Origin of the sequence: Aliiglaciecola sp. 2_MG-2023, from assembly GCF_030548145.1 — a bacterium.
In the GTDB taxonomy this organism is placed as follows: domain Bacteria; phylum Pseudomonadota; class Gammaproteobacteria; order Enterobacterales; family Alteromonadaceae; genus Aliiglaciecola; species Aliiglaciecola lipolytica_A.
The window spans coordinates 57,672-115,342 of record NZ_JAUORY010000013.1 but is presented as its reverse complement, the minus strand read 5'-3'; the positions used below and the strand labels follow the sequence as shown (position 1 = coordinate 115,342).

Below are 57,671 nucleotides of genomic sequence, written 5' to 3'. Positions count from 1 at the left end.
GTGGTTAGACGAATGGCAAACCGGAGATGAATATGGGGTATCTGTAGAGCAGAGGTTAGCGTCAAGATTAAATATTAAGTTAGATGACAAACTAACATTTAATATTGGTAGTGAAGTGATTAGCGTGAAAGTAACCAGTCTTCGCAGTGTCAATTGGCAGACCATGCAACCCAATTTCTTTTTTGTATTGCAGCCTGAAGCCATGCAGGCATTTCTACCCACTTACATCACTAGCTTTCATGTTCCAACAGAGCAAAAATCGAAAATAGCGCAGCTAATGCAGCCATTTTCCAGTGTCACCTTATTTGATGTAGACGCAAGAATTAATCAATTAAGAGCCATTGTTGATCAAGTCTCTGTGGCGGTTGAGTTTATTCTAGTGTTAGTGTTGATTGCCGGTTCTTTGGTATTAATTGCGCAAGTTCAGGCGAGCATGGATGAGCGCCAGCAAGAGTTGGCCATTTTACGTACGCTAGGGGCCAAAGGCAGCTTGATCCGTGCCAGTGTTATTTATGAGTTTTTAATTATTGGTGCAGTGGCGGGGTTGATGGCAGCCTTTGCCAATGAACTCACCTTATATTTATTGCAGTCACAAATTTTTGAAATGCAGGGAAAACTACATTTCGAATATTGGATTATTGCTCCAGTTGTTGGTGCGGCCACTGTAGGCTTGTTAGGTGCTGCAGGATGCTGGAGGTTATTAACCTTAAATACCAGTCAGTTATTGCGGAAAATGGTTTAAGCAATTAAAGCTATTCAAAATAATCATTAAAAAGGGCGATTCGCCCTTTTTCTGATTTTATTTGCTTCAATCTGGAGTGAACAGAATTACCCTTTAGTACATGATAGGCACAGTGATACTGAGTCTGAGAAACGTAGTGCATGGGGCTTATCTACTTCGGCTTCAGCATAAATTACCCAAGGATGTTCTGCGGCAATTTCCAATACGTCTGATGTTAGCTTTTCCAGCAGTGAAAAACGGTTGTCTTCTACCAGTTTGATAATTCGTTTGGTAATGATTTTATAATTTAATGCATCTTCCATATCATCTGAGTCTGTTGCTTGCTCGGCGTTGTAATGAATTTTCACATTAACGATAACGTCTTGTTTGTTCACTATTTCATCTTCATTAATACCAATGTAAGTGCGTAACCTGAGGTTTTTAATTCTGATAGTGGCTGGATTCAGCTTCATTTATTGTCACTTCCTTAAAATTCGCGAAATGTTGTTTAATCGTTGTGTTTTCAATAGGTCTATTATCTGCTAGTTTGTGGACCAACATCAAATAATCCAATGTGAATTTATATGGAAACTAAGTCGCCCACTGCGATTAAAGCAATATTAGTGTTAGCCTGTATTGTTATTATATTAGCTGGTATTAAAGCAGCCAGTACAATCGTAGTTCCTTTTCTTTTATCTATTTTTATAGCGATGGCGTGTCATCCAATTATCCATTGGGCTTCTAAATACAAGGTTCCTCGTTGGTTATCAGTGATACTAGTTATACTGTTAATTGTGATATTTGGATTTATGTTAGCAGGTTTAGTGGGTAACTCCATGGCCGAATTTCGTGAAAATATTCCCCAATACAAACAACAATTAAGTGATGAGCTAGTATGGATAACCAGCAAGCTTGAAACTCTGTTTAATATTGAAGTAAACAGTGATTTGCTCGTGTCTTATTTAGATCCCGGCATCGCCATGAGTATGGCCACTAATATACTCACCAGTTTTGGCAGTGTACTGACTAACTTTTTATTAATTATTTTAACTGTCGTGTTTATGCTTTTTGAAGCTGATTCGGTGCCTAAGAAAGTGCATATTGCGCTGGATGATCCATCCATGAAGATTCAGCAAATAGATAAGTTTTTAGTGTCGGTTAAAAATTATTTAGTAATAAAAACCATCGTCAGCATAGGCACTGGCGTGGTGATTGGCCTTTGGTTATATTTCTTAGGCCTAGATCACTTTATGTTATGGGCGGTGTTAGCGTTTCTATTGAATTACATTCCAAACATTGGGTCGATTATTGCGGCTGTCCCAGCGGTATTGCTGGCATTTGTACAATTGGGCCCTGGTGTGGCTGGACTCACCGCCATTGGATATGTGGTCACCAACACTGTTATGGGTAATGTAGTTGAACCGAAATTTTTAGGCAGAGGCTTAGGCTTATCCACTTTAGTAGTGTTTTTATCGTTAATTTTCTGGGGATGGTTATTAGGCACTGTGGGCATGCTGTTATCGGTGCCTTTGACTATGATCGTAAAAATAGCATTAGAGTCCAATCAAGATAGTCAGTGGATAGCGGTCTTGCTCGATAGTGAAGATATTCCAGATGAAAAAGAAGATGAAGCTGAGCTCAATCAGGCATCCGAGTAAAGGTCATTTCAATTTTGGCTCCACCTAGTGTGGAGTCAGTAATTTCCATTTTACCGTGGTAAGCAGAGATTAAATCGGTTACCACCGCCATACCAATACCTTGACCTTCTTGATAACTGTCTAAGCGTTTTCCTCGGTGCAATAATTCTTGGCGATGTTGCGGCTCAATGCCGTTGCCGTCATCTTCCACGGTAATGCGCAACAATTTATTGGTTTGTTGTGCAGACACTTTGACTTTAGACTTTGCCGCTTTACAGGCGTTATCCATTAAATTTCCGAGTAATTCCATTAAATCAGTTTGGTCACCTTTGAACTGGCAATTCTCTGCTATTTGTAAGCTAATCGATAAATCTTTATCAGCATGCACTTTAGCCATTGCTGATTGTAGTTTTTGAACAATCGGCAATACCGAAACTGCCTGATCCCAGCCACTGCCAGCACCGGCAACGGCACGTTTTAATTGGCGTTGAATAATATTATTTATTTGTGATAAAGGTTCATTGGCTGAGCTGGGCAGATTCGGGTTACCGGCAAGCACAGCTAAAGGGGTTTTTAAGCTATGGGCTAGATCGCTAAGACTATTTTTATAGCGACTACGTTGCTGCTGTTCGGTATCGAGCAGGTGATTGATACTGCGTTTTAGTTTTTCCAATTCAGGCGGGTAGGTTTGTTGTAAGCGTTCTATATCACCTTCCTCGGTCTTTTTGATTTGACCAATCAATGTGTTTATTGGGCTCAAGGCCATATTTAAACTGGCTATTAATACGATCAAAAGTAACAAGGCTAAAAAGCCCAGCCAATACCAAAGGGTATTGGAAAAGGCATCCCGCTCTTTTTCAAAGGTGAGTTTATCTTGCACAATAAAAAAGCTGACAGGCTCAAAATCTACATTACCTTCAAACTCAGCGGTATAGGAATACAGGAAATAATCAGCGTCCAAACTAAATTCAGCTAAAAATATTTCTTTACCAATAATTGGAGCGTCTAACTGAGGTTGCTCTGACCAGTTTAAAGTGGATAAAGACTGCCACACAACATCATCGTTTATTTTAATAAATGCATACAATCCAGAGCCAGGAATGTTGAGCTTGTCATTAAACAGTTGTTCAGGCATTTCAGGCTCACCGTCTACCATTTCAAATTCAGAAATAAGGGTGAGACTTTGCACCCGCAATTGTTCGAGCATAGATTGACTGAGACTATCCGTATAGGCTTGTTCTAAGGTCATTGCACCTAAAGGAATGAAAAGTAGCAGTGCCAGCAAGGCGGCCGCAAAACTTCTGAGGCGCAACGATAACCTGATCATAATTCTCGATTGATTCGGTAGCCGCGTCCGCGCAGGGTTTCAATTGGTTTATAATTATTTTCTGGATCTAGTTTCTTACGTAAACGCCCGACAAACACTTCTATCACGTTACTGTCTAAATCAAAATCTTGATCATATATGTGTTCAGTCAATTCCGTTTTAGAAACTATTTTTTGTGGATTGAGCAAAAGGTACTCCAACACTTTGTATTCATAAGCCGTGAGCTCTAAGGATTGCCCGTTTACAGCGACTTCTTCGGCTGTGGTGTCGAGTGTTATAGGACCTTTTTCAATAAGCGGATTGGCTTGTCCTGAGGATCTACGAATCAGCGCTTTTGCTCGGGCGAGTAGTTCTTCATTGTGAAAAGGTTTAGTAAGATAATCATCTGCTCCAGCATCTAAACCTTCTACTTTTTCCTGCCAACGATCCCGCGCTGTCAAAATGAGTATAGGGCAGGTGACATCGTTTTTACGCGCATTTTTTATAACATCAAATCCGTCAATTACAGGTAGACCTATATCGACTATGGCCAAATCGTATGGGTGTTCAGCTAACAAATAGCTGGCTTTGGCACCATCATCGGCTAAATCGACACTATAACCATGTTGTTGTAATAACTGATCTAATTGGGTTAACAGTCTACTGTCATCTTCCACCACAAGAATACGCATTATTTATCTCTACTACGTTGTTTGGTTATCTTACCTGAACGTTTATCGACATCTACAGTGACCACACGCCCATTTTTCTGTAAAACTTTGACCTTATAGGTATTTTTACTTTGGTTAACACGCAATACTCGACCGTTAACCTTTTGCAGCACTCTATTTGCAGCTTGGGCTTTATCAATGTTGTCTTTTGATGTTTCTTGGGCTGACACTTGCCCGCCGAAGCAAAGAGCAAGGGTCATTAACAAGAAAATCAATTTACCTCTGATGTGCACAATCAAAATGGGTTCCTGATTTGTTGGCGTTTTTATGATTACAAATAGTTTAATGTCTTACTGGTGATACCTTCACTTTTACTTTCACTGTATTACCTGGGCGCGAATGCATAAAGGTTTCATAGGCTGCACCTTGATAACGATATTTTACGTTATAACCTTTGATTTTTCTTACTTTTTTTGCAGGCTCATATACGGTCTCACAATGTTGGGTCACTCGAGTGCTGTATTGCAGCCCTTGCACGCTATTACCAATTGCGCCGCCGATAATGGCGCCTGTTACTGTGCTCCTGCGGTTGTCGCCAATCACATTTCCAATCACACCACCAATTACTGCGCCGGCAATTGTTGAGTTTGTGCGCTGACGATGATCGTTGCTGTAGCGAACTGTTCGTTCAACAGGGTAACACTGCTGTATGGGTTGTTTTACCGTCGAGTATTGATATACCGGATCGACCCGAACTACTTTTGCATAATCATAACGGGTATCGGCTAACGCTTGACCAGCAGAAAAACCGAAAAGTAATGTGGCAATTGAGATGTTTTTTAGATTTAACATTTTGTCTCTCCTTTGAAATCTTAGGTTCATAATAGGAGAGACTAACTGAACTATAACTGAACTAAACCTTATCGGTTAGTTAAGCATTGGGGTTTAAACGGATTGTAGGTTTCTGTTGTGCAATGGATTAACGCAGGTAGCTGAAATCGTACTGTTTCTATTGTTAGTGTAGATGTGTATTTCCAAATCTATGTTTTTCAATTTGTACCAAAGGTCTAAGTTATCAGCGCTAGGGCAAATAATTCGTTGTATATACTGTTCTTGAACGCCTTTGGCTAAATCTAGTTTTTGGGGAATTTTGATGAACGCTCTGACTTCTCCAAAAGACGCATTCGAACCTTGATAGTCCCAGTCTCCTAAATGCAAAGCGGTGTAAAACGTTCTATCCACACTTTCCAACGTTTTTGGGTCAGCTTGATAGCTGTCTTTATCGGCAAATCGAACAATTTTCATTGAGAAGAGTTGATTACAAGCAGAAATACTCAACATGATCACAGCCAGCAAAAAAGCTCTTTTGATCAATTTAATCGTAAACTTATGTGTGTTTTTCATTCACCACCCCTTCGTTACTCAGGGTATCGGCTAGTAATTCATAAGCTTGAGTGCTGCGATGTAGCCAAGTGTCTAATCCTTTTTCACATAACAGCTTTCATAATGGCCGCAGTTAAGTAGATAAGAAAGAGGTTGGCTAAGAATTGGAACGCAGGCTTTTATCGTTAATCGAAGTCGACTTTTTTTCGCAGAGATTTGGTTTTTCCAGCTTTTTTCTTACTTTCTACTCGGCGAACTTGGGATGACTTTGTGGGTTTAGTCGCCCGTCTAGGTTTGGGTTTTTCGCCGGCTTTTTTAATAATTTCGATTAAACGAGTAACGGCATCTTCGCGGTTTTGTTCCTGCGTGCGGTAGTTTTGAGCTTTTATCACCAGAATGCCGTCATTGGTTATCCGGCTGTCGTTACTATTGAGCAAACTTGTTTTGTAAAACTCAGGCAAAGTAGAGGCGTTAACATCAAAACGAAGGTGGATTGCGCTGGAGACTTTATTCACATTTTGTCCGCCAGCGCCTTGGGCACGAATAGCATTCATTTCAAACTGATCGTCAGATATGCTGAGGTGTTCGGTTATGCTTATTAGTGCCATGATTATCTGCCTAAGGTAAGGTTTGTGAAAATGGTTTCACGACTACACTTTTGAAAACTCCGGCTCCAATGTACGGATCGCTATCTGCCCATTGTTGAGCATCAGACAAACTATCAAATTCAGCAATGATCACCGAACCGGTAAATCCTGCTTCACCAGGAGTTGGGCTATCAATTGCCGGACAAGGACCGGCAATGACCAAACGTCCTTGTTGTTTAAGTGACTCCAATCTTTCTAGGTGAGCAGGGCGCACACTCAGTCTTAAAGGTAGACTATTGGCTACGTCCTCTGCGTAAATGACATACAACATTGAATTATCCTTCTTATCAAATTAGTTATTTATGGGTAGCCGCTTTCATCTCACAGACAAAGCTTGCAAGTTGTTCTAGCATTTTACTCGGATTATCGAGGTTTTGTTCGATAATGTTCACCGTAGCTGAACCGGAAATGGCGCCTGCTGCGCCTGCCGTTATCGCTTCAGTTACTTGTGCTGGTTTTGATATTCCAAAACCTAACAAGGGAGGAGCGACTTGGTATTGAGTTAGTTTAGCAATTAATTCGTCGGCGGGAATAGTCGCGGCTGTCTCTGCACCCGTTACACCAGCTCTACCAAGTAAATAAGTATAGCCAGACGACTTACGACCAATTTCGGCTAAGGTTTCGTCACTCGCATTTGGCGGCGCGATGAGAATTTGATTGATATTATTGCTTTCCGCTACGTCTATAAATCGCTGTGCTTCGCGCAGGGGAACATCGGCAATTAGAATCGAATCTACTCCCGCAGTGTTAGCCGCCTGATAAAATTCAGTTAAGCCTTTTTTAATGACAAGGTTGCTATACAGCAGCAGTCCAATTGGCACCTCTGGAAAAATATCGCGAATTTGTTTAATCACATCAAAACAATCTGATGGCGTTATTTTATTCTCCAAGGCGCGAATACTGGCTTTTTGAATCGTAGGGCCATCTGCGATGGGATCTGAATAGGGAATACCTAATTCCAACGCATCGGCACCGCTTTCTACTAATGTTTTAATGATATTAAATGAGGTTTGTTTATCTGGATCCCCAAGCATTACGAAGGGGACAAATGCGCCTTGGTTAGCTTTATTCAGGCGTTCAAACATGTTGTCGTAACGGCTCATTTTTGTTCTCCCAAAATATTGTAAACGTGGGCTAAGTCTTTATCACCTCGACCAGATAGATTCACCACTATGATAGTTTCCTCTTCTGCTTCATCTGCCATATTGAGGGCATGGGCAAGGGCGTGTGAAGACTCAAGCGCCGGAATAATCCCTTCTTTGCGAGCAAGTAATTGGAACGCGTTTAATGCTTCGTCATCGGTAACTGCCGCATACTGTGCTCGACCTATGTCGTGTAAATAAGCATGCTGAGGACCCACTGCAGGGTAATCTAAACCAGCAGAAACTGAATAGGATTCTTCAATCTGGCCGTCGTTATCTTGCATAATGTAACTGTATGCACCATGTAACACACCTTTACTACCTGTGCAGATAGCGGCACCGTGATCCGGTGTGTGAATGCCTTTGCCCGCAGGCTCTACACCAATTAAACTCACACTAGGTTCATCAATGAAATCAGCAAACATACCTATGGCATTTGAACCACCACCTACGCAAGCCACAACGGCATCGGGTAAGCGTCCTTCTTTTTCCATGATCTGCGCACGGGTTTCTTCACCAATCATTCGATGAAATTCACGTACGATAGTCGGGAAAGGATGAGGTCCGGCAGCCGTACCAAGTAGATAGTGGGCCTTGTCATAGGTGGCTGACCAATCACGCATCGCTTCATTTACCGCATCTTTAAGAGTACCTGAACCGGCATTGACGGGGATGACTTCGGCACCCATTAGGCGCATACGAAACACATTTGGTGCTTGACGCTCTACGTCTTTGGCACCCATATAAATACGTGCTTTTAAGCCCATAAGCGCGCAGGCTAAAGCTGTTGCCACACCGTGTTGGCCAGCACCCGTCTCAGCGATTACTTCGGTTTTGCCCATACGTTTGGTTAATATTGCCTGTCCCAAAACTTGATTGGTTTTATGGGCTCCACCGTGTAATAAGTCTTCGCGTTTTAAATACAGTTTTACTTTCGGGTTACTCACTAGATTTTTAGTAAGAGTCATCGCTGTTGGGCGGCCCGCGTAGTCTTTTAACAAGCCGTTAAATTCTTCCACAAAGCTGGGATCATTTTGCGCATCTATAAAGGCTTGTTCAAGTTGATCTAAAGCGGGAATAAGTAACTCTGGTACATACATACCACCGTATTCGCCAAATTTACTGTCTAAGTGATTCATGTTGCTCTCTTATGTCTATATTTGTTTTAACGTTATTATTTGTCTGTAAGCTATTAGCAATCGTTGCATGATTAAACTTCAGTAGCGTCGTAACAGATCAAATAATTGTGCAATTTTTTGTTGATCTTTAATGCCTGGGGCGGATTCCACCCCCGAATTTGCATCTAGCCCTAGTACGTTAGTTGCTCTGGCATCTTGAATGTTTAGAGGAGTCAGCCCGCCAGCTAATATGACATTATTGTTATCTGGCAATTGGGATAACAACTGCCAATCAAATTGTTGTCCTGTGCCGCCGGATTGCTCGCCGACTTTGCAATCTAACAAAATCCTATCGACGTTCTCTAAATCCATAAACGGTAGGCTATTTGTGACCCCAAATGCTTTCCAAATTTCACAATTGGGCTGTAATTGAGTACGCAATGCATCAATAAAAGTTTGATCTTCTTGTCCGTGCAATTGTACCGCAGTTAAATTTAATTGATTGGCATATTCGACAATGGTGTCGATAGTGTTGTTAACAAAAACGCCCACATAATGAAATGGTACCGAATCGACAATTTGTTTTGCGCTTTGCAGAGTAATTGCGCGCGGCGACTTTTCAGCGAAAATTAAGCCGCCATAGATTGCGCCACAGCTGGCAATAACTTGGGCATCTTCGACTCTAGTGATGCCGCAAATTTTAACCTCACCGAAAAGTAGTTTTTTAACTGCACTGATAACGTCGAGTTCTTGCATCACTGAACTGCCGACCAAAAATCCGTCTACTAATGGGGCCAGTCGGCGCACATCTTTATTGGTATAAATACCGGATTCAGATATCACTACACATTCGTGCTTACTTTGTTTTATTAGAGGAACTAGTTTTTCGGTAGTGGCTAAGTCAGTACTTAAATCACGTAAATTACGGTTATTGATACCAATAATTTTAGCCCCCAAAGCCAAGGCTCTATGAGCCTCTTCTTCGTTACTGACTTCCGTCAATACATCAAGTTGATATTGCTCAGCTAGCTCAGCAAGTTGAGCATATTCTTCATCGTTGAGTACCGACAGCATAAGCAGTACAGCATCGGCATTGTGATGACGGGCCAAATATATTTGATAAGGGTCTACAAAAAAATCTTTATTTAAAACCGGTTGGCTAACGCGTTGGCGCACATATTCTAGGTATTCAAATTTACCTTGAAAGTACTTTTCATCGGTTAATACTGAAATGCACGCAGCATATGGACCATAGGCTGCAATAATCTCATCGAGATTAAAATCATCGCGAATCAAACCTTTCGATGGTGAAGCCTTTTTACATTCGAGCACATAGCCTGCATTTGGTTTAGATAACGCTTGATAAAAACTGCGATCTGAAGGAGTCAAATTATCTTTAAATGATGAAAGCGGCAGATCTAATTTACGTTGCACCAATTCTTCACGTTTATTGGCGACTATTTTTTCTAATACATTTGCCACTTATTGTGCTCCTTGTTGACTAGTGTTGGCGGCAGATAAAATGGTGTCTAATGCTTGTTTGGATTGCATGGCCTCAACCGCTATTTGCGCACCTTGTTCATACGTGGATGCGATACCTGTCAACTTCAACAAAGCGCCGGCGTTCATCGCGACCGCGGATTGGTGGGCAAGCTGTCCTTTACCGGTTAATACCGCCTCTATTAGTGCTTTATTCTCTTCAGGCTCTCCACCTTTTATACTTTCAAGTGAGTGCTCTTGTAGACCAAAATCAGCAGGCGTTAATGTGTATTCGTTAATCTCGCCATTTTTTAATTCAGCCACTTGAGATGGACCGTGCAAGGCTAATTCATCTAAGCCACTACCATGCACTACCAGCGCATGCTCATAGCCCAACAATTTTAGGGTTTTGGCAAATGGCATGACCCATTCAGGAGCGTATACCCCGATCATCATATGTGTCGGCTTGCCTGGGTTGGCCAACGGGCCGAGTAAGTTAAACAGGGTGCGGGTTTTTAAGGTGGTTCTGACAGGCATCGCAAACTTAATTCCTGCATGATAATTTGGTGCAAACAAGAAACATAAATTTGCATCATCTAAGCAGTTTCTCGCAGTCTGCGCACTCATACTAAGATCCATGCCGAATTCTCGAAATAGATCCGCGGAACCGGATTTACTGGAAACACTGCGATTGCCATGTTTTGCCACTTTTACACCACAGCTAGCGGCCACAATTGCGGCGGCTGAGGAAATGTTGATGGTGTTGTGACCATCGCCTCCGGTTCCTACAATATCTGCAAAGGGATAATCGGGACGAGGGAAGGGCGCTGCATTATTGATTAACGCTGCCGCTGCACCAGCAATTTCTGCTGGCTTTTCACCCTTTATTTTAAGGGCGGTTAACATCGATGAAATCACGATGTCATTTAACTCGCCTTTCACTACCATTGAAAATAAGGCTTCGCAATCTTGCTGTGATAAATCCTGACCTAGGTATAACGATTCCAAATGGGAAAGAGTATTGATAGTCATATTTATGCCTTTTGCGTTAAATAACGAATACTTTGTTCAAGTAGTTGACTTCCATGAGAGGTCAAAATCGACTCAGGATGAAATTGGAAGCCCAACATTCTGTCGGCAGGATGATACACACACATGGGAATACCTTCAAAGTTAGCTATTACATTTAGTTCTTTTGGAATATCACTGACTACCAATGAATGATATCGCGCCACGGGCAGTGGATTTGCTAGGCCACAGAAGAGTGCGCTGTTGTCATGCTGGATGTATGACGCTTTGCCGTGCATAACTTGTTCAGCTCTAATCACTTTTCCACCGTATGATTTAACAATCGCTTGATGGCCTAAACAAATTCCTAGTACTGGAAATTGACCTTTAACAAGCTCGATGAGTTCGAGTAAACAACCGGCTTGTGATGGCTCTCCTGGTCCGGGTGATAACAATAATAATACTTCTGAATTTTCTGCTTTTTGTTGCATTTGAGAATAGATCATTTGAGCAGAAACTGAATTTCGATAAATAATCAGCTCCATTCCCATACCACGTAACTCATCTACTAGGTTGTAGGTAAAAGAATCATAATTATCCAGCAGAAACACACTAATTGGACGGCTCATAAATTATTCTCCTTTGCATGGGCACTGACAATCGCGGTGATAACCGCTTGTGCTTTGCCTCTGGTTTCGTCTGCTTCAGATTGTGGATCTGAGTCGTACACCACGCCTGCGCCAGCCTGGATATAAGCAATATTGTGTTTGACAAATGCGGAGCGAATTACGATACAAGTATCCATGTCGCCATTGCCATTGATATAACCCACTGCACCGCCATAACTTCCTCTGCGTTTTTTCTCTACTTCACGGATAAGCGATGCTGCACTGACTTTAGGGGCACCTACTAGCGTCCCCATATTCATGCAGGCGGCGTAAGCATGCAGTGCATCTAAGTCATCTCGTAATTGACCGACTACACGACTGACTAAATGCATTACATGGGAATATCTATCTACTTTTAAAAGATCTTTTACGAAGCGGGTACCGGGTTGGGAAACTTTTGCTACGTCATTTCGGGCTAAATCAACAAGCATTAGGTGTTCGGCTTTTTCTTTTTGGTCTTCACGTAGATTAAGCTCAATTCGACTATCCAAATCTACATTGATACTGCCATCAGCATGTTTTCCTCTGGGGCGAGTACCTGCAATCGGATATATCTCAATTTGATTACTCTGTTTATCGTATTTGAGTGCCGACTCGGGGGAAGCGCCAAACATACAAAAATCGTCATCTTGTAGAAAGAACATGTATGGACTTGGGTTTTGTTTCTTTAGATTGGCATAAGCTGCATAGGGAGAAGGACAAGGTAATTTAAACGTGCGCGAAGGAACAACTTGGAAAATATCGCCAGCCAAAATATGTTCTTTAAGATTTAACACATCCTGTTTGTATTCGTCATCTGACTTATCCACCTCTAACTTCATCTCAATACCGACAGGCGTTGATTGCATGGGTTGTTGTTTGAGTTGTTTTAATTGGCTGATGATTTCTTCTAGTTGTTGACTGACTGAAAAGTAACTACTGCTTACATTTTTGCCACTAAATACTGTGCTAATGACTTCAGTGGTTTGTAATTGATGGTCTATCACGAGCAATGATTGGGCTAGGTAAAAAACAAAATCAGGGCAGGTGTTTTCGCTGTCGGGCACCTCGGGTAGGGATTCAAAACTGGCTAAAAGGTCGTAAGCGAATGCGCCGCCTAAAAATAAGTTTTGAGGATGTTCACGCAAGCAATGAATATTTTTGACAATTAATCGCAATGCATCAAATACGGCCGGTGCTTTTAATCGAGTGTCTTCGTCAAGATTCGAATCGGGTATCGAAAACGTTAATTTCAGGGCGGCGTTATTCGAGTCTACTTCAACTTCAACGCCTGCAGGTATGTGCTGTTCAAATAACGGTAACACAGAGGCACCATTTTCATTTAACCCTTGAATGAGCACGGTGTGACCATGGCAAGTTAATTTTAATGCGGCATCCAACAAGATTAAACTCTTTAAGTTATCCTTACTGTCAATCTCCGCCGACTCAAGCAATAACGTATTGGTTTTACTTTTGCACAACTGTTGATAGGCGCTGAGAGGGTCAGCAACATAGGGACCATGTTTAACAATGGTTTCGGCTATTCCGGGTTTTTCACTTAATTGAGTTAAACTCATGTTTTACTTCTCAAGTTTGATTTTAATTTTAGCGCGTTGCGGGCAGATACGAAAAAGGCCCGATAAACGGGCCTCTTAATAATTATTTGCTACACACACAAACACTCACAGCCCGCTAGTTAGGGATGTGCCACCACCAGATTTTGCTATTTGTGGAATGAATTGTATTTGTCATGTGTTTAAATTCACTTTGTAAACTGTAATTAAACCTTAAAATAAGGCTGTCTATTGACTTTTTTTGAGAATTTATCCAACTCCCAAGGCATTTAACCTGAATATTTTGTGGCGTTTAACATATAATAACGCTATCACCCTTATAGAAGAAAACAATTCGCTCGTTGTGTCAATACATTGGACGATAAAAAGTTTAAAATTGCCTAATTAAAGCGTTATATGATAGAAGCCATGAAAATAGATTTGCATTGCCATAGTAGTTATTCAGACGGTCGATTGACTCCCCAGGAGCTGTTAGATCGTGCTCACAATATGCAAGTAGATGTACTGGCATTAACTGATCATGACACTGTTGATGGGGTTCAAGAACTTAAAGATCATCAACAACAGTGTAAACGTAAATTAGCCGTGATTGCTGGTGTTGAATTGTCAACAAGCTGGCATGGATTTGATATTCATATTGTTGGTCTTAACGTGGATCACAACGACCCAGTATTTTTATCTCGACTTGCACAGCAGAGTCAAAGTAGACAAGAACGGGCGCTAAAAATAGCCAATAAATTAGAAAAAGCGGGTGTACCTGATGTGTATGAAACCGCAAAAAGCTTTGCTGGCGTTGGACAAATAACCCGTGCTCATTTTGCTAGAGCATTGGTAAAACTTAATGCTGTCAGCAGCCTAGAAAATGCTTTTAAAAAGTATTTAGGGAAAGGTAAAAAGGCCCACGTAAAACCTGAGTGGATAAGCATCGAAGAAGCGGTGACTTGGATTCAGGATGCCGGCGGACAAGCAGTTTTAGCCCACCCAGGACATTACGACATGACCGCAAAGTGGTTGCGTCGATTGGTGGCTGAGTTTGCCCTATCAGGCGGCGATGGGATCGAGGCTAATCACATGCATTTAGCTGCAAGCAAAAGGGAATTGCTGGTGGAATTAGCCATCGAACATCAGCTGCTGGCCTCTACAGGGTCGGATTTTCATTATCCGAGTCGCTGGACGGAGCTAGGGAAAAGTTTAGCCATATCAGAGCGTTTAACGCCTGTGTGGCATGATTGGAAAAACCTCTCAGAACTAAACAATAGAATAGGAAATTAGCGAAAACTTATGAGTCAGTATTTTTATGTTCATCCTGATAATCCTCAGCAACGGTTATTGCGCCAAGCCTGTGAAATTATTCGAGCTGGTGGCGTGATTGTTTATCCCACAGATTCTGGCTACGCAATTGGGTGCCAAATGGAAGACAAGTCTGCCCTTGAACAAATTTGCAGGATACGACAGATTGGCAAAGATCATAACTTTACTTTGATGTGCCGTGATATGTCTGAATTGTCGAACTACGCTAGGGTTGATAATACCGCCTTTCGTTTGATAAAGAATAATACGCCAGGGCCATATACTTTTATTCTAAAAGCCACTAAAGAGGTACCAAAGCGGTTGCAGAACCCAAAACGTAAAACAATAGGTATTCGAGTGCCCGATAACATCATAGCGCTGCAATTGTTAGAAGAATTAAACGAACCCTTAATGTCCACGACCTTGATTTTACCCGGTGAAACTCAGGCCGAATTTGATCCTGAAGATATTAGAGACAAATTAGAACGTCAGGTCGATTTGATTATTAATGGTGGGTACTTAGGTGAGCAACCCACCAGTGTGATCGACATGTCTGAGGGGGGGATTGATATCATCCGCGAAGGCAGTGGCGACACTAGCGTATTTGGTTGAGGCGAATTAGCCAATGACCCAAGAGTCAGCGCCGAATAAAGCACCTATTCAACAGCCATTGCCCCTTGCATTCGTCAATGGCGAGGCAATGATTGATAAACCGGAAGATTTATATATTCCGCCGGATGCTTTAGAAGTTATTTTAGAAGCGTTTGAAGGACCATTGGATTTACTTTTATATCTAATTCGCAAACAAAAATTCGATATAGTGAATTTGCCAGTGCTACAAATTACCCAACAATACATGGAATATGTTGAGGTAATGAAAGAAATAAAGTTGGAGTTAGCCGCTGAATATTTGCTGATGGCAGCGATTTTAGCCGAAGTCAAATCGCGACTCTTATTGCCTAAACGACCAGACGCCGAAGAAGATGAAGATGATCCTCGCGCTGAATTGATTCGTCGTTTGCAAGAATATGAAGCGATAAAGTTAGCAGCCCAAGAAATTGATGGGCTACCTCGAATGGAAAGAGATCTGTTCAGCGCCAGTGCTACACCGAACGAGCATGTCGCACCAATAAAAATACAACCTGAAGTGAACTTACAAGAACTCGTATTAGCGTTTCAATCGGTGATGAAAAAAGCCAAAGCCTTTGAGCATCATCAAATTGAAAGGGAAGTCTTGTCGACTCGAGAACGAATGAGCAAGATTTTAGAATTATTAGATGAAAAAGACTATCTTGGTTTTGAGACCTTATTTTTTGTATCGGAAGGAAAAGCTGGGGTAGTAGTGACTTTCTTAGCAATATTGGAGTTGGTAAAAGAGAGTTTGGTAGAATTGGTACAAGCTCAACCTTTCAGTCAAATACATCTGAAACTGCGTAATCGAGAAGAGGGTGTATGGCAAGATTAACCGATGAACAGTTAAAACAACTTGTTGAAGCGGCAATTTTTGTTGCCGATGAGCCATTGAGCAAAGATAAATTACAGACCACAGTGTTAGAAGGCCTCAGGGTGTCGAATAAAAAGCTTGATGCCGCGTTAGCTGAGCTGAAATTAGACTATGCCCCGCGAGGGATTCAACTGATTGAGGTCTCATCTGGCTTTCGGTTTCAATCGGTGGATAGCTTGAGCCCTTGGTTAAGCAAATTGTGGCAAGAACAAGCGCCGCGCTATTCTCGGGCGCTATTAGAGACTTTATCTTTGATAGCTTATCGTCAACCGATAACCCGAGGAGAGATAGAAGACGTGCGAGGGGTTTCAGTCAGTAGTCACATTATGAAAACCCTAACGGAAAGAGAATGGGTGAAAGTGGTTGGTCACAAAGAAGTGCCAGGGCGACCTTCGTTATATGCAACAACTAAAGGGTTTTTGGATTACTTTGGGATTAAAAGTTTAGCTGATCTACCGCCCATGCAAACAATTGAAGTGCTTCCTGAGTTGGAGCAAAAAGAACAAGACGAACAGCGACTAAAAACAGTGGCTGAACACATGACATCAGACACAGTGTCCCAAGAAACAGCGATAAATTTGGCTGAACTAGGACCAAATAAAGAGCAAATACATTAATGAGTGAAAAACTGCAAAAAGTACTGGCAAACGCTGGTCAAGGATCCCGTCGTGAGATGGAAAAGTGGATAGAGCAGGGACGTATATCGGTAAACGGTAATGTCGCTACTTTGGGAGACCGAGTAGAAAATACCGATCAAATACGAGTGGATGGTCAGTTGTTAGCCTTAGCCCAAGAAAAGCCGGTGTGCCGCGTGCTGATGTACAACAAACCCGAGGGAGAATTGTGTAGTCGCAAAGATCCTGAAGGTCGCCCCACAGTGTTTGACCGCTTACCTAAAATTCAGAATGGTCGCTGGATTGCGGTAGGTCGCTTGGATATTAACACCAGCGGACTACTATTATTTACTAACGATGGTGAACTGGCTAATCGATTAATGCATCCTAAGCATGAAATCCAAAGAGAGTACGCCGTTCGCGTGTTTGGTGAAGTTGATAGTAAGATGATAGCGCTATTGAAAAAAGGGGTGGAGTTGGATGATGGTATGGCTAAATTTACTACCATATCTCGTCGTCCTGGGGATGATGAAAGCCTAAACTCTTGGTTCAATGTTACCTTATCTGAAGGACGTAATAGAGAAGTTCGTCGTCTATGGGAGTCGCAAGGCGTGCAGGTCAGTCGCCTGATTCGGGTTAACTACGGTGGTTTAGAGTTGCAAAAGCGCTTACCTCAAGGTGGCTGGATAGAATTAACCTTAGATGAGCTTAATCCGTTGCGTAAATCTGTACAATTACCCAATGAAACTGAAAGTTTGATCAATGAAAAGCGTAACAAGCTTGATCACGTTAGGATTAGTCGCATGCGACGTTCAGTCAAAAAGCATAAATTGAATAAGAATTTAAAAAGAAGAAAATAACAATTTAAAAAATGCGAAAAAAGCACCTTTTGATTAAATTCGAAGGTGCTTTTTTTATGCTCTTAAGTGAGTTACAAGGAAATAATGAGTAAACCAATTGAACAGGCCAAGCCTACTGACCACACCAAACTTCTCAGTACGTGGATATCTAACCAATAACAAATAGCATAAATTAAACGTGAGATAACAAATCCAATCGCTAGGTATTGAGCGATATCACCCACGTTTTGCGTAATTAGCGCCGTTAATGCACCGGGTATAAACATGATTAGTGCTTCAAAACTATTTTCGTGAACGGCTTTGGCTCGCGCACCAAAACCGGTGAGTTTACTCTGTTGCGCACGAGGGTTTCGATTGTCATAACCTCCCTGCTTATTCTGCGCAATGGCTAAAGGTGCTTTGAATACAATTGGCATAATAGTGGCAATGATTAAACAGATGATAATAGTCGTCATGAGATACTCACAATGTGAACCTGATTGTCTAAGTATAACGTTAACATCTAAATATTTGTTTAAACAAATACCTTTTTAATTATCACCGATTTATGTGTGCTGGGAAATGTAAAAAATGGCCGTCTACATAAGAGTTATGAAAGACGGCCGAATAGTCGGGAATGACATTTGGTACCGTTAAATAAAGGTATTTACATATTGCTGTCGAATTGAAATTCAACTTTATTCAGTAATTGCGCATCATCAATGTTTAGCTCGACTTCACGATAAAGAATGATTTGACCTGCAACAGTTGCCCCTTGTTTTATACTCAAAGTAGGCACTGAATGATCGTTATTGTTACGATTATTTTTGTGGAAAATGATATCGCCCAGCACTTGCGTGTTGTTGGTTAGCAAAATATCTCCGTTGTGAGTGTGCACAGAACCTTCGACTACAACACCATTTAACTTAATCTCACCATTGATGGTTTCGACCTCTTGAGCAACTTTCGAAGAATGCTGCAAACTGATATCACCGTTGACGGTTTTGACAAAACCTGCACTGCTAAAATGGTGACCCGCTTCAATGTCACCATTTACGGTTGACGCATTTTCGACTGTGACATAATCACCCATTTCGATACTGCCATTGACCGTATCGACAGTTCGAGCAGTCACATCATCGTGTAACTCAATGCTGCCATTTACTGAGCTGACGTTAGAGACGTGTTTACCTTGAGATACTTCTAATCCACCAAAAACACTACTCACGCTATTACCGTCCGATGTGTCGTTACTACCGCCTCCAACATGGATGATGCAACCAGATAAAACGAGCATAGTAGAGGTGGCGATGATTGCTCGTGAAATAGTTTTTAGTGAGTTAGCGCTTAACATAAAATTCCTAAGTATGTGTGATAATTGTAATTTGAGTTGTATTTTTATAAGAAGTTGCAGAACTCAGGCCATATTTTTAACTGTATGATTTTAATGTATTTTTTATTTTATGAGAATGAAATAATTAATTTTTTTAGGCAGAATAACAAAATATTAGTCAATTATGCTGAGTGTTTAGCGATTTTCACAGCGCCTTGTTTAGAGAGTAAATGAAGTCGGGTAGGTCACTCAAATAACGGGATTTAAGCTATTTGGTATTCCCACAAGCGCCGCCTTTCAACGACGCTTTTGAGGGGTAAATTGGGTTTACTTATTTACTTTTTTTCTAAAAGGGTGATTAAACTGGACGTGTCGAATCTACCCCCTCCATTGGCCTGAACTTGGCTATAAAATTGATCTACTAGAGCCGTTAACGGTAAATGTGCCTTCGATACTCTCGCTTGGTCCAATACTATACCGAGATCTTTGCGCATCCAATCGACGGCAAACCCAAAGTTAAACTCATTATCTAACATAGTGCTGGCACGATTATCCATCTGCCAAGATTGTGCAGCGCCTTTAGAAATAACCTCAACAACTGCCTCAGCATCTAAGCCATTTTGTTTGGCAAAGTGTAATGCTTCAGATAAACCTTGTACTACACCGGCAATGCAGATTTGATTCACCATTTTGGCCATTTGACCACTACCAACCGGACCTAACAGCTTTTGCATTTTGGCGTAACAGCGAATTAGCGATTCTATTTTTTGATAGTCCCTTGGCTCAGCTCCAACCATCACGGTAAGGGCACCGCTTTGTGCTCCCGCTTGGCCGCCAGAAACGGGGGCATCTGCATAGCCGATATTTTTGGATTGAGCTATTTGCGCTAGTTCTTGTGCCACTAAAGCCGATGTCGTTGTATGATCAACAAAAATACTGCCTTCTTTCATTGTATTAAATGCGCCTTTATCACCTACTGTTACTTCACGTAGGTCATCGTCGTTACCTACGCAGGCAAAGACAACATCTTTACCTTTTGCTGCTTCAGCGGGGGTTGCAGCTTTTGCACCCTTATACTCCTTTAACCAAAGCTCAGCTTTGCTATCAGTGCGATTATAAACGGTCACTTTATGGCCTGCATTGGCTAAATAGCCCGCCATAGGAAAACCCATGACCCCTAGGCCAATAAACGCGATATTCAGAGAATGATTTTGATTCGACATAGGAATTCCTTTTAAAATTATGCGCGTTGAGCGCTAGTCTGCTGTTCGTCAGTGGTTTTGGTTTTTAAGCCACTACTGGATTCTAAAACATAGTTTTTTGGCATAAAGCAATCTACCGAAGACTCCTGCATTTCTTTGTTAAACTGTTCAGGATAATCATCTGTCAGTAAACAGCCAGCTTCAAGGCTAGGGTATATTTCATCATAACGCTTTATTTCTGTTTGGCTTATGCGCCGATAAATATGCCCTCTGTTGATTGAGCTATGGTCAGTCAGGCCTGCTGAAGAGACTATATCTAAAGTGGCATGTACTGTTTCTTGGTGATACCTGGCCACTCGTTGGGCTTTGTCTTCGACCACGATGCCTTTGGCTAAATTCTTATCTTGTGTGGCAATCCCGGTGGGGCATTGGTTAGTATTGCACACTAAAGACTGCACGCATCCCAGTGCCATCATCATACCGCGAGCGCTATTACAAATGTCTGCACCTACCGCAATATTTCGCACTACGTGAAAGCCGGTAAACGTTTTGCCACTTGCAATGACTTTGATGTCTTTTTTAAGATCGAAACCTTGTAAAATATCGCAAACATACACAAGTGCTTCTCGAAGAGGCATGCCCACTGAGTTAGAGTATTCTAATGGCGCTGCACCTGTGCCACCTTCACCACCGTCTACAGTGATGAAATCAGGTTTTATGCCGGTTTGAATCATGGCTTTACACATCGCCACAAATTCACTTTTTTGACCTATACAAAGTTTGAAACCAATGGGTTTTCCGGCTGATAAATCCCGCAATTGTTGAATAAAATCCATCATTTCAAGAGGCGTTGAGAATGCACTGTGTCCGGGAGGTGAGTCGACGCGGGTACCTGGTTCGACTAATCTTATTCGTGCTATTTCAGCGGTATTTTTATCCGCAGGAAGAATACCACCATGACCTGGTTTAGCGCCTTGTGATAATTTTATTTCAATCATCTTTATCGATTCTTTTTGGGCCACTTGCTTAAACGCTTCAGGATCAAAATTTCCCTGATTATCACGGCAACCAAAGTACCCCGTACCGACTTGCCATACGATATCGCCGCCATTCTCGAGGTGATAAGGGCTAACGCTGCCTTCTCCAGTATTGTGATAAAAGTTACCTAGCTTTGCGCCTTTGTTTAAGGCGCGAATGGCGTTTGCACTTAACGACCCGAAACTCATAGCTGATATATTAAATACACTGGCTTCGTATGGTTGTTTGCAATCTGGACCACCAACCTTAACTCTTGGTTCAGGCTGCTTTTCGTCGTAATGTATCGCGCCTACTGAATGGCTTATCCATTCATAGCCAACATTTTGTGTTTGTAGTTTTGTTCCATAGGGCAGGGAGTCTAATTGACCCTTTGCGCGTTGGTATATAACCGAACGAAACATACGATTAACAGGCACTCCATCAGTTTCTGATTCAAAAAGATACTGGCGCAGAAAGGGTCTTATATCTTCCATTAACCATCGCCCGTGACCGACTATGGGGAAATTTCGTAACAGTGCATGTTTGGTTTGAAATATATCGTAAAAACCAACAACGGTTAGGGGGATAAGAATAATGAGTCCCCATGTAGACGCTGACCATAAAACGCTGGCAAGGATTAACAGCCCCCAACTTAAAAAACAAAATACATAAAATGCTAAACGCATGATTTTCCCCATTCAACACTAAACCACTATTTTGATTAGGATAATGTTCAGTGAACTAGTTTATAACGTCAACCTGAGATTAGATTGAACTTCTTCGATAAGTGTCTTGGGAACATGGTGTTCTTTGGCTAACTTTTGCCATTGTGACACCTGTTCTACGACCTCATCTATGATGCGATCAATTTTTCGTTTATTAAAAATTGGACTTAACTGAGCGAAGGAATATAAATCCTTTCTATCAAAGTTATCACGCTTGCCATTTATAGACATCCAATGACTGTTGACCCATCTACTGCCTGGTTTGTAACTGTACGCTAAGTCATAGGCAGGGGCTAACGTCCATTGTTGCTGTTGATCAAACATAAACGAAATATTTTTTGCATGATCATCGTGATTTTTGGCCACCACATTGAATACCATTCTTCTGAATATTTGTTCGGCTTCTTTAGCAGATAACTTTAAGCTTCGGGCAACGTCAAATAACTCTGCATAAGAATAGATTCCCACTTGCTTAAAACTAACGTGAGCAAGTCCATTTAATGTTTGGACGTGGACTTTGTCATTGCCGATACGATCAAATCTTTGGGTGATAAAGTGTCGTCGTTTACCTTCGTTGAGCAAATAACAGGGCATCATATCTATTTGACTGGCCGTGGCCATTAAATAGTAAACGTATTCCATTGCCCCATAACCGGTGGGATCACCAAATGTTTCCTGGTTCTTATTGTGTTCACTTACCCCATCAAATTTCATTAAATAATGGCTGAACCCGTCTGGCGCATTAGTTTGTCCAGAACGCACTTGGGTAAAATCTGAATTAAATGCTAAAACCGCTTTCGGCCTTGCGCCACCAGCACTCATACCAACCGACATTAGCGCCATCATCGCTTCTTTGTCCTCATAACCTTGTTGATTCAAAGATACATTAAATTTGGACCTTTGATTGACAATGTCTTGGGCAACTTCCACGAGGTTTTCAACCTCAAGTTGCTGTGATGAGTTAAGATTTTTATGCCGGGTCGCTGGGGCAAAAGTTAGTGCGCCCATGCCGCGAGTACCTGTGTATTTTAAGCGTTGAAGAGGGGATATATCCTTTGCTGATTTCCCCTGCGAAGCAACCCATGCATTGATGACGGCATTACCAAAATCATCGGGTAGGGAGTCAGCAACCAATCCGGGGAGGCCTTTAAATGCGGCAAAGTCGGTTTCAGGGAAAGTATAAATCTGTTTTGATAAAGGCATTTTTAACGGTGACAATTGAATACCGGTTTTGATGAATGCCGGAGTGTACTCGAACGCGCCCAACTGTTTATCAGGATCATAGCTAACCGCACCAACTTGGTGATCCTGGTAATTCACTATGACTACCTCTTTTACCATGCCGGATCACCTTTTTTACTTGCTGGATTATTACCTGATGCTCGTTGTCTTTGTTGGCCTTGCCGTTTGGCTAACTGAATGGGGGACTCGGTTGGAATAGGAATAAACAGATCCAATTGTTTGCTCAATCCCAAGGCGACTAAAATAGCTACCACTGTTTCTAATTGAGCATGACCTTTTTCCGCGCGCATAACCACCTTTCTGGAAAGGCCTGTTTTATCTGCGATGTCTTGTTGCGTTAAATCAGCATTCAGGCGGGCTTGTTTCAAACGTTCACCTAAATCGGCTACAATCTCTTTTGTTTGCATAACTACCTAAAGTGATAAAAAGGACACATTAATAAACAATATACCAATAATGTCCCAATTTAATGACTTTATCAACATCTATCTTAGTATGCTTATTTTGGGACTTAACATGAATTATGTTTGTTAAAGTCCTATTTTTGGGACTTTATTCTTGGCTGGTTATAATCGGTTTTGATTAAAGAATTGGGTAATTGCGTTAGCATCTATATCAACACCATGATTTTCAAGCCAATGGATCGCATCTACCAGTGAAGAGAAAAACTGATAATTAACCTCGGCAGCTTGATAACCAGTAGATAATTGTTGCTTGATTGTATTACTGATATCAGAATCTAGAATCACTACTGCCACCGCTGTAATCCCCAGCTGCTTGCGTAAAAAGGTCTGCTTTTTAAACAAGTTATAAGTTGAAGGTGGAAATAAACTTTCTCCATATAAACAACTTAATTGCGCCCATGGACGGTTTTTATCAACCGTGTGGAAATTGTCAATCGTTTGCTGCAGTGAACCCTCTAATGCTTCATCATTCCATGGGCCTCGCCCACTAAAAAGTAACACTTGGCCACATTTTCCTATGACATGCTCACCATGTTCTTGCAAAATAACTGTACCTTTAAATGCTTGTCTGACTAAGTTAAAACTATAGACCGGAAAAAGTAAAATTGTTATAAAAAATAACGCGAAATGTCACGAATAAATCTAATTATTGTTTTAAATATCAGTGGCTATTGCAATCTATCAAAAAGATAAACAAAAAATCTTGTTATCGTTTAAAAAAATAAAATGCAGGGATTGCAGTAACCCCTTTTTCTAAAATATCGTTACCATCCGCTATATGGATTTTAGGAGTTGGAGCGAAAACATCTCCATAGGAAGCACCAGTAACAACGACTTTTTCAGATAGCGATTTCTGTAACTCAATTGGTAATCTGCCGGTAAAAACAATTGCTTCTGGATCAAGTAGACTTTGGATGGCTTTGAGTGGGAACTTCATAGTTTCAACACATGCTGTTACCCAAGATTTGATGTTAGTGTCTTGATTGGCAATCGCTGCCTGAATTTTCTCAGGAGTGGCCTCTTCCCCCCAAACAGCACTCAAATGTTTGTAAAGTGATCCCAAGTTGGGCCTTAGTTGCGATTTATCGCTACTAAATAAGGTAGAAATTTCGCCAGCATTTCCAAAAGCACCATCGACAACCTCACCTTCAAAAACAAAACCACCACCTATATCTAGAGTAAACAGCATGAGATAGAAACTTTGCAGCGTAGCTCCTTTTTTAGTTAACGAAAAACCAATAGAGGCAGCGTTTCCGTCATTTTCTACAAAACAGTGTTGTTTGTATCGTTTTGCAAAGGTTTCTTGAAAATTAACAACAGACCAACCTTGCGGATCTTGTTGGGAACAAATACGGCCTTCTTCGTTAGTAAAAAATCCAGAAATAGATATACCTATCCCTAAAATATTAATTGAGGGATCTAACTCTGAAAATAATTGGTCGAGCATAGATAAGGCTGCTTTAATTGCTAGTTCTGCCGATAAGAATGTCCCATCTTTACAAAATCTAACGATGTTTGTGCGGTCGAGATCATCTAATAGAACTACCACTCTATCGTGTTCGAAAACCACCCCAACACTAGCAAAAACTCCGGGGATTAACGTCAAGTAAGTAGCTGGTTGTCCTCGCTGCCCAGCGATTTTTGAGTGCTCTTCAACTATGCCAAGGGATATTAAGTGCTTAGTCAGTCTCGTTAAAGTTTGATTAGATAATCCCGTTGCCTTGGCTATTTCCGCACGAGTTGCTTTGCGGTTTCTACGAATATTTTCAATTACTTTTTTATGGCTACTATTTAGCTGTTTTTCGATGTGCGAAATGGATGTTATTTGCTGTAGCGTTTGCAATGTAAACCCCTTGAAGGAAGTAAATGACGAAAACCAAGAACAATTAGAAATCTAGCCCACTGTATAGAATAACAATTAGGTAACTTAATTACCACCTTGATAATTAAGTTAATTGGCAGGTAAATAATACAAAACTCCAAATTAGTTATAACCTTTTGAATATTATTATTATTTTTGTAAATCCAAAATTATTTTTGAAATATTAAGTATTGACGTGGTAATTAATGGTTGACAATTTATTCTTGCGTGGCTAGTTTAAATACCAGAGTGGTAATTAATAATAAAAACACACTGTCAACATCGAGGAAAATTAATGAGCAGAACAAATGTTACTCCCAGAGCAAGTAAATTCAGCAAGGTCTCGACTGCGGTAATCTTAGGATTGTTAAGTAGCGCGTCTGCTAACCTTTATGCCCAAGAGTCAAGTGAAGGTGACGTTGAAGCCATTACGATTAAAGGTGTAAGAGGTAGCCTTTTAAAATCTCTTAATCAAAAACGATTTGCAAATAAAGTGGTCGATGTCATTACCGCCGAAGATATAGGTAAGTTTCCAGAAGCTAACCTGTCTGAAGCGATTCAACGTGTACCGGGTGTCACCTTAAATCGAAACCCTACAGGTGAGGGGACTGCAATTAACTTACGTGGTCTTGGTCCTGAATTCACCTCTACTGAAGTTAATGGAATGTTAGCGGGGGGTAGTGATGGTACTCGTGGCTTCTCATTCGAAATTTTTCCAGCTGAATTATTTAACAGTGTAGAAATATCCAAGTCAGTGACTGCAGATCAAGTGGAAGGCGGCATTGCTGGAAGCGTTTCTCTGTATACGCCAGATCCGCTAGCAACCAAAGATCAAGTGCTCAATGTTTCTGTTTACAATAACTACAGTGATAATACTGGCACAAACAGCCCAAAAGCGTCAGTAGTATTTAATCAAAACTGGGATGACACTTTTGGTATCAATGCCGCATTGGTGTATTCAGATACAGATATGCAGAATAATGAAGTACGTGGCAGTAGCCATAGTCCTTTATCAGCCGTTTGGACTGGACCTGACGTGGGCGAAGAAGGTGGTCCTACCCAAGAGCAACTTGATGCATTATATCCTCGTATTGAGAGTTTTGGTTATACTTCAGAGGAACGTGAAACCCTCGGCGCTGTATTAGGTCTGCAGTGGCGCCCTAATGATGATCTTGATATTAAAGCACGGGCACTTGTTGGTAAGATTGATGGTGATCGTGTAGAAACAATTTTAGATGCACCCTCAGAGAGTAATATTACCGCTGTTAGTAACACTGTGATTGAAAACGGTATAGCAACTCAAGCCACATTAACTGGTGTGCAACAACGTGTTGGTGCAAGACAAGAAGCGATTGATGAAGAGGTAAACCAGTTCACTTTAAGTGCAGATTGGCACATCTCTGATAGCTTGAAATTTTCACCCTATATTGGCCACTTTAGTCGCGAAAAGACCAACAGTAATGACTTGTTTTCATTTCGCAGAATGGAAGAAGACGGCAATTTCTATCCAGCTGATGTAAGTTACATTATGCGCGACAACTACTTAGAGTGGTCTACCCCTGATACTGATTTTGCAAGCAACCCTGAAGAATTTGTTGTTAACGTGTTCATTCGTCGTCCTCTTGAAACCAAGGACTCAAACAATACCTTGAAGTTGGATTTTGAATACGATAACGGCGACTTGATGAAAGTTGACTTTGGTTTGCGATTTACCGACAGAGAATTGGAACAACATCAAACCAGATCTGATATCAGGGCAGAAAGCTTCTTAGCTGATGGGGTAACCCCACTAAATCGTCGCACTGATTTACCTACTTTAGCGGATGTATATACTCCACTAGACCGTTTTAATGTAGATGGTGCAGGCTTTGCGCCATCGACGTTAATTGGTGGTGATCCTGCGCAAATTCTATCAACTTTCTTTAATGCAGATGGTTCGCCCATCGATGGTTTATACGAAGATGTAAACGAACCTTTTGAACTAATCAACAGCTTTGAATTGCAAGAACAAACCATTGCAGCCTATGCTCAAGCAAATATTGAAGTAAGTGAAAGTGTTACCTTAAGTACTGGCTTACGTTTTGTTCGAACCATTCAAACCATTGATTCGCAAGTGACTACGGATTCGTCTGATGTAAATGCGTTCAGCCCAGTTACCTTGAAAAGCGATTATCAAGAGATTTTACCGAACATGAACGTACGTTATGCTCTTAATGACGATATGGTGGTACGTGCGGCTTACTTTAAGAGTTTAACACGACCTGCGCTAGGTGAATTAGCTGCGTTTGAAAGCTTTAACGGCATCGATGAAGGCGGCGGTCTTGGTTCACGTGGTAACCCTGATCTGCAACCGTTTACAGCAGATAACTATGACATAGGTTTTGAGTGGTACTTTACTAGTGAAGCTGTAGCTGCGATCAATATTTTCTATAAAGATTTAGATGGTTTCATTGATACCTCATCTACGACTGAAATTAGAGAGTTTCCTAGACAAAGTGATGGTGTAATTGTAAGTGGACCTATTATCTTTACCCAACCTGCAAATGGCGTTGGTGCAACCATTACCGGTATTGAGTTAGCTTATCAATCTAGACTCGGATTCATCAGCGAATCCTTAGACGATTTTGGTCTGTTGGCAAACTACACAATGATTGATAGTGCCGCGCAATATTCAGACGAAGGTGACGTGCGTAATTCTGGTTTACCTGGATTGTCAGAAAGTAGTTACAACTTGGCCTTGTACTATGATGTCCCTAGCTTTAATGCGAGATTGTCTTATACATGGCGAGATGAATATTTGGTGGAATTTGCTTCAACCGCGGGTATTCCACAATGGCAAGAAGAGTATGGACAGCTTGACTTTTCCGCCAGTTACAATGTGACTGATGCACTGCAAATACAAGTGCAAGGGTTAAATCTGTTAACTGAGCAAGAAGTGAATCGTTCGGTTCAAAATACCCCGTACGATCTTGCACAAATCGATAGAAGATTTGTTATTGGTGCCAGATACTCGTTTTAATAACGAAAATTAGGTTAAGGAGCATCATAAGATGCTCCTTATTTAAGCCTACCAATCTAAACTATCAACTCTAAGCCAATATTTCTTACCGAGTGAATTATCATGCCAGTGTTCGGTTTTTCAATAAGATGCTTTGTCATTGTCTGCGCATTATTGGTAAATGCGTGTTCCACTCCAGTGCAGACTAAAACTGGCTTGCCAGTAGCATTTACTGATGCAACTCAAACAGTCATTTCGCCTGGACTAAGCTACTTTAAGGTGGATAGAGGTGAGCTATCTGGATATTTTGAATTGACCAGTTCAGTGATGTCTGTAACCGACGCTAACGCCTTAGTAGATGCATTGAACAAACATGTATCGAGACTAACGATAAATTCAAGAAGTCACAGTTTAAAACCTAAAATGATTGATCTGGTTGAACAGGCACCTGATGGCAGTGATTTAGGAAAGTTAGTTACAATTGGTCAGTTTAATACCTTAGCTGATGCACAAATTATGCAACAACAACTTGCGGCAATTGGTTTACAAATGCGTCCTTCACACAGTACCCAACGAAGTGGCGGTATGGGTAAACAAGAAATCAGTATTCTTAAATTAGTGCCTTCTCAATACACCGGCACTCTAACGTCGTCTTTAGCTAAGCAACAAATAACAGGTGTTGAAAAAGTATCGGAAATAGCTAAAAAAAATCTAGCGGTAGCTGCCGTCAATGGTGGTTTTTTTGCATTTAATTCAAGCCAAGGGATCATTGGCGATGTGGCAGGCTTAGCAGTAATTGACGGCATATTAGTTAGTGAAGCTGTGGCCGGCAGACCTGCTTTATTAATCAACAATCAACCCTCATTATCGGTTGAAATTTTAAATAATGTGCAATCTCAAATTAGTTTAACTGTTGAGGATAAAAACTTTTATGTAGATGGCATTAATCGTCTATCGGGTAAAATATTTAACTGTGGTTTCGGTCATCCTAAAGTTGTGGCAATACACGATTTTGTTTGTCACAAATCTAATGAAATCATTGTTTACAATCATTATTTTGGCAATCTTCATGCGGTGTTAAGCAACCGCGAGTTTCACTTTTTCGTGGATCAAAACAATTCTGTTTATTTTAATCGTCCGGATATGTCAACTTCTTTACCTGTTGGCCACCGTCTTGTTGTTGCTTCTGGTGATTCAGTCTCACAACTCGAAAAGTTTGTATCAACAAAAACAAAGGTAGTTATTAATCAGCAGGTAACTAGTGACTCAGGTGAACTGACTTTGCGCAAAGGTATGTATGTGATTAATGGTGGACCAACACTATTAGTTGATGGCAAGCAACCTATTTCTCAACGACGTTCGCAAGGGTGGGGAGTGACCCCTGTTAAAGGTGGTACCGCTGCTATTGATCATCGAGACGATATTTCTGAAGCGTTGCCAGAGAACAATCGAATCAACTTTTACCAAAATTGGGTTTTAAAGCGCCATCCTCGTACAGCGGTGGGCGTTACTAATACAGGCGATGTATATGTAGTAGTGGTTTATGGAAGAGATCCGTTTAAAAGCATAGGGGCATCTATTACTGAAATGTCAGAGCTTATGTTGGAGTTAGGTGTTCAAAAGGCGATCAATCTAGATGGTGGCGGTTCTAGTGTAATGGTTGTTAATGGCCAGATAACAGGAAAGCCATCGGATAGTAATGGGGAAAGGGCAGTCGCTGAAGCGTTGCTATTTACGGCGAAATAAAAGGTTTAGAAGTGGTAACGGGAATAACAAATACATTGAAAAAGAACTCAACACCAGGTGAATCCCTCATTTTAGGAATTGATGGTGGTGGTACTAAATGCAAAGCCGTTTTGATGTCACCAGATAATGTGGTTTTAGGTGAAGGTACTGCAGGGCCTGGAAACCCTGTTTATGGTATCGAGCAGGCTAAAGACTCTATTAAAAACAGTGCGCTCATGGCATTAAAACAAGCGGGTATCAGTCCAAGTGAATTGACTAAAATTCCGGTAGGGTTAGGTCTTGCAGGCGTAAACCTACCTAAGCATTACGACACCATTATGAAATGGCAGCATCCGTTCAGACAAATATTTTTAGCCACGGATTTATTGATTGCCAGTTTAGGTGCTCATAACGGGGGGGATGGCGCTGTCATAGTGACAGGCACGGGATCGTGTGGGTTTTCCTATGTGAATCAAAAGTCAACGATATTAGGCGGGCATGGATTTCCCCAAGGAGACAAAGGCAGTGGGGCTTGGTTTGGTTTAAGGGCGGCAGAACAGGTTTTACTGTCACTTGATGGATTAGGCCATCCAACCAAACTCGTTAACGTTATGCTGGAACAACTTAATGTGAAAAACAGCGAAGAGCTGACAGAAAAAGTTGCAGGTAAACCAGCATCATTTTTTGCTCAATTGGCTAATTGCGTTTTTATTGCGGCAAGTTCAAAAGATGAAATAGCAATTTCTATTGTTCAAGAGGGAGCAGGTTACATTAACGGCATGGCTGAAAAGTTAATGAATACCCATCCTCCCAGAATATCCCTTATTGGTGGTTTAGGAACCTCATTGTTCCCATGGCTAAACAAAGCAATCCAAAATGCACTATCTGCTCCCTTGTCGCCACCGGAAGTAGGGGCTGTCTATTTTGCTAGACAAAATATGAATGGCTTCCCATCAGATAAATCAATTTCAATAGCTACATAAATAAGAGTTTTACATGACACAAACAATAATGGAAAAAGAAGCGCGACAAACCCCTAAAGTTATTCGCGAACAAATTCAGAAAAATCAAAAAACAGTCACAAACATTGCCAATAAGTTGCACCAATTCAAACCTAAAATGGTGATGATTATTGGTCGAGGGTCGTCAGATCATGCTGGTGTGTTTGCTAAATATTTAATTGAAATTGAAGCTCAAATTCCGACCTTTGCTGCTGCACCTTCAGTTTCAAGTGTGTACAACAAACAACTGGTCTTGGATAATGCTTTAGTGATTGTTATTTCGCAGTCTGGACGCAGTCCCGATATATTAGCTCAGGCAAAGATGGCTAAAAAAGGCGGAGCATATTGCATTGCTTTGGTGAATGATGAAAGCTCGCCATTGAAAGATATTGTAGATGATGTTTTGCCTTTAAACGCGGGCAAAGAAGAGTCTGTTGCGGCAACTAAGAGCTACCTCTCAACTCTTTCCGCTCTTCTGCATTTAGTCGCAACGTGGACAAACAATCAAGGTTTACTCGATTCCCTGAATCAATTGCCTAGTTTACTTGAAGCAATCATTGATTCACCTTCACAATTAGCGCCCACAGATGTTGATAACGTCAATAACCTAGTTGTATTGGGACGGGGATTGGGTTTTGCGGTTTCTAAAGAAATAGCGTTAAAACTAAAAGAAGTCTGCAGTATTCATGCTGAGGCTTTCAGTAGCGCTGAATTTTTGCATGGCCCCATTACTTTGATAGAGCAAGGCCTAGCAATATTAGACTGTCTGGTTCTGGACGAAAGTGAAGCTTCTCATATTGAACAAATAAACGAAGTTAAACGACGAGGGGCCCAGGTTCTGCATTTACACCAGAGTAAACTAGCTGCGCATCCGCGAATAGCTCCTCTGTTAGTCTTACAACGTTTCTATATTGATGTTGCTAAGCTTTCAACCCATCGCGGCTTAAACCCTGACGTGCCTTTGGGCTTGAATAAAGTAACCAAAACATTATGACGCAACAAATGAGATTACATGCCCAAAGATTATTTGATGGACAGGCATATCATACTGATCAAGTGCTTGTGATTGAAGGCGAAGAAATCATTGCAATCGATCAGGATATTTCACAGGTTGATACGGTGCTGAGCGGGCTAGTTGCCCCAGGATTTGTAGATTTACAAGTAAACGGCGGAGGCGGGGTATTATTCAATACTCAGCCAACCCTAGACTCGTTAAAGACCATCTTCGCCGCTCACGCCCGTTACGGTACAACAGGACTATTACCCACGGTAATTACTGATGATATCGACGTAATGAATAGGGCGGCTGACGCAGTTGCGCAAGGGATTCGTCAAAATGAGCCAGGTATCTTGGGAATTCATTTTGAAGGTCCACATATTTCCACGATTAAAAAAGGTGCCCATAGTCAACAACATATTCGTCCGATTACAGATCAAGAGTGGACTCTGTTTAAACGTCAGGATTTAGGTAATATAGTTGTGACCTTAGCGCCAGAAGTGGTACCTGAGGGGCAAATTAAAGAGTTAGTCAGCTTAGGTGTGAAAGTTTGTATCGGGCATAGTAACGCTGACGGAATTACCACAAGCAAAGCAATACAATGTGGTGCCTCTGGATTTACCCATTTGTTTAATGCCATGTCGCCTATTTCTGCTAGAGAGCCTGGTGTAACAGGCGTTGCTTTAACATCTGAAACGACGCGTTGCGGACTCATAGTCGATGGACATCACGTGGATGATTTAAATATTCAATTAGCGCTCAAGACGAAACCTAAAGGTGGAATCTTTTTGGTAACCGATGCGATGCCTCCAGTTGGTTCAGATGCGACGGAATTTGATTTTTTCGACCGGCAAGTAACGGTAAGAGATGGACGATTAACATCTACTACCGGAGAGTTAGCTGGTGCTGCCATCGATATGGCATCATCGGTAAGATACTGTCATTTTAATTTGGGGATCTCTGTGGATGAGTCTATTCGCTTAGCAAGCCAATATCCTAAAGATTATTTGTCAGGCTCACCTATGCAAACCAATCCGAAAGTACAGCTTGCGCCAGGTAAAATCGCCAATTTCATTCAATTGGATGAGAAACTCGTTGTGCAGTCAACTTGGGTAAATGGTAATAAGGTGTTTTTTCAAGAAACAATGGCTAATGAGGTCTAACAATATGCAAACTATAACAACAAATAAAACCAGTACCCTTGTTCCAATGATCGTTGTTGGCATCTTATTTTTTATTTTTGGTTTCGTCACTTGGCTCAATGGCTCATTGATTCCATTTCTTCAATTAGTATGTGAATTAAATGAGTTTGAAGCTTTGTTCGTGACCTTTTCATTTTATATTGCGTACACAGTGATGGCCTTGCCGATGTCCATTATTCTTAAAAAAACCGGTTATCGAAACGGCATGGCGTTAGGGCTTGGGATCATGGCTGTTGGCGCACTGTTACATATACCAGCCGCTATTACTGCAAATTATGCTTTTTTCTTAGTCGCTTTGTTTGTGTTAGCTGCGGGGTTAACGATATTACAAACCGCATCTAACCCTTATATAGTTTATTTAGGACCTGTTGAAAGTGCAGCTATGCGCATTAGCATCATGGGACTGATAAACAAAAGTGCGGGTGTATTGGTGCCAATTCTGTTTACCTCTTTGATATTGTCTGACATGGGAGACTTTTCAGAACAAGCGCTTAGTGGATTGTCAGAGGTAGCCAAAGATCAGCGCCTAATGGAATTATCACATAACTTAATCGTGCCATATGTTTTAATGGCAATTGCACTCACAATATTAATCGCTCTGGTTAAATTTTCTTCATTGCCTGAAATTTCATCAAGCAATACTGAAACAGAAGAAAGCGTGAGTAAATCATCCATATTTCATTTCCCACACACAGTGTTGGGTGCAATTGCGTTATTTTTCTACGTAGGTGTAGAGGTGATTGCCGCAGATACGATTGGCCTCTATGGTTCCTCATTGGGTGTAAGCAACTTTGCTGCTTTAACCTCATTCACTATGGTCTTTATGGTATTCGGTTATTTAATCGGTGTTAGCTGTATTCCGCGCTTTATCTCCCAAGAGCGCGCTTTACTCGGCTCAGGGATTGCTGGCTGTTTGTGTATTTTGGGTATCGTCTTGTCTTCTACACAATCCACCAGTATTGCAGATGTATTGTGGGGATGGACAGGTATTCCGGTAATTCCTAACACTATTACGTTTGTGGCGTTAATGGGGCTGGCTCACGCGTTAGTGTGGCCATCTGTATGGCCTCTAGCATTAAAAGGACTCGGGAACTACTCGGCGCAAGGCTCAGCTCTACTGATTATGGGTATCTCTGGTGGTGCAATTTTACCTTTGTTATTTGGCAAAATCTCCCACGAAATAGGCGATCTACAGTCTGCTTACTGGATAGGTTTGCCATGTTATTTATATATTTTCTTTTACGCGATTCGTGGACACGCTATCCGCTCATGGAAGTAGCACGTTAAACCTTAACTATCATTAAAAAATAGGCTCAGTATGAAATGTAAAATAGGATTGCTCTCATTGTCGCTAATGCTTTTTGGCTGCAATGATCAACAACAGACAAATCAAACCATTGTGGTACCTGAAAAACCAAAAAATATCATTATGGTTGTGGGTGATGGCATGGGCCCCGCATATATTAGTGCGTATCGATATTTTCACGATGACCCCAATACAGCAGAAATTGAGCAAACAGTTTTTGACCGTACTTTGGTGGGAATGAGTAGTACGTATCCGGCTCCTATTTCCGGATACGTGACAGACTCTGCAGCCGGTGCAACAGCGTTGTCAGCTGGGGTGAAAACCTACAACGGTGCCATTGCTATGGATGTGAACAAGCAACCGGTAACCACGGTTTTAGAAGTATCCAAACGTTTGGGAAAGAAAACTGGAGTCGTCGTCACCAGCCAAATTAATCATGCCACTCCTGCCAGCTTTATGTCCCATAATGAAGCTCGCGGTAATTACGATGAAATAGCTGATAGTTACGTAGATAATTACCAAATGTATGATGTCGTACTCGGTGGTGGCTGGAAATTCTTTTTGCGTGATGATAGAGACTTAGTCAGCGAGTTTACGGAACTGGGTTATCAATATGTTGATGACTATGCAGCCCTAAACAATGTTGCAAAAGATAAACCGCTTTTGGGCTTGTTTGCTGATGTTGGCTTACCCTGGGCCTTAGATGACACTGATGCTAATCGTTTGAAAACCATGACATCGACAGCCTTGGAGCAGCTAGAAAATGATAACGGATTTTTTATGTTGATAGAAGCGAGTCAAGTTGATTGGGGTGGGCACAGCAATGATATAGCTGCTGCCATGGGTGAAATGCAAGATCTCGCCAATACATTAGAAATGCTTGAAGAGTATGTAGCTCAGCATCCTGATACCTTGGTGGTGGTAACTGCTGATCACAGTACTGGTGGTATGACATTAGGTGCTAATGGAAAGTATGAATGGAAACCTAAAGTTTTACGTACAATGAAGCATTCTCCAAGTTACATTGCTGAGCAGTTGTTACAAACTGATATTACTCAACAGTCAACTTCTGATTTGCTCAATTTTACTTTGACAGAATCTGAACTTGCCTTGTTAAAAAGCAGCAAAAACATCGGTGAAGATAATCAGCCGTTATCCAGCGAGGGTAATCCCTACGCAGATGTATCCGCTGATGCGGTTAAAAAAGCGCTTTACGTCAATATTAAACACATTATTGATGCAAGAACTCTCACCGGTTGGACGACAGGCGCTCATACAGCCGTAGATGTTCCAGTATTCGCGTTTGGTAGCCACAGTGAATCGTTTGTAGGGCTAAACAACAATACTGATATTGCGAATACGGTTTTTTCATTACTTGAACACAAATAATCTAGTGGAAAGGATACCTTTTGGTATCCTTTTTTATATTGAAAGGGCAGGGCGTGAGAGTAAACGCCCTTTTTACTGGCGAATTTAGGGTTTCTTTGTTTTAGAGCTCAGCTTCACTCACTCTCATCTAAGTTCAGAGCCAATACCTCACAATTGAGTTCTGCCAAAATGGATTCAGCAGTATTCCCCAGAAATGCAGCGGAAATGCCTTTACGTGCCACTGTGCCTAAAATCACTAGCTGCGCATCAATTTGCTTGACCACATTTGGAATCACTTTTTCTGGCAAGCCTGCAACAACATGTTTTTTTGCCATACTTATTTCATGTTCTTTTTCCATCCCATCGAGTTTTTCACTATGAAATTGGGCACTATTGGCGCTGAGCTTTTCAAAATTGATAGTAGGAAAGTCAATCGACGCACTCATGTTATGCACTAAATAGGCGCTAACAGTATGTATTTCACTGCCGCCTAATTTGGCAAAAAGTCTAGCGGCTTCTAGTATGTCTTTATTTAATGCTACATGATTATCGTCTTTGGCCAACACATCTACCGCTGCCAAAATCGGCGAGTTTGTCCAAGTCTGGTGTTTCACAAGCAATAGCGGCGCTTTGCAATATCGCAGCAAATGCCGATCTAATGGTAACGCAAAGGGATTAATGCTCATGGCATCTGCAGAAATACGTTTTATAACCAGATCAGGTTGAATTTTGTCTACGGCGTCTTCTATCCCTTCATAAACTTCGCGACACCATTCAACATGGGTGGTGCACTTTATGTTCTTTTTCTCGAGATCTTCAGCAATGCTATTCATATAGAGATAGCGATCTGCAAGATATTCTTTTTTCATTTCTTTACGGTGGTCACTAGATAGAATATCGGTCAATTCTAAAATAGGTTCATAAATGACATTGAGAAGATGAATGTGCACTTCATTGAGCTCTGCAAATTTCAAGGCTCGAAGCAATGCTTCATGCTGCTTGCGCTTACCACTGATCACAACTAGAATTTTTTGCGGGGTTTTCATAGTAATCTCCATTAATGAATCAAACTTATACATTCCGACCATACACCGATTACCCAAGCAAAACTTGATGTCGATCAAACTTGATGAATAAACAGTTTAGTTCAATATTTCAGAACTAAATTTTAATTTTTCTGTTCTGCTTCGTTTTTATTCAGCCGAAGGGCTGAGGGCTTCAAAACCATTGACTAAGTCAGAAAGCTCTTCATCAATTGCACTTTGTCTGAGTTTGTTAAATGTCTTTTGCATCTGCTCTTGTAACTCTTCGATATTTTTTTCAGCCCGCTGCATGGCGATTAACCGACTGGCATTTTCGCTCGCGAGTGACTCAATGCAACCTTTGAAAAGTGATGTGAAAATGTATTCTTTTATCAGCGTGCTAATGGTGAGCGTATTATTGACTAACAATTGTGGCAGACATTGATTAGGCCAAGGTAGAGAAACAAATTCGTGTTTCCACTTTTGGTCAATGGGTAATATTCGCTGAAAACAGGGGGCATAGTTAGGTTTATCTAGGGTACGATTGAAAAACAGATAGACCTCTTTGAGCTGATTGTTTTTTTGTTGGTGTTCAATTTCCAACAAAATTTCAGATACGAAAGAAGTAATACTTTCTATTGAATTAGGCAGTGAAAACTGTTTTCCAAGTGGTGCATTTACGCCTTCTAGCAAAGATTGAATTCGTTCACCGGCGGTCCAAATAACTTGCGCTGCGCCGAAGTCTTTCCGTTTTGAATTTAAAAAGTCTACTAAAATATCATTAAATTGCCCCACTAATCCTTGATCTGAGCCAATTACAATTATGCCTATTTGGGTTTTATGATCTGATGGTTTAGATACTTTATCTGTTGTTGGGTAGTCACTTTTGTCGGTATTTAGAAAATAAGCCACTAGTCCTAATTGCACAGTTCGATAATAATCATCAAGTGAAAGCACGGCGTTTTCATATTGGTTGATATTGGCGGCAGCCATAGCTTTCATTGTTCTAACAACTGATTTTAAATCAGTTGCACTTGCAATTTTACGTTGTAAATCGCTATTCGATTCACTCATATTAAGCTTCGCCAGTGACAGTGCTTTGGTCAATAGCAGAGTCAGTATTTGTATGGAAAGGTTCAAGCACCTCTTTAAACATTGCAAAGATAAGGTTTTGTTCATCTTTATTAAGGTCGTTGCTTAATTCTAAGTTGTTCAGAATATCCTGACTGAGGGTATTTATTCCTTTCACTACCGCATCTTGTGCCTCTTGGATATGTTCTAACGAAATGGTGTCAAAGAAATGATTTGTCAGGGCTAAGAGCACAACAATTTGTGCCGACACTGCTAGCGGTGACGATTCAGGTTGTTTAAGACAGGCACGAATGCGTTTTCCGTGCTCAATAGTCGCCAAACTATTTTCGTCTAGGCGTGCACCAAAACGGGCAAATGATTCCAACTCTTCAAATTGTGCATACTCTAATTTTAACGTACCTGAAACGGCTTTGAATCCAGCGCGTTGGGCTTTTCCGCCTACTCTGGAAACTGATTTTCCTACATCTACTGCCGGTAAAACCCCTAAATCAAATAATTTAGGAGATAAGTAAATTTGTCCGTCGGTGATTGAAATTAGGTTTGTGGGGATATAAGCCGACATATTTTGTTCTTCGGTTTCGATTATGGGTAAAGCGGTAAGAGAGCCGCCTCCATTTTCTTGATTTAAATGGGTAGAGCGTTCAAGTAATCTTGAGTGCAGATAAAAAATGTCGCCTGGAAATGCCTCTCTTCCTGGTGGTCTGCGTAGCAATAAAGACAACTCCCGATAGGAACGAGCATGTCGAGTTAAATCATCATAAACAATTAATACGTCTTTACCCGCATGCATGAAGTACTCGCCAATACTGGTTGCAGCATAGGGCGCGATATAATCTAAGCCTGGTGGATCATTACCCTCAGTGACCATTACAACCGTATAATCGAGGGCATTATGCTGTTTTAATGTGGCGATAGTTTTTGCAATCGAAGATGACTTTTGGGCGATTGCACAGTAGATACATATTACATTTTTGTCTTGCTGATTTAATATGGTATCAATGGCGATGGAGGTTTTTCCGGTTTGCCGATCGCCCATAATTAATTCCCTTTGCCCGCGTCCAACGGGGAGTAGGGCATCGAGTACCTTAATTCCGGTTTGTAATGGTTCTGTAACTGGTAAGCGTGACATGATCTCTGGTGCTGGACGCTCAATAGGTAAGCGTGGCGTTTGTGCAAGTTGACCTTTGCCATCTACGGCATGACCTAGAGGATTAATGACACGCCCCAATAGGTGTTCGCCCACTACAATGTCCATTACTCGGCCAGTTCGCTGAACTTGGTCACCCACTCTTAATTGACAATAGTCACCTAACAATACTACGCCAACCTCATTTTCATCTAGATTAAACGCAATGCCGAAGATATTATTTGGAAAAAGTACTAATTCCTCAAAGCCAACACCTGGTAGGCCAGTAACCGATGCGATACCTTGGGACACACTTTCAACAATGCCTATTTCCTGAAGCACAAAATTGATATTCGCATCACCATTGGATTGTTTTAGTTGTGCAAACAGTGAGTCATAGTTTTGCTTTAAACTAGGCTGAGGATCCGGCTTCATTTTGTCTCCGCACTTATTTAATTTCATCTGTGTTTGGGCTCTTACTGGCGTCAAACTTGGTCTCGTCATCTGCTAGGTCATCTGCTAAGTCAAGTGAACTTGTTTTAGGTATCTGATGATTTATATTCTCTTTTAATAGATTTAAATAATTGTGTGCACTCCAGGGTATTTTCCAACCATCAAAAATAACCTCTATGCCACAAATTAGCTCAGGGTTGAGTGTGTAAATAAATTTGATTGCTTCAGCGTTATCTTTCGAATAGGTTTTAATGAACCATTGCTGTAAGGCGTTTTTTTGCGCCGCGCTTAACGCAAAGGTACTGTGAATAGAAATGTGTAAATTTGAGTTAACAGCTTTATCTATTTCAGCGTGTTGTTTGCTGTCCATAATGGTGAGTTGTAGTAATAATTTGTCGAACATCAAATTTTGAACGTCACTATCAGCAAGATCCCGCAGTACTTTTCTACAGGTGGCATATACTTCCTGCATACTTTTTATTACAACTTCTTGTTGCAAACTTTGCATATCTTGCTCTATTCCTTGCAGCCTATTAGCAAGAATATCCGCGGCTTCTTGTTGTGCCAAGGCAAGTAATTTTTGTCGTTCGTCTTTGGCCTCTTGATTGGATTGACGAATAATCTCGCTGCGCTGTTTTTCTATTTGGCTTAGTTTTAATTGATACTCAGCTTGAAGTGCTTCTGCTTGCTGGTTTTTATCATTTGCGGCACTTAAAATCTGCGCAATTTTGGTTTCTCGTTTATTCAGACCGTTGATAATGGGGTGATATAAAAAGCGTTTTAATAACCACAATAATATTAAAAAATTGACGGTTTGAGCGATTACGGTAAACCAATCGATAGGCATTATTTAGTTCCCAACTTTATCTACAAAATAGTTCCAAAAGGGATTACTAAAAAGCACGATCATCGAAACTACAAAACAATAAATGGCCGTAGACTCAATCATGGCTAAGCCCACAAATAGCGTTCGAGTTATGGTTGATGACGCATCTGGTTGTTGTGCGAGTGCTTTTAATGCATTGGCTATCGCTGTCCCTTCAGCTAAAGAAGGGCCTAATACTCCGATGCCAATTGTTAGCCCCGCAGTGATGATCGAACAAATAGCAATTAGGGTGAGGTTATCCATTAGTTTTCTCCTGTGTCGAAACGGATATTGATGTAAATTTGGGGGTGCTTTGCTGATCCTGCGCAGTAGCTGCAGCGATATACACAGCTGCGAGAATAAAGAATATGTAGGCTTGTACCATTCCGGTTAATAGACCTAACAAAGACATAATAATGGGGAATACAAATGGGGAGATAATCAGCAAAATAGCGATAATCATGGCTCCGCTCATCATATTTCCAAATAAGCGTACCGACAACGCTAAGGTACGAGACAGCTCACCTATGATATTAAACGGCAGCATAAAGACATTAGGTTGAGCGTAAGACTGCAAATATTTTAATACTCCCTTTTGTTTTATTCCGTAATAGGGGACAGAAATAAACACACAGAACGACAATGCGATTGTGGTAGACAAAGAACCTGTTGGTGGCTCAAAGCGAGGAAATATAGTGAGTAAATTAGCTGTTGCAATAAACAAAAATAGGGTGCCTAGAAAGCCAATGTATTTAGCCGGCTTACGCAAACCTGCTTCGCTTATTTGCTGCAAAATAGTCACTACTAATACTTCTAAACCATTTTGCCAGCGAGTAGGCTGCAATTGATCATTCAATTTACGGGTAATCAGATACGCACTTAGTACTAAAATAGCCATTATCAACCAAGTGAAAACGATAGTGGCATTTAGCTTTAAAAAGCCAAACTGCCAAAAGATGATTTCATCGGGCGTAATATGCATGGTTGTGAACCTTCTCTGTTATTTCTTAATTACCAATAAGTGAAACCTTATGCTTCCCATTTAGTTGTTAAACTGGATTGGGTTTTGCACTAATTGACAACATTCTATTAGTTACGACTCGACCAATTAGAAAACCGATCAAGCATGAAATAAGTAGCCAAAATTGCTGATTTGAAATTAAATAGAAGGCAATTAAGCTCAACCCCATGCGCAAAATAAAACCACCGATAAACCAATAAACCGGTTGTGCTGATCGCAGTCCTTTTTGCACCGTAATCCATAAGCTATAGAAAAAGCTAATGCCTAAAACAACACCCGCAACCAACGCAAATAGCATATTTAATGGTTCGTTCATGGTTAGTCTTCCTCGTCTGTTGAGTTGTTATCATTCTGGTTGTGAATCGCTTGATGCTCTTTGGTGACCCAGCCCCATGCAGTGAAGCAACCAATAGCTAAGCCGGCCAATAATAACGCTAAAGTCCAAGAGCGTTGTCCATCGTAATTTTTGTCTATCCAAATGCCTAAACTGACACCCAAAAAAGTCGGTACCGCCACTGACCAACCTATGACTCCCATCATGCCTAACCCAAACCATACACCGGGATTTTTGTGGCGTTTCGCTTTTAGTTTTAATTGCGCTTTTGTTTCTACTTGCTTCACCAAAGAATGCGTTGTGTGTTTTTCGGGTTGTGACTTGCCATTTTTGCTAGACATTAGGCATCAATCTCTAGACATTGATGAAAACTGCTTTAAAAAAGTCGTTTCTAATTTGGCTAACACACTGCGCAATTCCAATTGTTGTTGATCTAACTTTAGAAATTCTTGCTCGACAGTTTCGTGCAACTGCTCTAAAGAACTACCAATTACGGCTCTGCGTACAGAGATCAGCAACTGCTTTCCTGTTTTAACCAGCATACCTTCATCAATCGCAATATAAGCATACTCATTAGCAGATACCTGATAGGTTAAAATACCAGGCACCACAGGTGTCACGCAGTCCAGTCGATTGGGTAAAATCCCAAAACTACCTTCGGGGGTTTCGACTACAACACTGATGACATCCTTTATTTCCAAAAATATTTGATGGGGAAGTAAAATTTTAACTTGCATGTTGGTTGTCCTGTTGGCCTGCCTCTGCACTATCACTTTTTGATTTCAAGGCTTCACTAACGTCACCAATCATGTATAACGCACTTTCAGGATAGTCATCAAAATCACCCCGCAGAATTTGCTCACATCCGCTTAGGGCACTTTCCAAACTAACAAATTTTCCTGGCATGCCAGTGAATTGTTCCGTAGTGAAAAAAGGCTGTGTAAAGAAGCGCTCCAAACGACGGGCACGAGTAACTATTTTACGGTCTTTATTAGAAAGCTGCTCTAATCCAAGCATCGCGATAATGTCTTTTAATTCATCATATTGAGCGAGTATTTGTCTGACTTGTTGAGCTAATTTGTAATGCCGCTCACCGACGATATTTGCTGTTGCTAAACTTGAACTGGATTGCAGCGGGTCGATGGATGGATATAGGCCTTCACTGGCACGTTTTCGGGAAAGTACCAATGTTGCCGAAAGGTGTGAAAAAGTATGGGTTGCGGCAGGATCGGTGAAGTCATCGGCAGGCACATACACCGCTTGTATCGATGTTATCGCACCATTTTGCGTGTTCGCTATGCGCTCTTCCAAACCGGATAACTCGGTACCCAATGTTGGCTGATAACCCATCCTCGAAGGCATTTGTCCCATCAGGCCAGATACCTCAGAGCCGGCCTGAATAAACCGAAAAATATTGTCAATTAATAGCAAAACATCTTTGTGTTCATCGTCACGAAAATATTCCGCCATAGTGAGGGCGGCATGACCAATTCGAAAGCGGCTACCGGGCGGCTCGTTCATTTGTCCGAATAGCATAACCATATTATCCAGCACGCCAGCCTGCTTCATTTCCCGATAAAGCTCTTCACCTTCACGGCAACGCTCGCCAATACCACAAAAGATACTCACTCCTTTTTGATGGCTGACCATGTTGTGGATCATTTCTGTTAAAAGTACCGTTTTACCCACACCAGCACCGCCAAATAAACCCGCCTTGCCACCACGTTCGAGTGGGCATAAAACATCGACAATTTTTATTCCGGTCTCGAAAATTTGTAATTGACTGGATAATTTAGATAACGGCGGGGGATTTTGATGCACACTGCGACGTTCACAGTTTTGGTCAAAATCTTTGCCGTCAATAGGGCTGCCGAACACGTTAAACATACGCGATATGATTTGTTTGCCGATAGGCACGGTAAGAGGCTGGCCAGAGTCTTCAGCTTGCATACCTCTAGCTAAACCCTGAGTAGGGGTCAATGCAATGGTACGTACTTTATTATTAGGTAATTGGGTAAGCACTTCTAACGCGATAGTGCGATTTTTAGCATAGATAATATTATGAATAGCAGGCGGTTTGTGTTCGAACTTAATTTCGACAATGCTACCGCGCACGGCACTGACTACACCGACTTGACTAGGTGCGTGTTGCCCATCTTCTATTAATGAATCAGAGGATTCTATACTCGACATTTACGATGCACCTTAGTTGACATGATCATTATAAATTTCATTGCTGCTTGCGAATTGATCTCGATCAAACTCACAAATGATAATGGTTTATAAATTAAGTAAAGGTTATCGCTAATTTATTTATATTTATTGGGTTTTAAGAGTTAGACGTATCTTCTAGCTTAGCAACCCCAAAACTTATACCTAACGAGATGGCGCTTTGCAGGGTTAGGTCGTCCACTGAAACCCCTTTGGTTTGATTTGCGACTTGTTCTAAAGGGACGCTGGTTAATTGGTTATTTTGTTGTACAACAACCCGTCCGAATTGTTTTTCAGTAACCAGTTTTGCTGCAAAGGTACCCACGTTTGTAGCAAAAATACGGTCATTTGCTGTGGGCGAACCGCCGCGCTGAATATGTCCTAAAGAGGTTGCTCTTACTTCAATACTTAAGCGTTTTTCCAGCTGACTTTTAAGTACATTTGAAATACCGCCTAAACGTATCGGATCTGGGCTGTCAGAAATCGTTTGTTGCACGGCCATAGATCCATTTTCAGGTTTTGAGCCCTCTGCAATCACAATAATAGAATAGTGCTGATCACTGGCTCTTAATTCGCATGCTGAGACGATTTCATCCAGATTATAAGGAAATTCTGGAATCAGAATGACATCTGCTCCCCCTGCAACGCCTGCATGTAGCGCAATCCATCCGGCGTAACGTCCCATGGTTTCAAGGATCATAATTCGTTTGTGTGAATGGCCGGTGGTACGCAATCTATCAATTGCTTCGGTTACAATTGATACCGCCGTTTCAAAACCAAATGTGCGTTCGGTGCACATCAAGTCGTTATCAATTGTTTTCGGAACCCCAACAATATTCATACCTAGTTTTGTTAGTTCATAGGCAATTGACATAGTGCCATCACCGCCAATCATCACTATGGCATCAAGACCGAGCTCTTGATAATAAGACTGCACATCTTGTGAGCAGTCTTTACCTTGGTAATCAAAAGGATTTGCCTTATTACTGGTACCTAAAATGGTACCGCCTAAGGGTAAGATCCCACTGCAGTCAGCATAACTTAATTGACGTACTTTACGTTTTAGTAGGCCATCAAAACCATCTTCGATACCTATAATTTCGGCATTGTTGTTTAACATTAACGATTTTGCTACAGCGCGTATTGCTGCATTTAAACCCTGACAATCACCACCGCCAGTCAGAATGCCTATCCGCATTTTTTAAACTTCCTACGTATTCTAATAATTGATATTGGTCATCTATTTATATCGGGGAGTATCACCCAACGACTTTACCACTGTCTGGTGATTGCGCTATTAGTAATAACCCTTACTTTGTATATCAAAATAGCAGAAGAAGAGGCGAGTTTGTTCCATCTCGCAAAGCAAATATGCGGGTATGTCGTCAGTTAATCTCTCATTTTAAACCGACTATAACCACTTTCGTTTTTTGAAAAATAGCAACATGCCACAAACCATGCTTAAAATAATTAACCAAACTACCAGGTAACCGTAGGGTGACAATAATTCAGGCATACTCAGAGGGCCGGCGCTGGGATTGAAATTCATGCCATAAATACCCACCACAAAAGTAGGTGGTATAAATAGCGTGGCAATGATGGTCAATACCCGCATGACTTCATTTAATTTCAAACTAACTAAACTCATGTACAGCTCCATCAAACCATTTGTCATTTCATGGTAGGTTTCGATTAATTCAAGTAACGAAATACTATGGTCGTAACAATCCCTTAAAAAAACTTTAGTTTTTGCGCTTATTAGGCTTTGCGTGTCGTCTCTGATGAGTTGGTTAAGCAGCTCTCGTTGTGGCCAAATTTGCCTTCTTAGTAAAACCACATCGCGGCGTAATTGATGAATTTTCTGTAAGATTTCTTTATCGTGATTTTTTAATAATAGCTCTTCTGTTGAATCAATCAGCTGCGCATAAGTTTCCAGTACCGGAAAGCACCAATCAACCACGGAATCAATTAAACTGTAAAACAAGTAGTCAGCTTTATGGGTTCGCATCTTGCCGCTAGCAAGGTTTAATCTGGTTTTGACGCCAGAGAACGGGTTGAATTGACCACTGCAAAAAGAAACCACAGTGCCCTTCATTAAAAATAAGCTAACTTGTTGCAGATAAATATTCGATTCGCTTTGCACAGGTAGCGAAAAAATAGAGAAAATTTGACCATCGTGGGTTTCTATTTTAGGCCGTTCGGCTCGGTTGGCAACGTCCTCAATATATAACTCGTGTATTCCAAAATTCGTTGCCAAATGACTCAATAATGCTTTGTCAGGATTACCCTGAACGTGCACCCAAGTGATATTGTCTTTATTGACGTATTCCATGCATTGTTCGACCGTAATACCACTTTGTTCAACCACTTGATGTTCATTGTAGTTAAACAAAGTAATGTTAACCGCCCCATCAACAGATGCATCAATAAGCCCTGGTTGCGCCCCTGGCTGACCATATTGTTTGCGGAATAGTTTCATAATTGTCCTTATATGATGGCTTAGATAACACCACTAACTCTAGGCTATATTTCGTTGCTAATTTAGCACTACAGGAAAAGATGTAACATCATCATTAAACTAGAAACAGATTTAATTAACCACATAATTGGTCGTTCACCCCGAATACTCGTGAAGCAATACAGACATTTTAATTATCGACGCAGCAAGCACCATTTTAAAGGGGAGGGCTGTTTTCCCTCCTTTGTTGGGGGGAACCTTTATTTGCGATATGTTTTGAGGATGGAGTAATAATTTGATACTAATAACTGTAAAAGTTATTCAACAGAGGTCGGTATGTGTTCGAAAGCACTACATGGTTCTTCAACTATCAAATTCATGTTAACGCTAGTTAAGTGTTTATACTCTTGCCAACCAATTATCAAATTCACGCTGTAATACTGACAATTTTTGAGATGATATGCGTTCCATATCGCTGATGTTGACAACATTGCATCCGTTAATATTCTCTTCCTGCAATAAGCGAGATAGTGTTTTATGATACTTATCCATCAAAAATGCTACGAACGCCCAGCTTGTAGCATACATTTCGGTTCTTTGAGTGTCCCAGTGGTGCTGATTTGCATTAAATAAGGTTACCAGTGGAATAGCGCCAAATTTACGGATATGAGTTACCCAATGGTTATACAAAGGGTTATCAGTGTGACTTGTTTCGGCATATTCAGCGATCCCCTCATTTAGCCATCTATTCATGTGTCCAAACCAATGACGATTAATCGAGTGCATTGCTTCATGGACCGCTGTATTAACACTCTGGTCATCATTATTCATCATAACAACTGACTCATTTATACTGCTTGCGTAAAATCCGATTGCTGACTTAACAGAGGGGGCTATACGTTTCTGATAAGTGCTGTAATTATTTACATCTGTGAATAATCTAAAATTGATGGTTATCGGCTTTACTAATTGTTTTGGAGTGATCTGAGCAAATAATGCTTTGTTTGCCATAACCCGCGATTCAATTTTATGTTGGAGACTAAATGGCGGGTGAGTGCCAGTGTAGTTAATAGATAGTTCTTCGGGGCGAATTGTTCCTATCACTGAAACCGGAGTGGCACTGTCAATCTTACGTGGCTTATCGCTAAGGTGGCGAGTGCCGCTATCATCTATCCATGTGTATATTTGCTTGCTCGCAGATTTAGGCCGCTTATCAGAGCATACTGCGTCGCTGGCAGATAACTCAGTATGATTAATTAAATTGGCATTTGCAGTTTTTTTACTGGCTTGTTTAGAACTAACACGTGGTTCTACATTTTGTTGTTTTTTAGAGTTTTCGAAAGTTAAATTTTGCTGGGAAATGCGTTCGTTTTTGTGGTCAATCAACCCATCGATATAAGATATGGGGTGTGAAAACCATTCTGGCAAAGGAAAGCGATCTCTACCGATATAAAGCACAACAATAGAGTTAACAACGATAAGCGATAAAGCTACTCCAAGCTTTAATACACGCTTTATGTTTACGAACATAAATGTCCTTATAAAATGCCTATAATTCAAAGAAATATTTTAAATTTAAATGTATATCAGCAGATTTTAAAATGATTAACTAGACTCTAAATAGAGCCAAGTTATCTAGAATAATACGTAATTTAAGCTTAATTAACGGTTTTGTTTTATCTGTATCAAGATGCTTAGACACTAAGATTAGTGAGTGAAGTTTTAGAGGTGTCCATTACTAGCAAGTCGCTAATTCCTCAGGTTTCCATACAAACAGATAAACTGGTGATAATCATTGGCAAATTCGTCATTCGTCTTCTTACTTTAATTGAAAAATTATTGCCATTTAAATAATAGAGAATCATACGGTTTTTCTGAATGTTATTGATAAGAGGTCATCTCAAATAACATGGTGGACATTGTTTGAAAAGGTAATAAATATTGCAGCACTTAAGGCATATAGAAGTATTCAAATATCCAATATTTAGTTAGACCCGATTATCTAAATTGATCTTAAGTACAGGGATCATATTTAGTTAATAAATTCCCATTGTTGCCATACAAGGAGCGATAAATACTCAATACACTCTGCCTTGCATTTTCTTCTTCAGCAATTTTAACGGTTCTAATTTGATGTTTCCTGTATTCGATTGCGGCTCTATTAATGAGGGGGAATGTTAAGGGCTTGAATTTTTCAGTGTATAGTCCTTTCACTAGACCAACGAATAGGTCAACATCATTTTCCATCTCGGCTTTAATAATTGCGTAACCTAGGGTTCCCATGTCAGCAATTATATAATAATGCTCTCTCATCTTTTTATATGGTGTCATCTTAGGAGAGTTAGCATTAGTGGCAATTAACTTATTTAAATTGTCTATTACCTGTTCTGCATTTTCTTTATATTGTTTGACTAATTCCAAGACGTTGTTGCTGTTAATGCTTGTAGAATGATCAGCATAATTAAACTGCATGTCTCGGGACAAACTTTTTGCGTAGAGTCCATAATAAATATTACAAACTGGGTTTGAATTCGCATTATTGGCGTAAAAAAGCGTTACTAATAAGAATAAACAACTAAAAAAGCGGTTGAGCGTTAGTATATTTACCATTGGATCCTTCCTTGCGCTTAAATCGTGTTAGGGTAATTTAATTCTGCCATTAAGTATTTTATTGGTCAATATTTGAACAGTGTGTTTTAGGGGGGCGACTTTTTTATTGGCATTTAGCGCATATTTTAACGGGTTAGTTGAAGACGAATTGATTGTTAAAGTTATTTATTTGAAATTTGTGAAAGAGTCTCCTAATTTAATGTAATACATTTGCCTTAAATGGAATTAAAATGTCAAATAATGACTTAGGTACACTCGCTTCCTCAAAACGTGAACTCACTTTCATCCGGTACCTCGCGGCGTTAGGCGCTATTGTTGGTGGAAATATTGGATATGAATTTTATTTAGGTAGTGGCGACACACTTCCAATCTTAGCGGGGGTGTTAATTGGCGCAATAGCAGGCGCACTGTGCGCAAAAGCGCTGAGCATCGCCATTCAAATCGCTTTAATGGCACTCATTGTTTTATATTACGCAAATCGAATTTTCAATATCTGGGCTTTGATAACCTCATAACCCATATATCTGTGGGGTCACCAATAAGTCAGCCGTTGAAATATATCCAGTGGATTTACATCCTGAGTTGGCTGTTCTGCATAGAGAAGTTTATAGCGGTAGATACACTAATTTGTACCCCTAAATGTCCCCCTAAAAATCAAACTATCAACGGTCACTAGCGAACCTTATCCAATCAAAAACGCATAAAAAAACCCTGTTAATCACCGTTTTTAGTGGCTTTGGCAGGGTTTTTGTCGTTCGTCGAACGTAAATTTGGTGGAGCTGGCGGGACTTGAACCCGCGTCCAGAAAGCTTCAACCGTCGGTACTACATGCTTATTTTGTCTTTTATTTAACTATTTTGGACTCCGACAAACAGGATTCCTAGTAGCTGTTCCGATACTATTTCGCGGTTCAACCTCGGACAAGTTTCCCTCGCTATTCTATTAGTATGACCTTCCAAACCTTCACGAATAGAAGACGGCTGAAGTGGAAGGGCCTATACAGGTTATTAAGCTGCTAGTGCGTAGTTTTCGTCGTTTGCGACTATTTTTTTGCGGCTGTTTAAAGAGGCAAACCGCACCTCTGCATGCACCTAAGGCATCCCGATTCCTGTCGAATCCAAAATCAGCCCCGATGTAGTACTTTTTCAAGTAGCAGATAGGATAACACATCCTTCTCTAAAACAATATGTGGGGACAATAAATTTTACTTCAAGTGCTTGGGTTTTAATCGTTTTTTTATAGTTTGCGTTTTTGAGTATTATTTTTGTTCAATTGCTCTGAATAAAACACGGCGGATTAGACCTTATTTAATCTCAATGGGGCTGGCATTAGCATTTTGACAACCTAGGGCATAGAGATGATAAGATTTTGCGAGTGAGTTATATGTAAGCTTTAAATCATATTTTTAAGATATCTAAACATTGGGTGGTTGCTGAATTACGGCTATTTTTGTTTTGATAGCATAATCAGTAGTTTTTTCCATCATAAGAAGGGTGTATGTCTTCAGATATATTTGCAGAATTTTCGTTACCTTGCGGTAAAACATTAAAAAACCGTTTGGTCAAAGGGGCAATGGAAGAAAACCTAGCCAATGCCAAACAATTACCCGATGAAACCTTGTTCAATTTGTATCAAAAGTGGGCGCAGGGCGGAGTAGGCTTAATTATTACTGGTAACGTAATGGTTGATCATATGGCCATGACTGGTCCTGGAGGCATGGCATTAGAACAAGATACCGATTTAGTACCCTTTCAAACATTGGCGCAAAAAGCCAAACAAAATAATACACAGGTGTGGATGCAAATTAATCATCCTGGACGACAGGTATTTAAGAAAATGGGCGGTAAAGTGCTGTCAGCATCTGATGTGGCACTGGATCTTGGTAAACACTCTAAACTGTTTAGCCAACCTAGAGCAATGTCGGAAGAGGAAATTGAAGACGTTATTCAACGATTTAAACGCACCGCATTATTGGCAGAAAAAGCGGGGTTTGACGGCGTTGAGGTGCATGCCGCGCATGGTTATTTACTGGCTCAATTTTTATCGCCTTTAGTGAATAAACGTAGCGATCGCTGGGGAGGAAGTTTAGAAAATCGAGCTCGCTTACTATTGGAAATTGTTAGCCAAATAAGGGCTGCTTGTGCTGCCGATTTTGCTGTTGCAGTAAAGTTAAACTCTGCTGATTTTCAACGTGGAGGTTTTGATGTCGAGGATGCCTTAGCGGTAGTTAAAATGCTTGAATCATTAAACGTCGATGTAATTGAGCTTTCAGGTGGTAGCTACGAAGCTCCTGCCATGCAAGGGCGTACAGCGGATGATCGAACACTTGCAAGAGAAGCGTATTTTCTTGAGTTTGCAAGTCAAATTGCCCAACAAAGCCAGATACCAATTATGACTACTGGTGGCATCAAACGTTTACCGGTGGCCCAAAAAGTACTCGACTCTGGTGTTGATTTAGTAGGAATGGCCACTGCGCTTGCCTACAATCCTGATTTACCTAATCATTGGCAACAGGTGCCTGGAATGGTCAGCATGACACCGAAGGTTGAATGGAAAAATAAAACCTTAAGTGGAATGGCAAATATGGCCCTTGTAAAACGCCAATTGCGTCGCATTGGCACGGGAAAACCTGCAAAAATTGATGCTTCAGCCATATATACATTAATCTTGGAGCAAATTTTGTCTGCTAAGTTAACCAAGCGTTATCGTCGTAATGTGAAACTTGGTGCTGAATAGTATTTTTGTATTTTGCATAAAAGAACCTAACCAACAGGGTTTGATTAGGCTCATTGCCTGATAATTGTAATCAGGCGCTATGTTTCATCATGCGTTCTTTTTGACGTGCCCAATCACGATCTTTAACCGTATCCCGTTTGTCATGGGCGTCTTTACCTTTGGCTAAGTGTATTTCTACTTTCACCCAGCATTGTTTCCAGTACATTGCCGTAGCAATAATCGAATAACCTTGGCGTTCGCGCGCGCCCATTAGCCGGTCAATTTCGCGGCGGTGAATAAGCAGTTTTTTTTGTCGATCAGGATCACACACAACATGGCTTGAGGCTTGGTTTAAAGGCGTGATTTTACACCCTTGTAAGTAGGCTTCGCCGTTGTGAATGTTCACAAAACTATCTGTTAAGTTAACTTTGCCTGCACGAATGCCTTTTACTTCCCAGCCTTGTAATTCTATACCTGCTTCGATTTTATCTTGCAGGTGATAATCATGACGGGCTTTTTTGTTTAAAGCTATCGTGTTGCTTTGATTTGATTTAGCGTTCTTTTTCTTCATAGTGGCGAATTATATCAGGACCAATTAATTTGTCTGTAGAAGAGTTAAAAAATAGTTGTATTTACATGGATGAACTATGAAATATGATATTTCGTGGTAAACTTCAACGAGAAATTGCAAGGTTACATAGAGGAAAATGAATGGCAAGTGTTCATCGCAGTGCGCTAGTAGCATTTAGTGCCGAATCGATGTTTGATTTAGTCAATGACGTAGCTTCTTATCCTGAATTTTTGCCTGGCTGCGCACAAACTAAAGTACTAGAACATAACAAAGATTCGATGAAAGCGGCTGTGCTCATTGCCAAAGCGGGTGTTAAACAATGGTTTACTACGCTAAATGCGTTAGATAGAGGCAAAACCATTGAAATGAATTTAGTTGAAGGGCCTTTCTCGCATTTAAGTGGTGGCTGGTCTTTTACTGCATTAGCTGATGATGCCTGTAAAATTGAATTGAAACTGGATTTTGCGTTCTCCAGTCGATTGGCTGAAATGGCCTTTGGAAAAGTGTTTAACACAGTCGCAACTAATATGGTGAATGCCTTTACCGCCAGAGCGAAAGAGGTATACCTATGACCGACTCGCAAATCACTGTTGAAGTAGTGTACGGCTTGCCTAAAGAACAGGCGCTTATCAGTGTAACAATAGAGAAGGGCAAGACAGCAGAAGAAGCAATTCAAGCATCTGGTATATTACGTCGTTTTCCTGAGATAGATTTATCGGTGTTGAAAATAGGTAATTGGAATCGGACATGTAAACTTACCGACATACCTAATGACGGCGATAGAATAGAGATATATCGTCCGCTAATTGCTGACCCTAAAGAAGTACGTCGAATACGCGCTGAAAAGGCCAAAGTAGAAGGGCGGGCAGATAAAGTCACAGGTGGCCGAGTAAAGTCGTAAATTAGCAGGTGCTTTAGGTAAATAGAACGTTTTTTTTGCATATGTTTAGTTAGATTGACCTTAATCCCTTGCACTGAAGTTGCGCTCAAGCACGTCATTCATGGCTAAACGCCCATGGGCCCACTATCGTTCGGTAATAGTGGAAATCATAACTAATTAAGTAACTAAAAAAGAATTTTAAAATGGCGATTCAGTGGTATCCCGGGCACATGCATAAGGCCCAAAAAGAGATAAAAGATGTGCTACCTAGCGTGGATCTGGTCATCGAAGTGCTAGATGCACGGATACCATATTCCAGTGAAAATCCTGCGATTAAATACTTAAGAGGTGATAAACCTTGCATCAAAGTGCTGAGTAAAACAGATTTGGCTGATCCTGAACTCACCCTTAAATGGCAAGATTATTTAGAGCAAGAAAAAGGCGTTAAAACCTTTCCCACTACCACAGAACAACCGGCCAAAATTAAACAAATAGTTGATTTGTGTCGCAAAATGTTACCCGAAAAAGACGCAGGCATTAAATCTATTAATACCATGATTGTGGGTATTCCTAATGTCGGGAAATCGACACTGATTAATACCTTAGCTGACAGAGTTATTGCGCAAACTGGGAATGTTCCAGCGGTTACTAAAACGCAGCAACGGATTAATTTGGGCAGCGGCATTGTGTTATTTGATACTCCAGGTATTTTGTGGCCCAAAATTGAAAATGAAAACAGTAGTTATCGCTTGGCAGCGTCTGGCGCGATTAAAGATACGGCGATGGATTACGAAGATGTTGGATTTTATGCGGCGGATTACCTGATTAAAGCCTATCCTGAGTTAATGAAAGAGCGATTTGCTTTAGAATCCATACCTGAAACTGAAATTGAATTTTTAGAAGCTGCGGCAAGCAAACGAGGTGCCTTACGTGCAGGGGGGAGGGTTAATTTACATAAAATTTGTGAACTACTGATTAATGAACTTCGTTCCGGTAAATTAGGCCGTATCACCTTAGAAACGCCAGATATGGTGATTAAAGAAGAAAAACTTGTGGCGGAATTAGCAGCTCAAAAAATAGCTGAAAAAGAAGCCAAAAAACAACGTTTCAAGGACGGTTCTGCAACCCCAAATAAGCGTGATGCTAAAGCCATAAAAATGGAGGGAAAAACTAAAAATAAACGACGTAAACGTTGAAATGGGTAGCCTAATTTTACTGAATATTTAAATGTATAGGTAAAAAAACTATCGCTAAATTGATGTTTCCAAGTAATTAGACGGAACGGGTTATTGCTCTATACTTAATAAGTATTCATTTTGTAGATGATCTTGATGACTGACTTTATTGAGCTAAATACCAAGAAGCTTCTCGAAAACGCCCACATTGGCGTCGTTATCCATCGCTGGGATACTTCCATTATATACGCAAACCCAACGTCATTACGTTTATTAAGATTGAGCTATAAACAAATAATCGGTAAAAGTTCCATCGATCCTCAGTGGCGATTTTTAGATGAGTCAGGCAAAAAACTGCTGATTGAAGATTATCCTGTCAATAAAGTAAAACGAACCCGTGAACGCCTCAAAAACGAGGTGCTTGGTGTGTTAGACAGCTCTGTGGATACTATTAGTTGGTTTTTTATTAACGCCTATTTTGAAGGGGAACCTGGCAGCCCAGAAGCCTTTATTGTGGTGACCTTTACTGATATTTCAGATTCTAAACAATTGTTTTCCTTTAAAGCCATTGTTGAAAACACCCAAGACATGGTAATCGTTACAGACGCGACAGATATTAACTACCCACTTAGTCCCAAAATTATTTACGTCAATAAAGCCTTCGAGAAAATGACCGGTTACAGTAAGGACAGTGTAATTGGTGAAACGCCGAGAATTTTACAAGGCCCTTTAACAGATACAGAAACTACTAATCGTATTCATCGTGCGCTGAAAAATTGTCAGGAAGTCAGTGAAACCTTATTAAACTATGATGCCAATGGCAGACCCTACTGGGTTGATATGAACATCATTCCTCTCAAAAATAAATATGATGAAGTAACGCATTTTGCTGCCATAGAGCGTGACATTTCAGAACGTAAATTTTATCTCGAGCAATTAAAAAACAAAAACAATGAATTCAAAAAGTTGAAGACGGAACTAGAAAACTTAATTGATGAAAGAACCAAAGAGCTTCGTCAAGCCAACGCTAAACTAGAAAAAATAGCCTACTACGATCCTTTAACCAATATCCCCAATCGACGTTTTTTTATTGATCATGCCCACCGGTTAATTAAGTCGTGTAACAGGCGAGGGGTGTTGGTTGCTTTTGGTTTATTAGATATTGATGATTTTAAGGTGTTTAATGATAGCTTTGGTCATGATGCTGGTGATATTGTCCTAGTAGATATCGCTAAATTCTTAAATGGTTTCTTTCGAGTAGATGACGCTTTTTGTCGATACGGAGGAGAAGAGTTCGCCTTTGTTGCAGCAATTAAAGAAGCCGATGATGCAACTAGTTTGGCGGACCGCCTGTTGGACGGAATTCGTAACCTTAAAATAGATATTAACGCTACCACGCAGATATCGGTAACTGTGAGTATGGGGGTGCAAGTGTCTATGCCCTCGGAAGAACTCGATTTAGAAAAAGGTTTAAAAGATGCCGACGTCACACTTTATCAATCAAAAGGAGAGGGCAAGAATCAAGTTAAAATCACCTTCGAACATAGATGATAAGTGACATATTTTGCTCCCGCTCCCTTTACCTAAAAATAAGTCACCTTTAAAAAGCCATCTTTAAAAAAGTAAAATGTTGACGCTAAAAATATTTACCTGTGAGTGCCAACCCTTAAATGCGCGTATTAGCTTAAAGTGGAATATAAAAATGTTACACATCTGTTTATAATTCAGAGTTAAAAGATTATTATTAAATTATACACTTGTTGTATTTTTAGGAAGCCTGTGGAAGAGACTATTTTATTTGCTAGACAACCTATTTTTGATAGAAATTGTAAAATGGTCGCCAGTGAGATTCTTTATCGAGGAGATATATTCAACTCTGATAGTGATGCCAAAAATCTGATCGCCACACGCGACCTGCTAGTTAATGTTTGCACTTCAGTTTTCAATAGTAATGTAAACCTAGATCTTCCCATGTTAGTTAACGTTGATATGGATTTTTTAGACTCAGATTATTTTTTCCCTCTACCACCTCATAATCTTATTTTTGAAATATTAGAAACCGTTGAACCTAGTGAAAAAGTGTTAAAAAGAATCGCTGAATTAAGGCGTCTTGGTTACGAATTTGCTTTAGATGACTACATTCTTGAACCCTCTAAATTTCCTTTTTTCAAACATATTAAAATATTAAAAATTGATATCCTTGATATTAATTTCAATAAATTAAAAGCTGTTTTTCCGAAATTAAAAAAAATTGGTTTTCAGTTATTGGCAGAAAAAGTTGAAGACCAAGCAAGTTTTGATGAATGCATGGAATTGGGTTTCGACTTATTCCAAGGTTATTTTTTGGAAAAACCGTCAATAATTACCGGTCAAAAAATTGATGCCAACAAAAATTCAGCATTGCAATTGGTTTCCCAGTTAAGTCGGACAGATATTGAAGCTGCAGAAGTTGCGGAGTTGATATCGCGCGATCCTGTACTCACTGTAAAAATATTAGCTCTTATAAATTGTCCAATTTATCAATTGGTTAGAGAGGTTAAGTCGGTTAAAGATGCGGTTGTTAGGCTTGGCTTAAACGTGGTCAAACAGTGGGCCATGATCTTAACTCTTGCATCAGAGTCGTCACAACCTTCAGAGTTATTTAGAACCTTATTAATCAGAGCTAAAACCTTGGCGTTATTTTCTGATAGCCCAATCACAGGTGGTGTAAAAACCGATTCTTCAGAGAGTTTTCTGGTGGGATTGTTATCTGGCATTGATGCTGTTTTTCAGGTTGAGATTAAAGATATTCTAGATAGTTTAACCCTCAGTGAATCTATTAAATCAGCATTGTTATCCCATGATAATGATCTTGGGAAGTTACTGAAAAATACCATAGGTATTGAACGCTTAGACGATCAGGTATTCGAACGCCTGTCGAAACAGGAACTCGAATTATTTAAAAAGTGCTATTCACAAGCACTGAAATGGACTGACGAAGTGATGACCTATATTGATTAAGTTTTTGTTACTCAACTTTAGTTAAAATCACTACTGAGCCCTGAAAACTCACTAGTTTTTGAAAAGGCGACTTACAGTCTGAAGTCAAATCGTTAAAATCGCAAAGCCAGTGCATCA

Annotated in this window: 59 protein-coding genes and 1 other RNA gene (2 of these 60 cut by a window edge); 21 read left to right on the top strand and 39 right to left on the bottom strand. The window is 40.6% G+C overall.

The features are described 5' to 3' along the window. A protein-coding gene (locus Q4567_RS14180; RefSeq protein ID WP_216048460.1) for an ABC transporter permease crosses the window boundary here: on the top strand, positions 1–742 show its 3' portion. 1,775 nt of this gene lie to the left of the window's left edge; 742 of the gene's 2,517 nt are visible here — the last part of the coding sequence; the start codon falls outside the window, past its left edge; its stop codon occupies positions 740–742. Between the two features lie 86 nt (positions 743–828). Here the strand turns inward: Q4567_RS14180 and folX are convergent, their stop codons facing one another. Continuing rightward, entirely contained in the window at positions 829–1,194 is a 366-nt protein-coding gene (gene folX, locus Q4567_RS14175) for a dihydroneopterin triphosphate 2'-epimerase (protein ID WP_216048461.1), read from the bottom strand. Between the two features lie 111 nt (positions 1,195–1,305). Between folX and Q4567_RS14170 the strand changes: the two genes are divergently transcribed. Next, entirely contained in the window at positions 1,306–2,379 is a 1,074-nt protein-coding gene (locus Q4567_RS14170; RefSeq protein WP_303500815.1) for an AI-2E family transporter, read from the top strand. Here Q4567_RS14170 and Q4567_RS14165 read toward each other — a convergent pair. The 13 genes from Q4567_RS14165 to Q4567_RS14105 all read right to left on the bottom strand — a co-directional run bounded on the left by Q4567_RS14165 (position 2,360) and on the right by Q4567_RS14105 (position 13,336). Beyond that, positions 2,360–3,685, bottom strand: coding sequence for an ATP-binding protein (locus Q4567_RS14165; protein ID WP_216048463.1), 1,326 nt, complete (start codon positions 3,683–3,685; stop codon positions 2,360–2,362). The genes Q4567_RS14170 and Q4567_RS14165 overlap by 20 nt on opposite strands. Continuing rightward, entirely contained in the window at positions 3,682–4,356 is a 675-nt protein-coding gene (locus Q4567_RS14160) for a response regulator transcription factor (RefSeq protein ID WP_216048464.1), read from the bottom strand. Before Q4567_RS14160 ends, Q4567_RS14165 begins: the two co-directional genes overlap by 4 nt. Continuing rightward, on the bottom strand, positions 4,356–4,628 hold the full coding sequence (locus tag Q4567_RS14155; protein WP_303500821.1) for a PepSY domain-containing protein: 273 nt from the start codon (positions 4,626–4,628) through the stop codon (positions 4,356–4,358). Before Q4567_RS14155 ends, Q4567_RS14160 begins: the two co-directional genes overlap by 1 nt. Positions 4,629–4,677: 49 nt before the next feature. Beyond that, positions 4,678–5,187: a glycine zipper 2TM domain-containing protein gene (locus Q4567_RS14150; protein ID WP_303500814.1), complete on the bottom strand. Its 510-nt coding sequence runs from the start codon at positions 5,185–5,187 to the stop codon at positions 4,678–4,680. Positions 5,188–5,280: 93 nt separating this feature from the next. Then, a complete protein-coding gene (locus tag Q4567_RS14145; protein WP_216048466.1) occupies positions 5,281–5,739 on the bottom strand; it encodes a hypothetical protein in 459 nt (152 codons plus the stop codon). 164 nt (positions 5,740–5,903) lie between these two features. Further along, positions 5,904–6,326 carry an alternative ribosome rescue aminoacyl-tRNA hydrolase ArfB gene (gene arfB / locus Q4567_RS14140; protein WP_216048467.1) on the bottom strand — a complete coding sequence of 141 codons (423 nt, stop codon included), beginning with the start codon at positions 6,324–6,326 and terminating at the stop codon, positions 5,904–5,906. A gap of 10 nt (positions 6,327–6,336) precedes the next feature. Next, positions 6,337–6,636: a YciI family protein gene (locus tag Q4567_RS14135; protein ID WP_216048468.1), complete on the bottom strand. Its 300-nt coding sequence runs from the start codon at positions 6,634–6,636 to the stop codon at positions 6,337–6,339. Between the two features lie 25 nt (positions 6,637–6,661). Beyond that, positions 6,662–7,468: a tryptophan synthase subunit alpha gene (trpA, locus tag Q4567_RS14130; protein ID WP_303500813.1), complete on the bottom strand. Its 807-nt coding sequence runs from the start codon at positions 7,466–7,468 to the stop codon at positions 6,662–6,664. Continuing rightward, positions 7,465–8,646 (bottom strand): tryptophan synthase subunit beta, encoded by a 1,182-nt coding sequence (gene trpB / locus Q4567_RS14125; RefSeq protein ID WP_216048470.1) that lies wholly within the window; start codon positions 8,644–8,646, stop codon positions 7,465–7,467. Before trpB ends, trpA begins: the two co-directional genes overlap by 4 nt. A gap of 78 nt (positions 8,647–8,724) precedes the next feature. Continuing rightward, a complete protein-coding gene (trpCF, locus tag Q4567_RS14120; protein WP_303500812.1) occupies positions 8,725–10,107 on the bottom strand; it encodes a bifunctional indole-3-glycerol-phosphate synthase TrpC/phosphoribosylanthranilate isomerase TrpF in 1,383 nt (460 codons plus the stop codon). Beyond that, a complete protein-coding gene (trpD, locus tag Q4567_RS14115) occupies positions 10,108–11,136 on the bottom strand; it encodes an anthranilate phosphoribosyltransferase (protein WP_216048472.1) in 1,029 nt (342 codons plus the stop codon). A 2-nt stretch (positions 11,137–11,138) separates the two neighbouring features. Continuing rightward, positions 11,139–11,741, bottom strand: a complete 603-nt coding sequence (locus Q4567_RS14110) for an aminodeoxychorismate/anthranilate synthase component II (protein ID WP_216048473.1) — start codon at positions 11,739–11,741, stop codon at positions 11,139–11,141. Beyond that, the gene (locus tag Q4567_RS14105; protein ID WP_303500811.1) at positions 11,738–13,336 is read right to left on the bottom strand and encodes an anthranilate synthase component 1; all 1,599 of its coding nucleotides are present in this window, start codon (positions 13,334–13,336) and stop codon (positions 11,738–11,740) included. Before Q4567_RS14105 ends, Q4567_RS14110 begins: the two co-directional genes overlap by 4 nt. A gap of 405 nt (positions 13,337–13,741) precedes the next feature. On the opposite strand from Q4567_RS14105, the gene Q4567_RS14100 reads away from it, so the two are divergent. The 5 genes from Q4567_RS14100 to rluB are packed head-to-tail and all read left to right on the top strand — an operon-like array spanning position 13,742 to position 17,601. Further along, the gene (locus Q4567_RS14100; RefSeq protein ID WP_303500810.1) at positions 13,742–14,605 is read left to right on the top strand and encodes a PHP domain-containing protein; all 864 of its coding nucleotides are present in this window, start codon (positions 13,742–13,744) and stop codon (positions 14,603–14,605) included. Positions 14,606–14,614: 9 nt separating this feature from the next. Further along, positions 14,615–15,235 (top strand): L-threonylcarbamoyladenylate synthase, encoded by a 621-nt coding sequence (locus Q4567_RS14095; RefSeq protein WP_216048476.1) that lies wholly within the window; start codon positions 14,615–14,617, stop codon positions 15,233–15,235. Between the two features lie 13 nt (positions 15,236–15,248). Continuing rightward, complete coding sequence (locus Q4567_RS14090; RefSeq protein WP_216048477.1) at positions 15,249–16,088, top strand: ScpA family protein; 840 nt, start codon at positions 15,249–15,251, stop codon at positions 16,086–16,088. Then, complete coding sequence (gene scpB, locus Q4567_RS14085) at positions 16,076–16,744, top strand: SMC-Scp complex subunit ScpB (RefSeq protein WP_216048478.1); 669 nt, start codon at positions 16,076–16,078, stop codon at positions 16,742–16,744. Before Q4567_RS14090 ends, scpB begins: the two co-directional genes overlap by 13 nt. Further along, on the top strand, positions 16,744–17,601 hold the full coding sequence (gene rluB, locus Q4567_RS14080; protein ID WP_216048479.1) for a 23S rRNA pseudouridine(2605) synthase RluB: 858 nt from the start codon (positions 16,744–16,746) through the stop codon (positions 17,599–17,601). The genes scpB and rluB overlap by 1 nt, the downstream gene beginning before the upstream one ends. A 71-nt stretch (positions 17,602–17,672) precedes the next feature. On the opposite strand, the gene Q4567_RS14075 is transcribed toward rluB, so the two are convergent. The 8 genes from Q4567_RS14075 to Q4567_RS14040 form a co-directional block, all read right to left on the bottom strand. After that, complete coding sequence (locus Q4567_RS14075) at positions 17,673–18,056, bottom strand: MAPEG family protein (RefSeq protein ID WP_216048480.1); 384 nt, start codon at positions 18,054–18,056, stop codon at positions 17,673–17,675. A 191-nt stretch (positions 18,057–18,247) separates the two neighbouring features. Then, entirely contained in the window at positions 18,248–18,934 is a 687-nt protein-coding gene (locus tag Q4567_RS14070; RefSeq protein WP_216048481.1) for a DUF4097 family beta strand repeat-containing protein, read from the bottom strand. Between the two features lie 314 nt (positions 18,935–19,248). Continuing rightward, positions 19,249–20,136: an NAD(P)-dependent oxidoreductase gene (locus Q4567_RS14065; RefSeq protein WP_303500808.1), complete on the bottom strand. Its 888-nt coding sequence runs from the start codon at positions 20,134–20,136 to the stop codon at positions 19,249–19,251. A gap of 17 nt (positions 20,137–20,153) precedes the next feature. Beyond that, a complete protein-coding gene (locus tag Q4567_RS14060; RefSeq protein WP_216048483.1) occupies positions 20,154–21,818 on the bottom strand; it encodes an FMN-binding glutamate synthase family protein in 1,665 nt (554 codons plus the stop codon). Between the two features lie 60 nt (positions 21,819–21,878). Further along, entirely contained in the window at positions 21,879–23,198 is a 1,320-nt protein-coding gene (locus Q4567_RS14055) for a type II toxin-antitoxin system HipA family toxin (RefSeq protein WP_216048484.1), read from the bottom strand. Continuing rightward, positions 23,192–23,506 carry a helix-turn-helix transcriptional regulator gene (locus tag Q4567_RS14050; protein WP_216048485.1) on the bottom strand — a complete coding sequence of 105 codons (315 nt, stop codon included), beginning with the start codon at positions 23,504–23,506 and terminating at the stop codon, positions 23,192–23,194. The genes Q4567_RS14055 and Q4567_RS14050 overlap by 7 nt, the downstream gene beginning before the upstream one ends. A 159-nt stretch (positions 23,507–23,665) precedes the next feature. Next, entirely contained in the window at positions 23,666–24,106 is a 441-nt protein-coding gene (locus Q4567_RS14045; RefSeq protein ID WP_303500807.1) for a hypothetical protein, read from the bottom strand. Between the two features lie 163 nt (positions 24,107–24,269). Further along, entirely contained in the window at positions 24,270–25,406 is a 1,137-nt protein-coding gene (locus Q4567_RS14040) for an ROK family transcriptional regulator (RefSeq protein ID WP_216048486.1), read from the bottom strand. Between the two features lie 313 nt (positions 25,407–25,719). Between Q4567_RS14040 and Q4567_RS14035 the strand changes: the two genes are divergently transcribed. From Q4567_RS14035 to Q4567_RS14005, 7 genes are all read left to right on the top strand, one after another. After that, positions 25,720–28,443 (top strand): TonB-dependent receptor, encoded by a 2,724-nt coding sequence (locus Q4567_RS14035; protein ID WP_216048487.1) that lies wholly within the window; start codon positions 25,720–25,722, stop codon positions 28,441–28,443. A gap of 102 nt (positions 28,444–28,545) precedes the next feature. Next, positions 28,546–30,168: a phosphodiester glycosidase family protein gene (locus Q4567_RS14030; RefSeq protein ID WP_303500806.1), complete on the top strand. Its 1,623-nt coding sequence runs from the start codon at positions 28,546–28,548 to the stop codon at positions 30,166–30,168. 35 nt (positions 30,169–30,203) lie between these two features. Further along, complete coding sequence (nagK, locus tag Q4567_RS14025) at positions 30,204–31,130, top strand: N-acetylglucosamine kinase (protein ID WP_252729105.1); 927 nt, start codon at positions 30,204–30,206, stop codon at positions 31,128–31,130. 13 nt (positions 31,131–31,143) lie between these two features. Beyond that, positions 31,144–32,142 (top strand): glucosamine-6-phosphate deaminase NagB-II, encoded by a 999-nt coding sequence (gene nagB-II / locus Q4567_RS14020; protein ID WP_216048489.1) that lies wholly within the window; start codon positions 31,144–31,146, stop codon positions 32,140–32,142. Beyond that, entirely contained in the window at positions 32,139–33,308 is a 1,170-nt protein-coding gene (gene nagA, locus Q4567_RS14015; protein WP_303500805.1) for an N-acetylglucosamine-6-phosphate deacetylase, read from the top strand. Before nagB-II ends, nagA begins: the two co-directional genes overlap by 4 nt. Before the next feature lie 4 nt (positions 33,309–33,312). Further along, positions 33,313–34,626 carry a sugar MFS transporter gene (locus Q4567_RS14010; protein WP_252729110.1) on the top strand — a complete coding sequence of 438 codons (1,314 nt, stop codon included), beginning with the start codon at positions 33,313–33,315 and terminating at the stop codon, positions 34,624–34,626. A 75-nt stretch (positions 34,627–34,701) separates the two neighbouring features. Next, the gene (locus Q4567_RS14005; protein ID WP_252729185.1) at positions 34,702–36,042 is read left to right on the top strand and encodes an alkaline phosphatase; all 1,341 of its coding nucleotides are present in this window, start codon (positions 34,702–34,704) and stop codon (positions 36,040–36,042) included. Positions 36,043–36,155: 113 nt separating this feature from the next. On the opposite strand, the gene uspE is transcribed toward Q4567_RS14005, so the two are convergent. The 14 genes from uspE to Q4567_RS13935 form a co-directional block, all read right to left on the bottom strand. Next, a complete protein-coding gene (uspE, locus tag Q4567_RS14000) occupies positions 36,156–37,067 on the bottom strand; it encodes a universal stress protein UspE (protein WP_216048492.1) in 912 nt (303 codons plus the stop codon). Between the two features lie 147 nt (positions 37,068–37,214). Beyond that, a complete protein-coding gene (locus Q4567_RS13995; RefSeq protein WP_303500804.1) occupies positions 37,215–38,117 on the bottom strand; it encodes a F0F1 ATP synthase subunit gamma in 903 nt (300 codons plus the stop codon). A gap of 1 nt (position 38,118) precedes the next feature. After that, positions 38,119–39,696, bottom strand: a complete 1,578-nt coding sequence (locus tag Q4567_RS13990) for an alternate F1F0 ATPase, F1 subunit alpha (RefSeq protein WP_303500820.1) — start codon at positions 39,694–39,696, stop codon at positions 38,119–38,121. A 13-nt stretch (positions 39,697–39,709) separates the two neighbouring features. Next, positions 39,710–40,561: a F0F1 ATP synthase subunit delta gene (locus tag Q4567_RS13985; protein WP_303500803.1), complete on the bottom strand. Its 852-nt coding sequence runs from the start codon at positions 40,559–40,561 to the stop codon at positions 39,710–39,712. A 3-nt stretch (positions 40,562–40,564) separates the two neighbouring features. After that, positions 40,565–40,843, bottom strand: coding sequence for a F0F1 ATP synthase subunit C (locus Q4567_RS13980; protein ID WP_216048495.1), 279 nt, complete (start codon positions 40,841–40,843; stop codon positions 40,565–40,567). Continuing rightward, positions 40,836–41,561: a F0F1 ATP synthase subunit A gene (locus tag Q4567_RS13975; RefSeq protein WP_216048496.1), complete on the bottom strand. Its 726-nt coding sequence runs from the start codon at positions 41,559–41,561 to the stop codon at positions 40,836–40,838. The genes Q4567_RS13980 and Q4567_RS13975 overlap by 8 nt, the downstream gene beginning before the upstream one ends. A gap of 67 nt (positions 41,562–41,628) precedes the next feature. Further along, positions 41,629–41,916, bottom strand: a complete 288-nt coding sequence (locus Q4567_RS13970; RefSeq protein ID WP_216048497.1) for an ATP synthase subunit I — start codon at positions 41,914–41,916, stop codon at positions 41,629–41,631. A 2-nt stretch (positions 41,917–41,918) separates the two neighbouring features. Then, positions 41,919–42,275, bottom strand: a complete 357-nt coding sequence (locus Q4567_RS13965; protein ID WP_303500802.1) for an AtpZ/AtpI family protein — start codon at positions 42,273–42,275, stop codon at positions 41,919–41,921. Between the two features lie 6 nt (positions 42,276–42,281). After that, entirely contained in the window at positions 42,282–42,671 is a 390-nt protein-coding gene (locus Q4567_RS13960) for a F0F1 ATP synthase subunit epsilon (RefSeq protein WP_216048499.1), read from the bottom strand. Then, the gene (gene atpD, locus Q4567_RS13955) at positions 42,661–44,127 is read right to left on the bottom strand and encodes a F0F1 ATP synthase subunit beta (protein WP_303500801.1); all 1,467 of its coding nucleotides are present in this window, start codon (positions 44,125–44,127) and stop codon (positions 42,661–42,663) included. The genes Q4567_RS13960 and atpD overlap by 11 nt, the downstream gene beginning before the upstream one ends. A gap of 136 nt (positions 44,128–44,263) precedes the next feature. After that, positions 44,264–45,343 (bottom strand): 6-phosphofructokinase, encoded by a 1,080-nt coding sequence (locus Q4567_RS13950; protein ID WP_216048501.1) that lies wholly within the window; start codon positions 45,341–45,343, stop codon positions 44,264–44,266. 213 nt (positions 45,344–45,556) lie between these two features. Further along, the gene (corA, locus tag Q4567_RS13945; protein WP_216048502.1) at positions 45,557–46,624 is read right to left on the bottom strand and encodes a magnesium/cobalt transporter CorA; all 1,068 of its coding nucleotides are present in this window, start codon (positions 46,622–46,624) and stop codon (positions 45,557–45,559) included. Between the two features lie 378 nt (positions 46,625–47,002). Further along, a complete protein-coding gene (locus Q4567_RS13940) occupies positions 47,003–48,133 on the bottom strand; it encodes a hypothetical protein (RefSeq protein WP_303500800.1) in 1,131 nt (376 codons plus the stop codon). Between the two features lie 483 nt (positions 48,134–48,616). Further along, the gene (locus Q4567_RS13935; protein WP_303500799.1) at positions 48,617–49,213 is read right to left on the bottom strand and encodes a hypothetical protein; all 597 of its coding nucleotides are present in this window, start codon (positions 49,211–49,213) and stop codon (positions 48,617–48,619) included. A gap of 230 nt (positions 49,214–49,443) precedes the next feature. On the opposite strand from Q4567_RS13935, the gene Q4567_RS13930 reads away from it, so the two are divergent. Continuing rightward, positions 49,444–49,728 carry a hypothetical protein gene (locus tag Q4567_RS13930; RefSeq protein WP_216048504.1) on the top strand — a complete coding sequence of 95 codons (285 nt, stop codon included), beginning with the start codon at positions 49,444–49,446 and terminating at the stop codon, positions 49,726–49,728. A 256-nt stretch (positions 49,729–49,984) separates the two neighbouring features. Here the strand turns inward: Q4567_RS13930 and ssrA are convergent. Then, positions 49,985–50,344: a transfer-messenger RNA gene (gene ssrA, locus Q4567_RS13925) on the bottom strand. A 366-nt stretch (positions 50,345–50,710) separates the two neighbouring features. On the opposite strand from ssrA, the gene Q4567_RS13920 reads away from it, so the two are divergent. Further along, positions 50,711–51,949, top strand: a complete 1,239-nt coding sequence (locus tag Q4567_RS13920; RefSeq protein ID WP_303500798.1) for an NADH:flavin oxidoreductase/NADH oxidase family protein — start codon at positions 50,711–50,713, stop codon at positions 51,947–51,949. Between the two features lie 70 nt (positions 51,950–52,019). Here the strand turns inward: Q4567_RS13920 and smpB are convergent, their stop codons facing one another. Next, positions 52,020–52,499 (bottom strand): SsrA-binding protein SmpB, encoded by a 480-nt coding sequence (gene smpB / locus Q4567_RS13915; RefSeq protein ID WP_216048506.1) that lies wholly within the window; start codon positions 52,497–52,499, stop codon positions 52,020–52,022. Between the two features lie 140 nt (positions 52,500–52,639). Here smpB and Q4567_RS13910 point away from each other — a divergent pair, with 140 nt between their 5' ends. From Q4567_RS13910 to Q4567_RS13890, 5 genes are all read left to right on the top strand, one after another. Beyond that, entirely contained in the window at positions 52,640–53,071 is a 432-nt protein-coding gene (locus tag Q4567_RS13910; RefSeq protein ID WP_216048507.1) for a type II toxin-antitoxin system RatA family toxin, read from the top strand. Next, entirely contained in the window at positions 53,068–53,400 is a 333-nt protein-coding gene (locus tag Q4567_RS13905) for an RnfH family protein (protein WP_216048508.1), read from the top strand. Before Q4567_RS13910 ends, Q4567_RS13905 begins: the two co-directional genes overlap by 4 nt. Before the next feature lie 182 nt (positions 53,401–53,582). Then, positions 53,583–54,575, top strand: a complete 993-nt coding sequence (gene ylqF, locus Q4567_RS13900; RefSeq protein ID WP_303500797.1) for a ribosome biogenesis GTPase YlqF — start codon at positions 53,583–53,585, stop codon at positions 54,573–54,575. A 135-nt stretch (positions 54,576–54,710) separates the two neighbouring features. Continuing rightward, complete coding sequence (locus Q4567_RS13895; protein ID WP_303500796.1) at positions 54,711–56,105, top strand: diguanylate cyclase; 1,395 nt, start codon at positions 54,711–54,713, stop codon at positions 56,103–56,105. 228 nt (positions 56,106–56,333) lie between these two features. Further along, positions 56,334–57,554: an EAL and HDOD domain-containing protein gene (locus Q4567_RS13890; protein ID WP_303500795.1), complete on the top strand. Its 1,221-nt coding sequence runs from the start codon at positions 56,334–56,336 to the stop codon at positions 57,552–57,554. Between the two features lie 92 nt (positions 57,555–57,646). Here the strand turns inward: Q4567_RS13890 and Q4567_RS13885 are convergent, their stop codons facing one another. Then, a protein-coding gene (locus Q4567_RS13885) for a DUF2461 domain-containing protein (protein ID WP_216048512.1) crosses the window boundary here: on the bottom strand, positions 57,647–57,671 show its end. Its footprint extends 659 nt past the window's final position; the window shows 25 of its 684 coding nt (coding positions 660–684); its start codon lies beyond the right edge, outside the window — the gene reads right to left on this strand; it ends in the stop codon at positions 57,647–57,649.

Excerpts from the sequence above, each read along its gene's own strand:
- folX (WP_216048461.1), bottom strand. The coding sequence starts at position 1,194 with ATGAAGCTGAATCCAGCCACTATCAGAATTAAAAACCTCAGGTTACGC.
- Q4567_RS14170 (WP_303500815.1), top strand. The coding sequence starts at position 1,306 with ATGGAAACTAAGTCGCCCACTGCGATTAAAGCAATATTAGTGTTAGCC.
- Q4567_RS14165 (WP_216048463.1), bottom strand. The coding sequence starts at position 3,685 with ATGATCAGGTTATCGTTGCGCCTCAGAAGTTTTGCGGCCGCCTTGCTG.
- Q4567_RS14160 (WP_216048464.1), bottom strand. The coding sequence starts at position 4,356 with ATGCGTATTCTTGTGGTGGAAGATGACAGTAGACTGTTAACCCAATTA.
- Q4567_RS14150 (WP_303500814.1), bottom strand. The coding sequence starts at position 5,187 with ATGTTAAATCTAAAAAACATCTCAATTGCCACATTACTTTTCGGTTTT.
- Q4567_RS14145 (WP_216048466.1), bottom strand. The coding sequence starts at position 5,739 with ATGAAAAACACACATAAGTTTACGATTAAATTGATCAAAAGAGCTTTT.
- arfB (WP_216048467.1), bottom strand. The coding sequence starts at position 6,326 with ATGGCACTAATAAGCATAACCGAACACCTCAGCATATCTGACGATCAG.
- Q4567_RS14135 (WP_216048468.1), bottom strand. The coding sequence starts at position 6,636 with ATGTTGTATGTCATTTACGCAGAGGACGTAGCCAATAGTCTACCTTTA.
- trpA (WP_303500813.1), bottom strand. The coding sequence starts at position 7,468 with ATGAGCCGTTACGACAACATGTTTGAACGCCTGAATAAAGCTAACCAA.
- trpB (WP_216048470.1), bottom strand. The coding sequence starts at position 8,646 with ATGAATCACTTAGACAGTAAATTTGGCGAATACGGTGGTATGTATGTA.
- trpD (WP_216048472.1), bottom strand. The coding sequence starts at position 11,136 with ATGACTATCAATACTCTTTCCCATTTGGAATCGTTATACCTAGGTCAG.
- Q4567_RS14110 (WP_216048473.1), bottom strand. The coding sequence starts at position 11,741 with ATGAGCCGTCCAATTAGTGTGTTTCTGCTGGATAATTATGATTCTTTT.
- Q4567_RS14105 (WP_303500811.1), bottom strand. The coding sequence starts at position 13,336 with ATGAGTTTAACTCAATTAAGTGAAAAACCCGGAATAGCCGAAACCATT.
- Q4567_RS14100 (WP_303500810.1), top strand. The coding sequence starts at position 13,742 with ATGAAAATAGATTTGCATTGCCATAGTAGTTATTCAGACGGTCGATTG.
- Q4567_RS14095 (WP_216048476.1), top strand. The coding sequence starts at position 14,615 with ATGAGTCAGTATTTTTATGTTCATCCTGATAATCCTCAGCAACGGTTA.
- Q4567_RS14090 (WP_216048477.1), top strand. The coding sequence starts at position 15,249 with ATGACCCAAGAGTCAGCGCCGAATAAAGCACCTATTCAACAGCCATTG.
- scpB (WP_216048478.1), top strand. The coding sequence starts at position 16,076 with ATGGCAAGATTAACCGATGAACAGTTAAAACAACTTGTTGAAGCGGCA.
- rluB (WP_216048479.1), top strand. The coding sequence starts at position 16,744 with ATGAGTGAAAAACTGCAAAAAGTACTGGCAAACGCTGGTCAAGGATCC.
- Q4567_RS14075 (WP_216048480.1), bottom strand. The coding sequence starts at position 18,056 with ATGACGACTATTATCATCTGTTTAATCATTGCCACTATTATGCCAATT.
- Q4567_RS14070 (WP_216048481.1), bottom strand. The coding sequence starts at position 18,934 with ATGTTAAGCGCTAACTCACTAAAAACTATTTCACGAGCAATCATCGCC.
- Q4567_RS14065 (WP_303500808.1), bottom strand. The coding sequence starts at position 20,136 with ATGTCGAATCAAAATCATTCTCTGAATATCGCGTTTATTGGCCTAGGG.
- Q4567_RS14060 (WP_216048483.1), bottom strand. The coding sequence starts at position 21,818 with ATGCGTTTAGCATTTTATGTATTTTGTTTTTTAAGTTGGGGGCTGTTA.
- Q4567_RS14055 (WP_216048484.1), bottom strand. The coding sequence starts at position 23,198 with ATGGTAAAAGAGGTAGTCATAGTGAATTACCAGGATCACCAAGTTGGT.
- Q4567_RS14050 (WP_216048485.1), bottom strand. The coding sequence starts at position 23,506 with ATGCAAACAAAAGAGATTGTAGCCGATTTAGGTGAACGTTTGAAACAA.
- Q4567_RS14035 (WP_216048487.1), top strand. The coding sequence starts at position 25,720 with ATGAGCAGAACAAATGTTACTCCCAGAGCAAGTAAATTCAGCAAGGTC.
- Q4567_RS14030 (WP_303500806.1), top strand. The coding sequence starts at position 28,546 with ATGCCAGTGTTCGGTTTTTCAATAAGATGCTTTGTCATTGTCTGCGCA.
- nagB-II (WP_216048489.1), top strand. The coding sequence starts at position 31,144 with ATGACACAAACAATAATGGAAAAAGAAGCGCGACAAACCCCTAAAGTT.
- nagA (WP_303500805.1), top strand. The coding sequence starts at position 32,139 with ATGACGCAACAAATGAGATTACATGCCCAAAGATTATTTGATGGACAG.
- Q4567_RS14010 (WP_252729110.1), top strand. The coding sequence starts at position 33,313 with ATGCAAACTATAACAACAAATAAAACCAGTACCCTTGTTCCAATGATC.
- Q4567_RS14005 (WP_252729185.1), top strand. The coding sequence starts at position 34,702 with ATGCTTTTTGGCTGCAATGATCAACAACAGACAAATCAAACCATTGTG.
- uspE (WP_216048492.1), bottom strand. The coding sequence starts at position 37,067 with ATGAAAACCCCGCAAAAAATTCTAGTTGTGATCAGTGGTAAGCGCAAG.
- Q4567_RS13995 (WP_303500804.1), bottom strand. The coding sequence starts at position 38,117 with ATGAGTGAATCGAATAGCGATTTACAACGTAAAATTGCAAGTGCAACT.
- Q4567_RS13990 (WP_303500820.1), bottom strand. The coding sequence starts at position 39,696 with ATGAAGCCGGATCCTCAGCCTAGTTTAAAGCAAAACTATGACTCACTG.
- Q4567_RS13985 (WP_303500803.1), bottom strand. The coding sequence starts at position 40,561 with ATGCCTATCGATTGGTTTACCGTAATCGCTCAAACCGTCAATTTTTTA.
- Q4567_RS13980 (WP_216048495.1), bottom strand. The coding sequence starts at position 40,843 with ATGGATAACCTCACCCTAATTGCTATTTGTTCGATCATCACTGCGGGG.
- Q4567_RS13975 (WP_216048496.1), bottom strand. The coding sequence starts at position 41,561 with ATGCATATTACGCCCGATGAAATCATCTTTTGGCAGTTTGGCTTTTTA.
- Q4567_RS13970 (WP_216048497.1), bottom strand. The coding sequence starts at position 41,916 with ATGAACGAACCATTAAATATGCTATTTGCGTTGGTTGCGGGTGTTGTT.
- Q4567_RS13965 (WP_303500802.1), bottom strand. The coding sequence starts at position 42,275 with ATGTCTAGCAAAAATGGCAAGTCACAACCCGAAAAACACACAACGCAT.
- Q4567_RS13960 (WP_216048499.1), bottom strand. The coding sequence starts at position 42,671 with ATGCAAGTTAAAATTTTACTTCCCCATCAAATATTTTTGGAAATAAAG.
- atpD (WP_303500801.1), bottom strand. The coding sequence starts at position 44,127 with ATGTCGAGTATAGAATCCTCTGATTCATTAATAGAAGATGGGCAACAC.
- Q4567_RS13950 (WP_216048501.1), bottom strand. The coding sequence starts at position 45,343 with ATGCGGATAGGCATTCTGACTGGCGGTGGTGATTGTCAGGGTTTAAAT.
- corA (WP_216048502.1), bottom strand. The coding sequence starts at position 46,624 with ATGAAACTATTCCGCAAACAATATGGTCAGCCAGGGGCGCAACCAGGG.
- Q4567_RS13940 (WP_303500800.1), bottom strand. The coding sequence starts at position 48,133 with ATGTTCGTAAACATAAAGCGTGTATTAAAGCTTGGAGTAGCTTTATCG.
- Q4567_RS13935 (WP_303500799.1), bottom strand. The coding sequence starts at position 49,213 with ATGGTAAATATACTAACGCTCAACCGCTTTTTTAGTTGTTTATTCTTA.
- Q4567_RS13930 (WP_216048504.1), top strand. The coding sequence starts at position 49,444 with ATGTCAAATAATGACTTAGGTACACTCGCTTCCTCAAAACGTGAACTC.
- Q4567_RS13920 (WP_303500798.1), top strand. The coding sequence starts at position 50,711 with ATGTCTTCAGATATATTTGCAGAATTTTCGTTACCTTGCGGTAAAACA.
- smpB (WP_216048506.1), bottom strand. The coding sequence starts at position 52,499 with ATGAAGAAAAAGAACGCTAAATCAAATCAAAGCAACACGATAGCTTTA.
- Q4567_RS13910 (WP_216048507.1), top strand. The coding sequence starts at position 52,640 with ATGGCAAGTGTTCATCGCAGTGCGCTAGTAGCATTTAGTGCCGAATCG.
- Q4567_RS13905 (WP_216048508.1), top strand. The coding sequence starts at position 53,068 with ATGACCGACTCGCAAATCACTGTTGAAGTAGTGTACGGCTTGCCTAAA.
- ylqF (WP_303500797.1), top strand. The coding sequence starts at position 53,583 with ATGGCGATTCAGTGGTATCCCGGGCACATGCATAAGGCCCAAAAAGAG.
- Q4567_RS13895 (WP_303500796.1), top strand. The coding sequence starts at position 54,711 with ATGACTGACTTTATTGAGCTAAATACCAAGAAGCTTCTCGAAAACGCC.